Raw genomic sequence first — 57,671 nt, 5'->3', positions numbered from 1 at the left:
CACTAATTGTAAAATACATCTGATCAGCTGCTGTTGCCACTTGCCGATTAACACGTCCTGCAATATCACGAAAATACCGAGCTAATTTATTTTCTGGTACCACACCTAAGCCTAATTCGTTTGTAACAAATATTGCTGTCTTCCCATCTTTTCTAATCTGCCCCAATAAAGCATCAACTTCTTTCATAATAATTGATTCCACCTCATTGCAAGCAGCTTGATTTTCTAAGGAACCATAGTCAAAAATATAGTTAGATGTATACATGGTTAAGCAATCAATCAATATAATATCACAATCAGCACTCACTGTATCCCAATATTTTGTAATATGTAAAGGGATCTCGTAATTGTTCCATAAAGTGCCTCTTCTAGCTTTATGTTTAGAAATTCTATCCTTCATTTCTTCATCAAAGGCTTGTCCTGTTGCGATATAACCTTTTCTACCATTCTGTGAAAGTGCCAGAGATTCTGCAAATTCACTTTTACCACTTCTAGCACCGCCAGAACACAATATAATATGACTATTCATAGAAATCACCTATACAATATATGTAAATTTCAGTATTATGTAACTAGAATAAATAAAGGAGTATTGCTATGGAAATAATGAATATGAAAATCAAATTAATGGCCACTTTATGGGAAAATACATATAGAGTTATGGTAGAAGATCCTGAGACTAATTATATCGCCACCGTGCGTGTCATCGTAAATCTGCCTCTTGATAAAGAACTACTGCCTGAAAATGCGCCCTCAGTAGAAGCACAATTATTAGCACTTGTAGAAGACTCGATCTTGTCCTCTTCAGAAATTATTAGTTTTGAAACAACATTTTCTGCCTTATTGAGAGAAAAATTCCAATATCAAATTCCCAACGTATTCTTTTTCTACCCTAGTCCTGAAGATATGTTAAATAAACCACACTAAGCATTTCACTAGTTGTTTTACATTCATACTGTATCACACTACTCACTATAACAATATATAAAAAGCTATGTTGTCCTATATACCAGCAACATAGCTTTTTATATGACGCTTGCCACGTATCTAAAAATTATAGTTCTTCCTCAACCCGCGCTAATATAAAACATAAGTCAGATAGTCGATTTAAATATTTTAAATTTGATTCATGTGCCCCTTCTTCTCCGAATAAAGCCCACAAATCGCGTTCTGCACGACGTACAATCGTTCTGGCCACATGCAAATACGCTGATGATTGACTTTCACCTGGCAATACAAATGCACTAAGAGGAGATAATTGTGCATCAAAAGCATCGATAATTTTTTCTAATTCTACTACATACTCATCTGTAATAGTAGGTTCTTTATGTAAGCTAGCAATATCTGCCATAAGCATCCATAATTCTTTTTCAACTTGTAGCAAAGCCTCTTTGACACTTTCATTTGTTCCATGCGCTCTTGCTAATCCCAAAAAAGCTTGTACTTCATCAACTGTACCATATGCTTCTACACGTAATGATGCTTTATTAATACGCTCACCTGTATATAAACCAGTTGTACCTTTGTCACCTGTTTTAGTATATACATTTGCCATATATAATCCATCTCCTTTATTTAATACTATACATATTACAATGTAATATTAGGAAACCAAAGTGCTATTTCTCTAGTAGCAGCCTCTATTGAATCAGAAGCATGTACTACATTAGCATCCATCGTTAATGCATAATCACCGCGAATAGAACCAGGTACAGCATCCTGTGGATTAGTAGCTCCATTTAATGTGCGTACTGTAGCAATAGCATGCTCGCCAGATAATACAAACGCAAGTACAGGTCCAGAGGTAATAAAATCAACTAACTCACCAAAGAATGGTTTATTCTTATGTTCTACATAATGGTCCTCTGCCAATGACCTAGGCACCTGCATCAACTGCATCGCCACAATACTAAGCCCCTTACGTTCATAGCGATTTAGGATTTCTCCACACAATCTACGTCGCACTCCATCTGGTTTTATCAACACTAATGTTTGTTCCATAATAACCACTCCTATTTTACAGTCGAAGCTAACATGCGTAATCGTTTAATACGTTCCTCTGTACTAGGATGCGTACTAAATAAATTACTAGCAAAATCTTTAACCCCACTTAATGGATTAACAATAAACATATGCGCTGTCGCATTACTTGCATGAGGCAGAGCACCATATTTAGCATAATGATCAATTTTAGCTAATGCAGAAGCTAATGATAATGGTTTCCCACTAATACGAGCGCCACCTTCATCAGCCAAATATTCTCTAGAGCGAGATATAGCCATTTGTATTAAAGATGCTGCGATAGGTGCCAAAATAATCATTCCTAATAGAGCAATAGGATTACTCTCTCTATCATCGTCACGGCTACCAAATAAAGCGGCAAATTGTAACACATTGGCAACCATCGCAATCGCCCCTGCCATCGTAGCTGCAATCGTACTAATCAAAGTATCTCTATGTTGTACATGCGTTAACTCATGAGCTAATACACCTTCAATTTCATCATGGGTTAATAAATTCATAATACCTGTAGTAACAGCTACTGCCGCATGTTCTGGATTACGACCAGTAGCAAAAGCATTCGGTATTTCAGAATCAATGATATATACTTTCGGCATAGGAAGATGTGCATTCATAGCTAATTGTTTCACAATAGAAACCAATTCTGGATTTGATGACATTTGTACTTCTCTCGCATTATAAGCTCTAAGCACTAATTTATCACTATTCCAATAACTAAATACATTCATTCCAATAGAAATAATAAACATCACCATTAACCCATGTAAGCCGCCTACATATTGACCAATAGCCATCAATAAAGCCGATAATAATGCCATTAATGCTGCTGTTTTTATATTGTTCATACATCCTCCCATCATAATAGTTAATCATACTATAATATATACATATTATAGCATGATGTTATTTAAAATAAATGAATTTTTACTATACAATAGTAACATGTTGTATACTTAAACACGAAGTTTCTAAGACTCTACATGCTAATTAAACACTATTTATAATGTACGTGAAATCACTTTTGCACCAATTACATCCGCTTTTAACACATATGCTGTATTTTTGATGTCTTGTGAAGAAAATACATTGCCCATTGCCTTTGCTACATCTAAAGCCACTTCATGATGACAATACGCAATAAGCGTAGAACCAGATCCACTAATAGTAGCGCCATAAGCACCTTTATCTCTTGCTACAGAAAACACCTCATCACAACAAGGAATTATTTTTTTTCTATATGGCACATGTAGATTATCTTGTAAGGCCCATTGCAGATTAGTAAGATCCCTAGTAACCATAGATGAAATAAGCAATGACACATAACCTATATTGGCAACCGCTTCTTTAAAATCAATGGTATATGGCAAAGCCGTACGTGCATATTCAGTCGATACCAGTACTTCTGGTACCACTACGGCAAATGACAACTCTTCTGGCACAGTAATCACTGTATTAACGACTTCTCTATCATTGCCTAAAGCACAACATAAATTCCCAAAAATAGCAGGAGCTACATTATCTGGATGTCCTTCCATACGATGGGCTAATGTAAGTAATTCTTTTTTTGAAAGTGGTTTTTCTACTAACGCATTGGCTAACAATAAGCCTCCAACAATCGCAGTCGAACTACTACCTAATCCACGTGAAGGAGGAATGTTACTATCGGATATAATGTGTCCAAACTTTGGTTTTTCTCCCACAGCATAAAATAATTCATACATAGCGCGTCCAATTAAATTACGACTAGTATCTTCATGAGCTAATATATCTGCACCAAAACCTTTAAATGTATATGAATAACTAGTTGCTTCTTCATTCAATTCAAAAGTAAACACATTATATAATTGTAATGCCAATCCTAAACAATCAAACCCAGGTCCACAGTTAGCACTCGTAGCTGGAACTTGTACGGTAATAGTTTTCATGATTATTCACCCATAATTCTAATAACACTACTAACTTTCTTCACCACTCGTAAATTATTAAAGGCGTCTAAAACATTTAAAATATAAGATCGTGGACAAGAAGAAGTAACTATAGCAATTACCGCTTTTTCTGGATCATCATTGCGTTGTAATACCGACAATACAGAAATGCGTTGCTCTGCTAATTTCGTAGTAACTTTTGCTAATACGCCCGTCTTATTTTCTACTACTAAACGAATATAATAGGATGAAGAAATTTTTCCTGGTGCATATATTGATTTCTTTTCAAAGTAAAATGGTGCTAATCGGCCAGTACTATTAAAATTGATATTTTTAGCAATTTCCATAATATCGCTGACTACAGAACTACCTGTAGGTAAGCTACCGGCACCACGACCATAAAACATAGCGTCATCAATGCCATTCCCCTTCACATAAATCGCATTATACGATCCTCTTACAGATGCCAAGGGATGGGTGAGTGGAATAAATGCAGGGTATACATTAAGAGATAATCCTTTTTTTGTTTCTTTCGCAATGCCTAATAACTTGATGTTATAACCAAATTCTTTGCCGAATTCAATATCCGCTGTATCAATATGACTAATGCCTTCTACCTCAACATCTTCAAAGAAAATTCTACGATTAAAGCTAATAGAAGATAAAATTGCTAATTTACGTGCCGCATCATACCCCTCAACATCCGCAGTAGGATCTGCTTCGGCATAACCTAAGCTTTGTGCTTCTTTTAGCGTTTCAGTATAACTAGTCCCTTCTTCAGTCATCTTAGTTAAGATAAAATTAGTAGTGCCATTCATAATTCCCACTAACTCAGTTATTTTATTGCCTCCTAGCGATTCATATAGAGTCCTAATAATAGGAATACCGCCTAACACACTTGCTTCAAATCGTAAATCCACATGATTACGTTTTGCCAAATCTAACAAGTATGGTCCAGCTTCTGCCATTAAATCCTTATTAGCAGTCACTACATTTTTACCGTTTTCTAACGCTTTTTCAATACACTCACGAGCAAAATCAGTTCCTCCCATCAACTCTACAACGATAGAAATTTCTGGATCTTGCAATATATCTTGTGCATCACTAACTACCTTAGTATCATCTGGCAAACTAATATGTTCATATTTTTTAGGATTTCTCATAAATATTTTAGCAATAGTGATATTTGTATTAATTCGTTTAGAAATTAATTCTGCATTATCAATTAATAGCTCACAAGTTCCTTGACTGACTGTACCAAAGCCCAATATACCAATTTTTATAGAATTCATATGTTACCTACTCTCTTTATATTCACACTGTTTTCATACACTATGCTTGTCCCAATATATCGACCTTAATCATACCTTTAATATTGCGTATATCTTGCAATAATTCTTCCAAGGATCCGGTCATGTCTTTTGTTTCAAAAGCAATACTCGCATTAGCAATACCTTGTAGAGGAATGTCTTGATTAATTGTTAAGATACTTCCATTATGACTGGCAATCGCTTTTAAAACGCTAGACAACATACCAGGATCATTTGACATCGATACGGCAATAGATACGATTTTCCCTTGTGCAATTTCAAAAAAAGGGAATACATAATCCTTATATTTATAGTACGCAGAGCGACTTAGATTCATACGTTCCACCGCTTCATTAATCGTCTTAACTTCACCCATTTTTAAAATTTCTTTTACCTTAATCGTTTTCTTAATTGCTTCTGGTAAAATATCTTCTTGTACAAGGTAGAATTTATCTTTTTTTGACTGAGTCACACTAGAACCTCCCATCTACAACTTATCCGATGTTGTAACAGTACCCGCTACAAACTGTTTTCCATATAAAGTTAATACTGCATACATACCGATAAAAAAAGGTATATATTCTGCAATAACTCGCCAACCTACGGCAATAAGTCCAATTGTTCCATCTGGCACAAAACTAGCTAACAAAAATACAAATAATCCTTCCGCTATACCCGTTCCTCCTGGTGTGGGTGCAAAATATAATATCAAATTAAGTAATATCATTCTTTCTAAAATCGTCACCACTGATAATGTAGTAGTGGAAAAAGCCCACATCAAGGCAGGAGCAATGCAATACAAACACAGTAAACTTATCCCTGATTCTATAAATACAATGAATGATTGTATAGGATGCTCATATAGCAAAGCGAATCCACTGTTTATTTCTTCTAATTTAATTAACCATGTATCAGGGTTATCCTTTTTTATATATCGTGCCAAACGATACACTAACCGTTTGCAAAGTTCTGTTTTAAAAAAATAAATCCCCATACATACACATAAAACCAATAACAATGATAATTTCCATAACACATCTTTAGAAATGTAAGGTATCGTCATCGTATCATGTAAAAAAATAAATGGCATCATAATAATTAAAAACAAAATAGAAAATATGGTGCGAATAAGCACTATGGGTGTTGCTTTTGCAATAGGCACGCCATAGCTTTTCAAAATAAGTACTTGTGCCACTGCCCCACCACTAGCGCCAGGCGTTAATAAGGCCATAAAATAATTGCCAAAAATAACACGCAACACCGCTTTAATGGGTAAATGATACCCACCGATTCTGACAAGTCTCTGCAATCGAAGTCCGTCAAAATACATACCTATGGATAAGGCTATGACCGCTAATAAAATCGATTCCATATTAAATGTTGATAGCATTGTAAGCGCCTTAATATCAACTGTGCAATATATTGTGATACAAGAAATTACTATCAGCACACTTCCTAATATGAGGCCTCGCTTCAATAATTTATTCATTATAACTCACCATAATTAATCAATGCTATATTGTGACGACGAATATATTCGCCGATAGAAATTGACATCATACTCTTTAATTCTTCTTCCCAATGATAATGCCAATCAAATTTTTGATTTAGCACATTATCTGATAGACCAGGGTGTGTCATAATTTCATGAACACCTGCTTTCTTAGATATGGATGATAAAATTGTCGCTAATGCTGGTTCAATAAGCTGGCCCCCATTAATCATCCCCCAAAAATAATCGGGACTCTTAATATCTTCTTGTGCTACTGTTCGCTTTGCCATATCGGCTACCGTCGATAAGCCTACCTTTCCTAAAAAGCGAATAGGATTGTACACGCCATTAACAAAGGTCTTATATTCTCGTGGTATGCGAATTTTTTTAATACCGTATTGTTTCATCAAATCCACAACAATCGGCAACACCTGTGGCAATATATGTATATGTTGGTGTCCATCTACATGTGTAATAGGAAGTCCCGTATCTATTATTTTTTTAAATTGCGCTGCTAATTCTTTATATAACTCATCATAACGAATCGTTCTCATCATACATCGTTTGATAAAGTCCAAATATGTAGTAGGCAATACACCTTCACTCGTTAATAATGATGATACCTCATCAGGATTACACACAGGTGGCAATCCTCCCACTAAACAAGTATGAATACCAATCCCTAAATTAGGATAAGTAAACCCCAAGTCCACAGCAGATTCAAATTCGCTTCCATTAGCCAACAAAGAGGTGCTTGTAATAATTCCCTCACAATGCCCCTTCACAATGCCCTTGTTAACAGATGTATGAATACCAAAATCATCCGCATTAACAATCAGTTTAATCATATAATCCTTCTTTTACATTTTAATTAAATTATTAGTTATTGATTATCTCTTCCAAAAAGATATACGTTATTTTAACAAATACATGCTACAATAGCAATAAAATCGCACCTAGTAAAAAAGAACTACTTATAACTTGATTTGTTTCCATATACTATGTTCAATATCCTGTATAGAAACCTTCTTCACCTGCGCAATGCGTTTCATATCTTCATATTCCAACGAAATATTAACACGCTGTCCTTGATAATATGCCTCTTTTATGCCTACAGGCATGCCTTCATAATAAAAAACCCTATATTGTCGTTCACAAATAATACGGTGATAATCTATACATCGAAGACCAATCGTTGTTGTATGAGTGAATAAAATATGTGCAACAGCAGTAAGTAAACTATCTTTACATAAAACTGAGATTAAAATAGCTGGTCTCCCTTTTTTCATAATAATAGGTGTTAACCACACATCATTCGCACCAGCTTTTAATAATAAATCAATAATATATTCATATTGTTCAGGGTTCATATCATCAATATTGGTTTCTACTTTAACAATTGTTTCTTCCATATTCACCTACCGTTGACTATTAATAATATGTGCCAATCTACCTGCGCCAAAGCCATTGTCAATATTCACCACACCTACGCCTGCAGCACATGAGTTAAGCATTGCTAATAACGCTGCCACTCCTTGAAAATTAGCACCGTATCCAATTGAAGTTGGCACAGCAATCAACGGTTTTTTGATTAAACCTCCTAAAACACTTACTAAAGCGCCCTCCATGCCAGCTACAGCAATGACCACATTAGCTTCTTGAATTTCATCAAGGCGAGAAAATAAGCGATGAATACCAGCTACACCTACATCATAAATACGATTCACTTGATTGCCCATTAATTCTGCCGTTAGCGCTGCTTCTTCCGCTACAGGAATATCACTAGTACCTGCGGTAACTACAGCAATGGTTCGATCTCCATTGATATGTAGAGGCACTCGATTTACATAGATTATACGACTTAACTCATCATACTGTATATCACTTATATAAGGTAGTAACTGATTATATATACTAGGTCTCGCACGAGTACCCATACACACATCATAAGTATTCGCTAACGATGATAAAATAGAACAACATTGTTCATCAGTCTTTCCTTCACAATACACCACTTCTGGGAAGCCTTGACGTTCCTGACGATTCCAGTCAATCGTAGCCATATATTCATTAGATGCTTTCTTTTGGCGATTCATGATAAAAAGACTCCCTCATTTTATATAAACATATACCCGTAGCAACTGCTAAATTTAATGATTCAATATTACCTATAATAGGAATCACAATGCTATGATCACATGCATCTTGTAATTTCTGTGAAACACCATTAGCTTCATTACCCATAATTAACACCGCCGGCACTGTATATGTCAGTGAGTCATATGTTACAGCTCGTTCTAATGCTGTTACATAAGAATGTAGTGAAAACTTCTGTATAAACTGAATTACCTCTTGTTCATCTATATTATCGTAAATAGGAATTTCACTAATGGCACTCATAGTACTACGAATGCACTTTTCATTATAGGGATCAACGCTTCCTTTAGTTAAAATAACGCCCTTTACATCAGCAGAAACAGCTGTTCGTATTATAGTGCCTAAGTTGCCAGGATCTTGTATACGATCTAACACCAAGTATATTCCCTTCTCTGGTACAACTGTATGTAATGCATATTCATCTTTATTAGCAATTGCTAATATACCCTGTCCTTGCACAGTCTGCTCGATTGTTGAGAATATTCTATCTTCTATAAGATGTACTATACAATAGTGTGCATTTGCCAATTCAATAATTTCTATAATGGCACTAGATGAAACTTGAGATACGGCAATACAAATAGTATGTATTTTCTTTTTTCTTAGCAAATCCCTAACAGCTCTAACGCCTTCTACTACATATTCTCCATATTTTTCTCTATACTTTCTTTTATATAAAGAGCGAATATGCTTAACTGTATTATTTTCTTTTGATTTAATAACTTCCATATTGCACCCTATATTTCTATTACTAACATATATTCCATTATAACACATTATTGTCCATCATATAAAGACAAATGTAATTTAAGCGCTAAAAAATATGGTCACCACGTCAATATTCTTACCGTGTATACTCCTCATCGTAGCAAGTCAGTATACATTATTTATCGTATTCTTACATCAACTACTTATACTTTCATCATCTGTGTGCCCACAAATCATAAAATACTCCCTTTTGTTGGATTAAGGATTGATAGCTACCAGATTCAATGAGCTTACCTTTTTCTAACACATATATACAATCAGCATCTTTAATAGTCGATATTCTATGTGCAATGCTAATCACCGTCTTGTCACCACGAATAGATGCGATAGAGTCCTGAATCTTTTGTTCCGTTTGACTATCGATATTTGATGTAGCTTCATCCAGCAATAAAACTGGCTTTTCTTTTAATAATGTCCTTGCAAAAGCTAACAATTGCTTTTCACCGCTTGATAACAATGACCCCAAATATCCTACTGGTGTATCATATCCTTCTGGCAACTTTATTATCATCGAATGTAGCCCCACCTTATCTGTAGCAGCTATAATCTTATCATCGGTAATAGCATCGTCATATAAAGATATGTTTTCTCTAATCGTTCCCTTAAACAAATGAGCACTTTGAAATACATAGCCAATTACTTCTCGAAGAACCGCTCCATCATAATTCTTAATATCTATATGATTAATCAGAATACGCCCTTTCGTAGGTTGATATAATCCCATCAGCAATGAAAGCAATGTTGATTTTCCTGCTCCAGATACGCCAACAATACCAATAAACTCACCGCCTTGAATTGTCATGGAAATATCCTCTAGTACATAATTTTCAGAGTCGTCATACGAGAAATATACATGCTCTAATTCAATACTATGAACCGACGCTAACTCTTTAGGCACTTCTATGACATCGTTTCGACCGGTACTAGTTTCTTGTAATAATGGCACTAATCGTTCTCCGCCTGCTAAGGAACTCTGTAAGGAATTATACTTTTCAGCTATTTCTTTTAAAGGCTGGAAAAATTTATCCATATATTGAATAAATGCAAATACCACGCCTGCATCTGTAACAGAATCGAAATAATTAGTAAATGAAAATACAGCAATAATTGCTACAAAAAACAATCCATCTACAATAGGTCGAAAAATGGCAAATGTCTTAACCTCTTGTAATCCAGCTTGTAAGTATCGCTTACTTACTTCATCATAGTAATGACTAATATAATTTTCAGCCACATATGTTTTAATCGTCACAATAAAATTTAAAATTTCTTGTACCGATGAGTTGGAGGCAGCAAGTTCAAGGCGAACACCACGAAATGCCTTTCTTGAAAACTTTTGGTATACAAAAATAATGACTCCCATAATTGGTACTATCGCCGTCATTACAAGTGCTAGATAGACGTTCAAATAATACATAGCGCCTAATATTCCAAAAATAAACACTATATTACTGCCGAGCTTAATTAAAACATCCGTGTATAATGTCCGTAATGACTCAATATCATTCGTTATCCGTGTCACCCAATTCCCTGTAGGAATACTTTCAAAATCGTTTACGCGCTTATGTAAAATTTTAGAAAACACAATATTTCTAAGCTCTAAAATAATCGTTTGACCAAATCGCTCTAATAAATAATTTTGTAAAAACATAAAGATAAAGCTTAAAGCAATTGATATGATATACGCCATAGCACATAATAATATAATGTGAAAATCTTTATGAACAAACCCCTCATCAATAACGTATCGAATAATAATAGGACGAATTAATTCTACTCCTAGCGTTATAATAAGGGCCATCACACCTATAGCTAGCTTGCCCATATGAGGCTTAATATATGTAAGCAAAGAAGATAAAAGGAGCATATCATTTTTTTGACTGATTCGTCTTATAGTGACATCAAATTGCGTCGCTGATGGTCTAGGCATGATACACCTCACTTTCTTCTTGTTTAGCATATAACTGATAATATAATCCTTTTTGATTCATTAATTCTTGATGTGTACCACGCTCTACTATCTGTCCTGCATCCATCACATAAATCATATCTGCCTGTCGAATCGCCTCTATCCGTTGCGAAATAAATATAATTGTTTGTTGTTGTGTAGTCCTTAATGTTTCTATAATAGTAGCTGCGCTCATCGTATCTAATGCAGAAAAACTATCATCAAGTAATACATAAGGAGCATTTTTATATAGCCCTCTCGCTATGGTCACTCGTTGTTTCTGTCCTCCAGATAAATTGTTTCCTCTTTCCTTTAATGCGCCCTTCTTATGATTAGAAATCCTTTCCCCTAAATCCCTATATAAACTGGCACGACGAGCTGCTTCTTCTACCGATATGTGATTTTTTCCGACTTCTCCAAACGCAATATTGTCACGAATCGTTGTACCAAGAACATTTCCTTCTTGTTCCACATAGGCAATGCTACGCCTTAACACAGCTAATGGAATATCCACAATGTCTTGATTACCGATAAAAATATGTCCTTCCATAGGTTCTTGAATACGAGTCAGTAATTTAAACAATGTTGTTTTTCCGGACCCTGGTCCTCCAACAATTCCAATAAATGCACCTGCTGGTATTTCCATAGATACATTAGTAAGTGCTGGATGTGTATTATGTCCATAAGAAAATGTAAGATTATCTAGACGTACTGTATCAAGTGGTAACAATGGTTTATCATGGCCTGTAATAACTTCCTTAGGAATAGATAAAAATTTACTAATCCGATCAAACGAAGCCAATCCTTTTTGCATAACAGATGCTAAGGACCCTAACCCCATTAACGGCCCAATCATCAGCATAATATATGCATTGACACTAACAAATTTCCCTACAGTCATAGATTCATGAACTACCATAGTGCCACACACATATATGCTAATACCTAAACAACTCAAAGGAGCAATGAAAGTTAAGGGCTTTAACAAAGCATCTAAAAAAGACACTTCTAAGTTCTTTTCATAATTATCTTGATTAATAGTAGAAAATCGCAATGCTCCCATATACTCTTTATTAAAGGCACGAATCACGTTAATCCCCAGTAGAATTTCTTGAGAGAATTCAGTAAGTCGACTATAAGTTGACTGTGCTTGTCGTTGTTTTTTTCGCATAGTCTGCCCAACTAGTAACACACCAATTATAATAAATGGCATGGGGCTCATAATGATACATGCTAAGGGGAGAGATACATTATCTACTAAATGATAAAAAGAACATAGTCCAAAAAAAATAGCATCCACAACAATCATAACACCTAACCCAAGAGATACGCGCAATGATGTAACATCACTCGTCATCAAAGTCATAACCTTACCAGGTCCATGTTCTTCATAATAGCTAACGGGTATGGCTAATGCATGATTGCACAAATTACTGCGAAATACATATTCCATTTTACGAATAGATCCCAGAAGCATCCGTCTCGATATGCTTTTCAAAAGAGTAACCGCAATCATAATAGCCACAAAAAGAAGTATATATTCACTTAATCCTTCTTTACCATGAGATAATGTGTCTACTGCTTCACCAATTAATTTAGGCATTTCTAAAAAGATAAGATTAATAATAATTAATAAGGCAACACCCAATAGATAGGTCCTTCCTTCTTCTTTAAAAAACTTAAGAAATAAATCATCAGCACTCATGTTATAGCTCCCATACTAGCAATACTTGATTATCTATATAAAATATACACGAAAAATATAAATCCTGAACATACATATGTCAAACAGTCCTATAGAATGGTACAGACATTTATGTCCTTACGTGTTAACTCATACATATGTCAAACAGTCCTATAAATATATGTATTAATCAAACAAATACTTCTATCCTGTATATTATATTATATGCTATCTTTTGTATATTATACATACTATGTATCTATGAATAATCGATTCCTATCTTAATTCTATATCGAAAAATTTAGTTTACTTATTAATTATTCCATGATATACTAAAAACAAATAGTAAGTTATTTGTGAGTATTAATCATACTTTGGAGGAATATAATCATGGAAAAGAGAAAAAATGTAATCACTTTTGTAAATAATCCTATGACATTAGTGGGTCCTGAAGTAAAAGTTGGTCAAAAAGCTCCAGAATTCACTGTATTAGACAATGACCTAGCACCTAAAACATTAGCCGACTATGCTAATAAAATTAAAGTAATTAGCGTTGTACCATCACTAGATACAGGCGTTTGTGATGCCCAAACTCGTTGGTTCAACCAAGATGTTACTAATTTGTCCGACGATGTAGTTGTATTAACTATCTCTATGGACCTACCATTTGCTCAAAAACGTTGGTGTGGTGCAGCAGGTGTTGATCGTGTGGTAACTCTATCTGACCACAAAGATGCTTCTTTCGGTACTGCTTACGGGTTCTTAATCGAAGAACTTCGCTTATTGACTCGTGGTGTTGTAGTAATTGATAAAAACAACACTGTTTCTTATGTTGAATATGTGCCAGAGGTAACAAATCCAGTAAACTTCGACGCTGTAAAAGATGCAGTAGCTTCTTTAATCTAAAATACTTAACATCTAATCATTTCTAAATTATACAGAATTAGGACTGTAGGCATACATACCTACAGTCCTAATTTTTTTCATAAAGCAACGAGTGCTATATAAATGAATCCATCCAAACTTAGTTTCCCATTATATCATTCAATCTTATACTTACTAGGTAACAAATTTTCTCATTTTTTATACTAATGAAAAGCCTCTGATTCCCACCTATACGTATATGCCTATTAATGATAGATATAGTATCTCCTAAAATATAAAGATATCCATTGTCACTTCATAGAAAATATAGGCTGTCTATTTATGATGAACCGTACTTTGTATAGTGAATCATAAACATATAAACCGTCTTCTTTATGTATAATACAAATTGAATTTCTTTCTTATAGATAAATAAAATGATGTTTCATAGACAAATTGCCTTCTACCCATATAGTAACAAATTTGTAATATACATGCATGACAGAAACTTAACTCATATAAGGCTTAAAAATCTCAGTGTATATAAAAAAGCTGTTATAAGAACATATATCTTATAACAGCTTCTTACTATCTTCTTTCAATCGCTGCATACCAAAATACAACTATGATTGACTAATGTGTTAATTATAAACCTGCTTCTTTACGAAGTACATCAGCTTTATCCGTACGTTCCCAAGGAAGATCAACGTCATTGCGGCCAAAGTGTCCATAAGCAGCAGTTTTTCTATAATGCGGTTTTAATAAATCAAGCATATCGATAATACCTGCTGGACGTAAGTCGAAATGTGTATTAACCAATTTTTCAATAACTTCTTCAGGAACTTTAGACGTACCAAAAGTTTCTACTAATACAGATACAGGACGTGCTACCCCAATAGCATAGGCAATTTGAACTTCACATTTGTCAGCTAACCCTGCCGCTACTACATTCTTAGCCACATAGCGAGCTGCATAGGCAGCAGAACGGTCAACTTTTGTAGGATCTTTCCCAGAAAATGCGCCGCCTCCATGACGAGCCATACCACCATATGTATCAACAATAATTTTACGACCTGTTAAACCTGCATCACCATGAGGTCCACCGATAACAAAACGACCTGTTGGATTAATGAAAAATTTAGTCTTTTCATCCATCAATTCACTAGGAATTGCCGCTTCAATGACATATTTTTTCAAATCTTTTTCAATTTGTTCTCTAGGCACTTCTGGACTATGTTGTGTAGAAATAACAATTGTATCAATACGTTTAGGCTTTCCATCAACATATTCAACTGTTACCTGTGTTTTTCCATCTGGACGCAAGTAAGATAAAATTCCATCTTTACGTACTTCCGATAATTTTCTTGATAACCGATGGGCTAACGAAATAGGCATTGGCATAAATTCAGGTGTTTCATTGGTAGCATAACCAAACATCATACCTTGGTCCCCTGCACCAATTTTATCAAATTGTTCCGATTCACCTGTTTTAACTTCTAATGCTTCATCAACACCCATAGCTATATCACTAGATTGTTCGTCAATAGATACTAATACACCACAAGTATCACAGTCAAATCCATACTTAGCACGAGTATAGCCAATTTCACGTATTGTATCACGCACAATGCGTGGAATGTCTACATAACATTTAGTAGAAATTTCACCAACTACATGAACTAAACCAGTTGTAACTAATGTTTCACATGCTACATGTGCATTAGGATCCTTTTCAATAATTGCATCTAATACTGCATCAGAAATTTGGTCCGCAATTTTATCAGGATGTCCTTCTGTAACAGATTCAGATGTAAAAAACATATGTTTTTCAGACATTATTTCCTCCTATAATAAAAAAAGCCCTCATATACTCATGAGGGGAAATTCCCCATCTGTCAGCATCTCGCTGTCGGATTTAGCACCGTTTTCAACATTGAAAGGTTGCTGTAGCTTCACAGGGCCTATCCCTCCACTACTCTCGATGAGTTTACGTCTTTATTTATTTTATTCTATTTTTTTATAAAAATCAAGCATATACCCTTCAGTTCATTCATGAATAATACTATGGTCACTCTTCACTAATAATGATAACTCTCTTATATACATGATAAAGTATAATAAATTTCTACAAATGATACATATCTATTGAGTTATCATAGGGTCGTTTATAAACATCAATTATTGCTCAATACTTTCTAATTTGTCACTTTCCTAGTCTTCTATTCATCAACATCATAACAATACTTATAAATCATTATCTTGCTCACAAGAAAACCATAGGTCTAATAAAAGGTGCTATAGGTCACCTATACTATATCTACATTAATAGCCCTATGGATTAAAATAATAGATAGTTACGAATCAGGCACGGACAATGCTTCAATAGCCACACTTCCACCACGCACGACTTCTACTCGATTCACAAATATATTTTTAAACAAACGAATCATATCATTATTTTTTTGTTCCGTTTTAACAGACTGTAAAAGCACCGCTTTTTTATTATAGTCTACTACCAACAAATCAAACGTTTGAGCAATTCTAAAAATCTCCTGTGTGTCGGTTTCCTTACAATTACTTACCTTTATAAATAACAATTCTTTCTTGTGAATAGCGATATCCGTAAAGTCAATAACTTTAATAACTTCTACACTCCGATTTAATTGTTTTATAATCTGCTCAAATGTTAAGTCATCACAAGTTAGTCCAATAGTCATACGCGACATAGTAGCATCTTCTGTTACTCCAACTGTTAATGTGTCTAAATTATAATTTTTTCCTGCAAACAACCCTGATATTTTAGCCAAAACTCCAATTTGATTTTCTACATACGCAGATATACATCGTTTTTTTAAAATCATATGACTTACCTCTTCCTACGCATCAACTAATACCATTTCCTGTAATGATTGTCCTGCTGGAACCATTGGTAATACATTTATTTCTGTATCAATAATGAATTCTAACAAAGTAGGTCCTTCTCGATATGACTCTGCATATTGAAAAGCTTGCTCTATATCTTCCTCTTTTGTAATTCTCATACCTTGTGCTTTATACGCTTTTACTAAGGATATAAAATCAGGTATATATGGTAACCTTTCTTTATCCGTATTTTCTGTAATAATTTCATCTATTGGCAACAAATTTGTACATGCATATCGCTTATCATAAAATAGCTGTTGCCACTGACGCACATTACCTAAATATCCATTATTAAATAAAACAATCGTAATTGGCAATTTCAACATGACCGCCGTTGCCAATTCCTGTAAATTCATCTGAAATCCGCCATCTCCAGTAATAGCAAATACTCGTTTCCCTGGATTTCCCAATTGCGCACCTATAGCTGCAGGAAAGCCATACCCCATTGTTCCAAGTCCACCAGAGGTCAATAACTGTTTAGCTTGTTTCACCGCTAAAAACTGCGTTGTCCATAATTGATTCTGTCCTACATCAGTAACAACAATATGTTCTGTATAATGTGCATTAATATAAGAAATAACCTTTTCTGGTGTTAATCCCTTAATACTATCTTGTGTAACCGGATACTTGAATTTTAATGATAGCAATTGGCGAGTCCAATCAGATACATCAATCGGTTTCATATATGATACTAGCGTTTCAATCGCACTTTTTGCATCTGCCACAATGGGTATATCCACTTTAATATTTTTAGAAATTGATGCCGCATCTATATCAATATGTATAATTTTTCCATGCTGACAAAAGGTATCTAATTTCCCAGTAATACGATCATTAAATCGAGTTCCTATAGAAAATAATAAATCACACTCACCTATCGCAATATTGGGAGCATATCCGCCATGAATTCCTACATTTCCTAAGTACAAAGGATGGTCCGAAGGAATAGCCCCTTTTCCCATTAAGGTTGTTACCACAGGTATTCCTGTCATATCAACCAATTGAGTCATTATCTCGTTAGCGCCAGAAATATTAACGCCACCGCCCAATAAAAACACTGGCTTATTAGCACTTTCTAACTCATGTATAGCCTTTTTAATTTGCCCCACATGCGCTATAGAATTTGGTTTATATCCTCTAATAGAAATATCATGAGGGTACTCATCGCTTCCTAAAGCAATCTGAATATTTCTAGGTATATCAACGACAACAGGGCCTGGTCTACCCGTACGGGCAATATAAAAAGCTTCTTTAAGAATACGCCCTAACTCTTCACGGTTTCGAACGGTAATAGCATATTTACAAATATTTCGACAAATTCCCACCATATCGACTTCCTGAAAGGCATCATTGCCCATTAATTCTAATGGTACTTGTCCTGTAATGCATACTAATGGAACGCTGTCAGCATTAGCCGTTGCGATACCTGTTACCAAGTTTGTAGCTCCCGGTCCACTCGTTACTAAACATACCCCTATTTTTCCCGTACTCCTCGCATATCCATCAGCCTCATGTGCTAATGCTTGTTCATGACGTGGTAATATAACACGAATACAATCCTGTTTATATAGTTCATCCATAATATCTATAGTAGCTGCACCTGGATAATTAAATAATGTATCTACACCTTCATATTGTAAAGCACGTACTAAATATGCTGCACCTGTTATCATACATTTCACACTTTCTTAGAAAACAATATTTATATATCATATATATAGTTATTAACATAACATTATATAATGATATTCATACACATGTGTTATACATATTACTCCGTTTATACACTGTATGTCAAGGAATAGAATGAACTCATATAATAAAATTCTTTATATATCAAAATTAATAGTTCAGTATGATAAAAATATAAACATTATATTTTGTGACACTTTAATGAAGCAACTTATATACTAATATTTTTGACTGTACTATTATATCGATTAATATATACTATATAGAAAGAATACATATTGGTACCCATACATACACAATAAGATGTACTTATAAAAAAATTAGCAAACAGCCTGATTAAAGAAAATCCTTACTATCATTTCTGTCTTAACAGAAAACACAGATAATATATCGACAACATTGAATATATTATAACAATTTGCTATACTATATACAGAATGATATTACTTTCCAATGAAAGGAGTCTATATTATGAAATCAATTATTGCCTTTGATATGGTAGGTTGTCCTTATTGTGCTAATGCACATAAAGCAATTCAAGAACTTATTAATGAAAATCCTACATTCAAATCAATTTCTATCCAATGGGTCGATGATGCTAATGCTGGTGAGTTATTTAAAACACATCCCTATACATATGTCCCTAATATGTGGTTTGATACAAATAAACAATATGAGGCACATCCAGGTGAAACCTACGAAGAAACAAAGAGCAAAATTAAAACCGTCTTAGAAAATGCACTAAAAGCAATATAAAATTGTATATACACTACCCCAAATGCAGCACCTTCTTTATTTATGATGACATGTAAACATTTATATCATAAATAAGGATGGTGCTTTTTTGTCTCTTTATTTCTATTCATGTCTTGTACGAATCTATGATTATATAGCACTCATAAATCACCTAGGAAAACATCGGCTATGAAAGCCCACCCCTAACTATATCTCTTGTATCAACAAGTCATATCGATTTCAATTCGTAGCTTCTAAATACTATATGATGTTGTATGCATGTAATTAAATATAATAATTATACGCACTTATATAATAGTCATCCGTGCAACTATATTCAATACATACTATAGCTATCCCATTTTAGAATATAAATACAATTCAGATCACTATAATGGCAAGATGGATTTTACGTCTTATAATAAATCAAATAAGATATTATTACCGACAAAATATAAACTTGATTCGCTTTCCCAATATTATATTATCTGAAATAATCTATATAGTCTCATTATAATGTATGAAATTCACGAAATAAGAAAATCATTATAGCATCATACTTTTCATACTTATTTATTTTCCTTAGATTTATATTTATTCTTATTTTATGTATTTTTTATTCATTTTTTATTGACTTATTAAAATTAGAAAGTTATAATAACAACATACAAAAAATATTTCGTTAATAGATATTCAAAAGGAGTGCATGTATATGAATTTCAAAAAAATAGTAACCATCGGTATGGTCGCCATGTCTGTCATGGCCGCATTCACAGGTTGTGGATCGTCTAACAATACTTCAAGTACTAACGAGAAAAAGATCATAGTTGGTACTAATCCTACTTTTGTACCATTTGAGTTTAAAGATGAAAAAACGCAAGGCTATGATGGTTATGATATCGATATGATTAATGCCATTGCCAATAAAATGGGTGCTAAAGTAGAATTTAAAAATGTTTCTTTCGATGCTTTAATACCAGCTTTAATGAGCAAAGATATAGATATTGCTGTATCGGGTATGACCATTACACCAGAAAGAAAAAGTAAAGTATTATTTGCAACACCATATTATGAATCAGGACTAGCCATTGTTACTAAATCATCAACTACTACTATTAATTCCATAAATGACTTATCCAATCATACTGTATCTGTTCAGTTAGGTACTACTGGTGCCAAAGCGGCTCACGCCATTAATGGAGCTACTATAAAAGAATTTGATCACAGTAATGAAGCCTTGCTAGAATTAAAAATTGGCAATGTAGAAGCTGCTGTACTTGATTTACCCGTAGCCCAATATTATATGTCCAAGCATCCAGAAGAAAATTTAAAAATCATACCTCTTAATAACAATGCGAATGAATACTTTGGTATTGCGATGAGTCAGGATAATAGTCAATTACAAAAGGAAATCAATAAAGCAATTGCTGACTTAAAAGCAAGTGGCGAATTCGATAAAATTTACCAAAAATGGTTTAATCAAAACGCCCCTACTGATATGCCTGTAGAATAAATAATTCACACAAAAAAGGAACTAACATTATATGTTAGTTCCTTTTTCATATCAACTCTATAACCATCTATTTATTATAGTTAAGAAGCGAAAAAAATCTGTCCTAGAATGTAAACAATGATGCCTACAGCTATAATAAATTTGATGGATATACCCACTAATGTGCCAATCATAGCACGCTTTGCCACTTTATCAGCCACATTACCAGGAGATATATAACTTTCACAAACATAGGTACAAATAAATACACCAATAGCAGCGCCTATGATTGAGCCGACCAAGGGGAACACACTCGTACCGATAAGGCCGCCAACTATGCCACCTATGAAAGTAGCTATATAAGTCCATTTTGATGGTTTATATTTTTTCATACCTAGAAAAGCTGATACAGTTTCAAGCAGTTCTCCCGCTAATAAGACCAATACTACTATAACTGTTGTAGTGATAGATATAATTTGCCAATGCGTAAAGAAAGCCATTAACACTGTCAAAATAATGATACACCAGTTTCCTGGTAACCCTATCAATGTAGCCATTAAGGATATAAAAAATAACACTGCTAATAGTAGGCCTAAAATGATATTCATATTACATTCTCCTCCCTATAAGTCTATTATAGCAAGAAAATATAGATGCGCCTAATCATTCTATAAAATGTCAATATATTCATCGTTTAATGCTTTATTCATACTGCGTACAGCACAGAATTTACCACACATACTACAAGTATCTGCATGATCACTTTCAGGTGCTCTACTATCACGAATCGCACGAGCCGTATTAGGATCTAAAGCGCATGCATATTGTGCTTCCCAATCTAGTTTTTGGCGAGCTTCTCCCATTTTATCATCAATATCACGTGCATGATGAACGCCTTTTGCAATATCTGCTGCATGGGCTGCAATTTTAGAAGCAATGATACCTTGTTTTACATCGTCTACATTAGGTAATGCTAAATGTTCTGCTGGCGTTACATAACATAAAAATGCAGCTCCATTCATAGCAGCTACTGCACCTCCGATAGCCGCTGTAATATGGTCATAGCCAGGTGCAATATCAGTAACTAATGGCCCTAATACATAAAATGGAGCCCCCATACAAATAGTTTGTTGAACTTGCATATTTGCCGCTACTTGATTCAATGGCACATGTCCCGGTCCTTCAACAATAACTTGTACATTATGTGCCCAAGCACGTTTTGTCAATTCCCCTAGTCTTACCAATTCTTCAATTTGACACACATCAGTGGCATCTGCCAAGCATCCAGGGCGGCATGCATCACCTAAGGATATTGTCATATCATATTCTTCACAAATATCTAGAATATCATCAAAGTATTCATAAAATGGATTTTCTTTTCCCGTCATACTCATCCAAGCAAACACTAAACTACCACCACGACTTACAATATTCATTTTGCGTTTGTGCTTGCGAATTTGTTCAATTGTTTTACGCGTGATTCCACAGTGCAATGTAACAAAATCTACACCATTTTCTGCATGAAGTCGTACTACATCAATAAAATCTTTTGCGGTTAATTCAGCCAAATCTTTTTGATGATGAATGACACTATCATAAATAGGCACTGTACCAATCATGGCAGGGCATTCTGTTGTTAATTTAACACGAAAAGGCTCTGTATTACCATGACTAGATAGATCCATAATGGATTCTGCCCCTAACTCTACGGCTTTCATTACTTTTTGCATTTCAATATCATAATCTTTACAATCGCGAGATACACCTAGATTAACATTAATTTTAGTGCGAAGCATACTACCAATACCCTCTGGATCCAACGAAGTATGATTCTTATTAGCACAGATAACAACTTTGCCTTCTGCTACTAATTGACGAATTTCTTCTACAGGACGAAATTCTTTACGGGCTACTATTTTCATTTGTTCTGTAATAATCCCTTTACGTGCTGCATCCATCTGTGTTGTGTATGAATTCATTTCATTACCTCCTAAAATTTACACTTGTTATCACATGGGTAACGATTAGTTAATCTAAATAAAAACGAGATACCATCTATAGGTATCTCGCATTATTTATGACTAGAAACTTTTCCTACGTTGGCATTATCCAAATCAGGTCAAGGGTCTAAACCAATCAGTTTACTCTCAGCCGACTTCAGTCAGCTCCCCATCTTTATTATTTTTTTCAGTATACCACACTTTATAAAATTTTAATAGTTTTTTATAACAACGATGACCACTTACTATCTTTTCAGGTTACTTCTTATATCTGCTTACTTTTAATATACGTTCTGCTGTATCAATCTGTTCTTGTGTTGGTGGTTCAACATTTTCTAACGTATATGGTATTCCTAATCGTTCCCATTCATGAATTGCCATAGCATGATATGGCAAGACTTCTACTCGTTCCACTGTATGTAATGTATCTATAAATTCTGCTAACCGTGTTAATCCCTCAATGTCGGTCGTTATGCCTGGCACCAGCACATGACGAATCCACATGGCTTTACCTTTATCTGACAAATACGTAGCCATTTCTAAAATATTTGTGTTCGCTTGTGCTGTCAATTTCTTATGGCGTTCATTATCTATTTCTTTTATATCTAATAAGAACAAATCTGTTAAGTCACATAATGTTTCAAACTTGGAAAAAAATGGCTCATCCCACGTAAAGGGATTTCCCGATGTATCAAGACAAGTATGAATGCCTTTCTTTTTAGCCAATGTAAATAATGCAATGACAAAATCAATTTGCAATAAAGCCTCTCCACCACTCACAGTAATCCCGCCGCCATTTCGCCAGTACGCTTTATACCGTAATGCTTGTTGAAATACATCCTCTGGCGTTCTCCATTGTGCATTTCTATTATCAAATTGCCACGTTTCTGGATTGTGGCAATATCGGCAACGCATGGCACAACCTTGTAAAAATACAATAAATCGTAATCCTGGCCCGTCTACAGCGCCAAATGATTCTGTAGCATTTACTAACCCTTTTATTTCTCTTTGTGTATCTCCCATAGAACCACCTCCTTTTACAATACATAAATAGCCCTGGCGCAAAGCACAGGGCTACTATGTAATTATACTACACACTATATGCTAGTATCCTATGGAAATCAAAATCACATAGTCCTAGTCAAATGTGCCTTCATTCATTACATTCTTTCATGGAATGTTCTGGAAATAACATCCAATTGTTGTTCGCGAGTTAAATTGATAAATTTAACGGCATATCCAGATACGCGAATTGTAAAGTTTGCATATTCTGGTTTATCTGGATGTTCCATAATATCAAGTAATGTTTCTTTGCCAAATACATTTACATTCAAATGATGCGCCCCTTGATCAAAATAGCCATCCATAACATGTACAAGATTTACAGAGCGTTCTTTGTTATCATGACCTAATGCAGATGGTGTCATACTTTGTGTATTAGAAATACCATCTAATGCCCATTCATATGGTAATTTAGCTACAGAGTTCAAAGATGCCAACAAGCCATTAGCGTCAGCATTATAGCTAGGGTTAGCGCCTGGTGCAAATGGAGTCCATGCAGGACGTCCATCTGGTAGCATGCCTGTATATTTACCATATACTACATTAGAAGTAATGGTCAAAATAGAAGTAGTTGGTTCGGATTCACGATATGTGTGACGACGTTTAATCATAGCTAAGAATGTACGTAACAACCATACGCCAATTTCATCAGCACGATCATCATCATTACCATATTTAGGGAAGTCCCCATCAATTTCAAAGCTTTCTGCAATGCCATCTGCTCCACGAACCACTTTTACTTTCGCATATTTAATAGCCGATAAGGAATCGATGACATGGGAGAACCCTGCAATCCCCGTAGCGAATGTACGACGTACATCAGTATCAATCAATGCCATTTCAGCCGCTTCATAATAATATTTATCATGCATATAGTGAATCAAGTTCAATACATTTACATAAATATCTGCTAACCAATCTAGCATCGGTACAAATTTAGCCATTACTTCATCATAATCCAAATATTCAGAGGTAATTGGTACGTATTTAGGGCCAACTTGTTTTTTAGATTTTTCATCAATACCGCCATTAATAGCATATAACAATGCTTTCGCAAGGTTAGCACGAGCTCCAAAGAATTGAATTTCCTTGCCTGTTTGTGTAGCCGATACGCAACAGCAAATAGAATAGTCATCGCCCCAAACAGGTTTCATAACATCATCATTTTCATATTGAATTGAGCTAGTAGATACAGAAATATAAGCTGCATACTTTTTAAATGGTTCAGGTAATTTAGAGGAATATAATACAGTCAAGTTTGGTTCTGGAGAAGGTCCCATATTTTCCAATGTATGCAAGAATCGGAAGTCGTTCTTAGTAACCATGGAACGGCCATCCATACCGATACCAGCCATTTCCAATGTTGCCCAAATAGGATCACCAGAGAATAGTTCATTGTATGATTTAATGCGGGCGAATTTTACCATACGGAATTTTAATACGATATGGTCAATTAATTCTTGTGCTTCTTCTTCTGTTAACGTGCCTGCTTCTAAATCACGTTGAATATAAATATCCAAGAATGTAGAAATACGACCTACAGACATAGCCGCACCATTTTGTGTTTTTATAGCTGCTAAATAACCAAAATACAACCATTGTACTGCTTCACGTGCATTTTCTGCTGGCTTAGAAATATCATACCCATAGGAAGCCGCCATTTCTTTCATTTGTTTCAATGCTTTAATTTGATCTGCTAATTCTTCACGCAAGCGAATAACAGAATCAAGCATAACGCCACAGCCACAATTAGCTTTATCTTCTTCTTTCCATGCAATTAATTGATCAATACCATATAAAGCAACTCGACGATAATCGCCAACAATACGACCACGGCCATATGTATCTGGCAAGCCTGTTACAATATGACTACTACGAGCTGCACGCATTTCTGGAGTATATGCATCAAATACAGCTTGATTATGTGTTTTATGATATTCATTAAAAATTTTATGAAATTCAGGGTTTGGCTTATCTCCGTACATTTCTAATGCTTCTTCTGCCATTTTAATACCACCATATGGCATAAATGCACGTTTTAATGGTTCATCTGTTTGCAAACCCACTACTTTTTCTAATTCTTTATGAGCAGGATCAATATATCCTGGTGCATGAGAGGTAATACTAGATACTGTATTAGCATCTTGTTTTAATACGCCACCATTTAACCGTTCTTGTTTTTGTAATTCTTGTACTTTTGTCCATAATATATTAGTAGCTTCTGTAGGACCTGCTAAAAATGATTCATCCCCATCATACTGTGTATAGTTTGTTTGGATAAAGTCTCGAACATTACATTCTTCTTTCCATAAACGACCATTGAAATTATTCCATGCTTTGTGTTGTAACATATGATTCGTTCCTCCATATCGGATATATAACAACTATTAGAAAAACAAATTATAAAATTTCCGGTACTTATCCGATTCACAGTATATGATTAGCAATAATCATATTGTCAGACTTCTTACTTTGATTATATGTTTATATGATAATTACTGTCAATATAATCACTTCTATTTAACGGGTATATTCCCCTAGATATATCAAACAATCCTTATATCTATTGGTATATCAAGGATTATATAAAATAGGAACAATAAGTAGATAAAAAACGCATAGTAAATAATAATTATTATTTACTATGCGTTTTGATATATTCAGTATATATAAAATATTTTTATACGTATCTATATAATACTATATATTCTCATTTTACTGTAGCAATATAATATGCGTTAGGGAAGAATTTTAAAAAATTATTTTCATTTTTATGTGGCACTACTACCAATACACATGTAGCTGGTCCTGCACTAGTTGACAAGAATGTATCACTCAATGCCTCATTAAATAGGAATGTTTCATGAGAGCATTTTTTTGTAGCCTTTGTTAACGAGAAACATTCTTCCCAAATTCCTTGCGATCCTACTGGTATAATTTCTTTCACAAAATCAATTTTTTGCAAAGCATATATATCATCATAGGTGACAATAGACTCTAATTCATCAATAACCGCTTGTCCCACTAAGGGCTTACCCACACAATATATACAATCACCTGCACGTATGGTAGACATAGAATACTCAGTAGAATTAATAATGCCCATGCCGGTAACACCTACGCTAGTCGATGTAAGTACCATATTTTCTTCTGAACTACCATTAATTTCAACATTAGAAAGTTTAGCTAATGTTATTTCCTCCCGTATTCCCTGTAAAACAGCCTGCCCTACTGTCTCAAAATGATTCCCCACTAAATTAGTTAATAGAATGGGCGTCGCCCCAAATGCTAGTAATTCAATTAATACAACGCGAGCCGCATAGGCGCCTACCATAGTGTATGGCACCTTCAATAAATCATGCACCGCTTCTCCAATTCCTGCTGACATATCACAAGCTATCACCATAGATTGATTTGTTCCAACAGGTATAATTGTTAAATCTCTATATTTCATATGCAATCACTTTCATGTATTTGACTATATATTCACACTTATACTATACATTATATCTGATAGTATAAGTGATATATACTAAATCAATCGATTTCTCAGTAGAACTATTTATATAATTTCTTTGACAGAATAATACACAATGCTATGGCGGCAATGCATAAATTGGTAATTGCAGCTATAGAAAGTGGTACGAATAAAATCCATAGTGATACATGAAATGCTTCATCCATAATAGCTAAACCAATAACTACATTAATGAAATAGGCGACCACAGAGGCAAGAAAAATTCCCAAAAAGCGATACCTATCTTTAAAGTAATTTCCTATAATGCTATAAATAGCACAACTTACAATCATAACACAAGCTACTGTACAATGAACTGGTATTGATAATGGAAAGCCCACTAATAGAGCAGATATCATATGTGCGATGCCACCAAGTAAAGAGCCTATCCAAGGTCCTAATAAAATCGCACCAATAAATGCTGGTGCGGAATCTAACGCGATGGAGCCCATAATTTTTATATTAGCCCCAATAACAGCTAACGCTAATAGTAATCCTGCTAATGCTATTTTTTTTGTAGTAATACTTTCCTTCATACTATATCAATCCCTTTCTAATCGATTACTGTATAGTGCATCAATGTATATTTTATACTACCATTAATCTGACTAATTGACCACTAAAAAATAAACTGCCATACAGTACAAAGACCATATGGCAGTTTATTTTGTGTACATATACTTAAGTCTTAATTAATATGTTCCTACTTACTAGTATGGTAGTAGATTAAAAAATATTTTTACTATAATTAGCATACTTAGCTTCTAATTTTTCCATGCATGCATTCATTTCTACTTGAAGATCAGAAGCTATATCATACTTCCCAGTGCCTAATGCATCTGTTAAGCGAGTAAATAAGGATTGATTTGTTTCCGTATCTTTTGCTAAATAGTATCGTAACTCATTAACTTCATGCCATGCTGCATCATCAATAGCATTCGATTCATTATGCAATTTCACACATTTACGCACTATCTCTAAATTAGTAGGAATCAAACGGTTAGCTAACTCTAATCTCCAACGTTTTAAAATAGAAGCGATAAAGGAATCCATCAAATCTTTTGGGAATCCTCCACCTAATGATAAGGCCGCCACTTTATCAGGATGGTCTGTATAGCCCTTCACATTTTCCCATACAGTAGCTGGTGGAACACCAAACATTTGATTTCTTTCTTCTGCGGTATAATCTTCAAAAACATCTTTTTCAGTGCGATACGCTCTATCTGTTTCTAAATAATCAGCTACGTCACCTGGTGCTTTTGATAATTCTGCCTCTAATTGAGCCCTTGTTTTTCCTGATTCTAACGCATATTTAATACCATCGAAAGCTGCCAAGAAAATAAGCGCTAATGCGGTATATGTATTAGTATATGGATTAGGAGAACGTAGCTCATAACGAGTTGCCATAGGATTATCTAAATCGCGAATTAACCCACAAAGAATTGTTCTATTGCGACTTGGAACATCTGGGCTAGTACCTAAAGAAGTAACAATACAGACAGGTGCTTCAAAACCTGGTTTTAACCGATTTAATGAATCAGTAGTAGAGCTAATGAATGGATTAATTGCTTCATAGTTTTTCAATAAACCCATAATAGCCCCTAAGCCAGGAACCGATACAGCCTCTTCTCTCATATTTTTTGGAGAAAACAAGTTAATGACTTTACCATTTTTTAATTTAGCCATTAAGCCAAAATGAGTATGTTCCCCAGATCCAGCTACTCCAATAATTGGCTTAGCATTAAAGGTAACATCCAATCCATTTTCCCGGAATACTTCGCGAACGATAATACGAGCCTGTAATTCATTATCTGCAGTTTGCAATGGATGATTCGTAAATTTCCAGTCAATTTCTAATTGTTCTAATACATAATCAATATGTCCATCATCACCAATTTTGCCTTTAACACCACCAACTTCTTTATGTCCCATTTCAGCTTTCATGCCATATTGATCAAGACGTTCTACAGCTTGTTCTAAGGCAGTTCTAACAGCACCATGTGTTCGTTGCCAATATTGTTCTTGTAGTTTTTGTGATGTAGATAGCTCTTTTTTCGCAATACCAATAGATGGTGTTTTTACCCAAAACTCTAATTCTGTAGCTGATGTGAATATAATATCTTCTACATCAGCCGCTTTAAAATGATCTAGCCCTGGAATATCATGTTTTTGAAAGAGCTTTAACATTTCGGCTTTTACATAGTCACAGCTATTTTTTAAAATAGCACGAGAATCAACATATCGGTTACAATGCATCAAAAATGCTGGAATACGAAGTGTTCCTACAGGCAAGCCTGTTTCTTCATCCATATGTTCATAGTTGTAGTCAATAAACCAATTAACACTTGGGTCTCCCCACATATCAACACGAGCATTATTTAAAGTTGCAATATTAGTTAATACTACAGATGATCCATCAGTTTGAACCGCTGTCCCTTCAAAAAAAGATTCATAATCTTTAAAGAATGCACTTATAGGAATCTTTTCATCTGTATCATTCCCTGCTAAGTCAATTCCTACTAATGACACAAATTTAATTTCTGGGTGTTGTTCCAATAAAGCCAATACACCTTCTTTTCCATATTGACCAGCAGGAATATAATATAATAATTCTGTAGACATAACCATATCCTCCTTATACTAACAACGCTTTTTTCTAATATGACAAAAAAGACTTCCCATACAGTAATATATACTGTATCGAGAAGTCTTCATTGACTATTATTATCTTTGTAGAAAGAATATCACAAGTTACATTCTTTGTCAACAAATTTATTTGGCAAGCATTTCTTTTACAATATCACTTACCAACTTACCATCAGCTTTACCCTTTGTGCTTGGCATAACATGACGCATAACATTGCCCATATTGACATCATCACCACATGCTAGTATTGCTTCAGCTACAATTTTACGGATTTCTTCTTCCTCTAATTGTTTAGGTAAATAGTTAGCTAATACATCCATCTCTGCTTGTGTTTGTAAAACTAAATCTTCACGGCCACCTTTTTTAAATTCTGCTAACGAGTCATGACGACTTTTCATTTCTTTAGCAAGTATAGTGATAACACCGTCATCATCTAATTCTATTTTTTCATTGATTTCTGTATTTCTAATGGCACTGTTAACCATTCGGATAACAGAAAGAGCTACTTTGCCAGCTTCACGAGCTTTCATAGCTTCCTTCATATCAGTTTTTAATTGATCTTTTAAGGACATACTTCCTCCAAGATTATGCTCTGAATTTGCGTTTACGTGCTGCTTCAGATTTTTTCTTTCTTTTTACGCTTGGTTTTTCGTAGTGTTCACGTTTTCTTACTTCAGACAAAACACCCGCTTTTTGGCAGGAGCGTTTGAAACGGCGAAGAGCACTTTCAAGCGTTTCATTTTTACCGACTTTGATTTCAGACATCTATATCCCTCCCTCCAAATTTTACTAGGGAAGTGCAGGTATTTTATATACGCACATGAGATTATTATAATGACTTTATTAATATTTGTCAATATCCATCTAATGGTAAATAGGGTAATTTACTAGACTCATCAAGGGTTAGGCCATGATAACTCTTCTCCACCAAGCATGTGTGCATGCATATGAAATACTGTTTGACCTGCCTTTTCGCCAGTATTAAAGATTAGACGATAGCCATCCTTAGAAATTCCTAATTCTTTAGCTACTTCTTTGGCAAATGATAAAATTCCTGCTATATAGTCAGCATTATTTTCATTTAAATGAGCTATATTAGAAATGTGATTTTTAGGGATAATTAACACATGAACTTTAGCTACGGGATTTAAATCATAAAATGATAAAAATTTATCATTTTCTAACACCTTTTTAGCTGGAATTTCGCCATTAACAATTTTGCAAAAAATGCAATCTTCTTTACTATGAAGCATACATGCCTCCTATATTACGATTCAATAACAACATAATTATCATCAATTGATACCACAGTTCCACCAACAAGGTCACCTATTTCATACGGTGTGGAACCTTTTTTTATTTTACCATGAATATACTCATTCGTTAAGCCTTTATACCAACCATCTTCTTCTTTTTCAATGAGAATTTCTGCTTTTTTACCAATTCGAGATGATGCATATTTTTGAAAGCCTTCTTCACTTAAACGATTTAAAATAGCCACTCTCGTTTTTTTTACAGCTTCAGGTACTTGATATGGCATATCCGCAGCAGGTGTTCCTTTTCTAATGGAATACGGAAAAGCGTGAATATGAGTAAATCCAATTTCTTTTACTGTTTTTATCGTTTCTTCAAAGTCCTCATCAGTTTCTTGTGGAAACCCTGCAATAATATCTGTTGTAATTGATATATCAGGAATTTTAGAGCGCAACCAACTAATTAATTTCTTATATTCATTCAATGTATAGTGACGTTTCATCAATTGTAATACATGATTCGACCCTGCTTGTAATGGTAAATGTAAATTAGGACACACTCTTTTATTGGTAGCCATCAAATGAACCAACTCATCGGATACTTCAACAGATTCAATAGATCCAAAGCGAATACGTCTCAATTCTGGAATATCTAGTAATGCTTTAACCACATCCGCCAATATTGGTCTATCAGGTAATTCTATGCCATAATTTCCCAAGTGAATACCGGTCAAAACAATTTCATGATACCCATGATTTACCAATCGCTTAGCTTCTTGTACAATATCATCAATCCGTCTTGATTTTAACTTTCCCCGTGTATAGGGAATAATACAAAAGGCGCAATAATTGTTACACCCTTCTTGTATTTTCATAAATGCTCTCGATTTATTAGACTCGTCCCCTAATAATGGCATTTCTTCAAATGTAGCTTGCTCCATAATATTTCGAACCGCATTAATTTGTTGTTCTGTTACATCAATCTCTTCTATCAGTTCTACAATGCGATGTCGGTTATTTGTACCAATTACCAAGCTAACACCTTCGATAGCTGCAATAGCATCTGGATCGAGTTGTGCATAGCAACCAGTAACAATAATGCGGGCTGCCTCATTAGTTCTCTTAGCTTTTCGAATTAGCTGACGTGATTTACGCTCTCCCATATTAGTAACGGAACACGTATTAATGACATAAATATCAGCTACATCATCAAAGGGAACAACCTCATATCCTTTTTGTAAGAACAAACCTTTCATTGCATCTGTATCATATTGATTCACACGACATCCTAAGGTAGTAAAGGCAACTGTTTTCATCGTATTTTTATGACATTTCATTCAACTATCATAGACTCCTTTCTACTATTATAGATTCACTTCATATGCTATCATTGCCATCGCTGCTATGGCGGCTGTTTCTGCTCTAAGTATATTATGCCCCAAACTAACAGGCTGGACTCCATATTCTACCATATGTTCGATTTCATTTCTAGTAAACCCACCTTCTGGTCCAATAAATATGAGAATACGCTGATTATCCTCTTGTTTGTATAACTTTTCTGACAAAGCTTCTTTTAAAGTAGTTCCTTTTTCATCTTCATAGGCAACAAAACAAATTGAATGCGTTTCGCCTGCTAAGATAGTATCAACAGACATATCCACCACTAGATTAGGCATTTCATAACGACCACATTGTTGTGAGGCTTCTTGTATAATTTTTTCCCATCTTTGTTTTTTAGTATGTAGTTTTTTTCTATCATACTGAGCTACACAATTAGCAGTGCTTGTTGCATAAATCGTACCTACATTTAATTCAGTTGCTTTTTGCAAAACCCAATCAAATTTATCACCTTTCAAAAAGGATTGTACTAACACGATTTGATGCTGACTAGACTCTACCTTTTGGTATTCGATTATCTGCATAACTGCACGTCCATCAACTTCTTCTAAAAACTGATATAATCCATGATTCCCATTTTTATCTGCAACGATAATAGGTTTCTGAAAGGGATGTCGCAATACATGTAATACATGATGTGTAGTTTCTGTAGGTAATATGATCGTATCCTCTAATAAAGAGGAAATAAAAATTTTTTTCATAATTATTTCTCTTATGTCATCAATTGTTCTAATACAAACGTATGCCAAGATCCATTAACATCCTCTGCTTTGATACGCCAGTGTCGTTTAATATACGGCATGATTTCATCATAACGTTCATCAATAATACCACTAATAATTAATATACCATGAGTCGACAATTTACGTCCTATAACAGGTAGTAATAATTTTAATGGATCCACTGTCAAATTGGCCATGATTAAATCGGCCGTACCTGTAAAATCACTGTCCAAATCTCCACATATAATATGAGCTAGTACGTTATTCTGTTTACAATTATGTTGTGCTTGCTCCACTGCCGATGCATCAATATCAATGCCCACTAAAGTAGGAATTCCTAACTGATGCGCAATGAGTAATAAAATTCCTGTGCCTGTTCCAATATCTAAGCACGTTGTAGCATGTTTTCCATATATATTCATTAGTTTAGCACATGATCGTGTTGTTTCATGCGCTCCTGTGCCGAATGATAATTGTGAATCTATTTCTATAACTTTGTCATTAGGTCTTATATCATATGATTTCCACGCTGGTTTAATAATGATATTAGGTAAAATTTCTGTAGGCTCAATATATTGTTGCCAATTTGTATACCAATCTTGTTCATCGATAGTAGTTGCCATAATTGATTCAACAGAGATATGCGCGTCTTTCAATATGCTTTGTATCTCATCGATCCATTCGTCTTCCGATTTACTCATATTACCATATAATTTTAACATAATTAAATCAGAAGAATCAGCTACTTCTTCTTCAACAATTCCATTATCTGTATAGTCACTAAAAAGAGTAGTCACCTCATCGGTGGCTACTCTTTTTACAGTAATGGATATTTCAATCCATTTCATACCTACTCCTTCATAGCATTGATTCATTGAGTATTAGCACTTTATAATAGCACTCTATAAATCAATAGTTATAAATAAGATTTGTTTATTTAAAAACATCTTTAATTTTATCCATCAATGTTTTACTAACTTGTAAGCCATTAACGTCTTCATGTCCTTCATGAGCAAATTGCAATAACAACTCGCGTTGCTTATCTGTTAGTTTCTTTGGCGTTTTCACATTCACAATAATATGTTGATCCCCACGACGATTCATATTACGTAAATATGGAATACCTTTGTTTTTTATTCTAAATGCTGTCCCGGTTTGAGTTCCTTCTGGTATTTTTAATTCTACTTTACCATCTAACGTATTTACTTGAATAGTAGCACCTAATGCAGCCTGTGCAAAGGTAATATCTGCATGACTAATAACATCATTGCCATTACGTTCAAACTCTTTATGAGGTCGAACATAAATATATACGTATAAATCGCCCTTAGGTCCACCTAGTATACCTGGTTCTCCCTCATTAGCAACACGTAATCTAGATCCACTATCTACACCTGCTGGAATCTTAATAGTGATTTTTCGCTTAGCTACGACTTCTCCACTACCATGACATTTAGAACAACGTTTTTCAATATTCTTACCACTACCATGACAAGCACTACATGTGCGTGCCGTTCTCATTTGTCCAAACGGCGTATTTTTAATCACTGTTTCTTGACCTGTACCATGACAACGTGAACAAGTAGTTACTTTTGTGCCTGGTTCACCACCTGTTCCATGGCAGTGATCACATTCTTCATGGCGATTAACTTCAATAGCCATTTCTTTGCCAAAGGCAGCGTCTTCAAAGCTAATATCTACATCTTGACGTAAATCAGCCCCTTTTTCTGGTCCACGCTGTTGTTGACCACCACCGCCAAAGAACATATCAAAAATATCACCAAAGCCACCAGCTTGTCCGCCGAAGCCACCAAAGCCTTGTCCAAATCCGCCTTGGAACCCACCAGCTGATGCTCCACCTCCTTGCGTAAAAGCATCATGTCCAAATTGGTCGTATTGAGCCTTTTTAGTATCATCGGATAACACTTCATAAGCTTCATTACATTCCTTAAATTTATCGGCAGCTTCTGGGTTATCTTTATTTACATCAGGATGGTATTGGCGCGCTTTTTTTCGAAACGCTTTCTTTATTTCATCTTGACTAGCATCCTTGCTGACACCCAAGATTTCATAATAGTCTCTTGCCATCTAGTACCGACCCTTCTTATTATTTTTTATCATCATCGACTACAGTATAATCTGCGTCAACTACATTATCGTCTTCTTTTTTAGTTTCTTCTTGTGCAGCACCATCTCCTGCAGCTTGTGCTTGTTCATACATTTTTGTAGACAATTCGTATAAAGGTTTTGTTAATTCTTCGCTATCTTTTTTAATTTGTTCAACATTACCTGTTTCGATAGATGCTTTTAATTTGTCTTTTGCAGTCTTCACTTGTTCCATAATAGCTGCATCGCCTTTACCTTCAAAGTCTTTCAAAGCTTTTTCCGCTTGATATACTAGAGAATCTGCATTATTTTTAACTTCTAATTCTTCTTTTTTAGCTTTATCTTCAGCAGCATGGGCTTCCGCTTCTTTTACCATGCGATCGATTTCTTCTTGTTGTAATCCGCTAGAAGATGTAATAGTAATTTTTTGTTCTTTTTGAGTGCCTAAATCTTTTGCTTTTACATGAACGATACCATTCGCATCAATATCAAAAGTTACTTCAATTTTAGGTACTCCACGTGGTGCTGCAGGAATGCCGGTTAATTCAAAACGGCCTAATGTTTTGTTATCATTAGCAAATTCACGTTCCCCTTGCAACACATGAATATCAACTGATGGTTGGTTGTCAGCTGCTGTAGAGAATACTTGTGATTTAGAAGTTGGGATGGTTGTATTTCTATCAATAATACGAGTAAATACACCACCTAATGTTTCAATCCCCAAAGACAATGGTGTTACATCAAGTAGCAATACATCTTTAACTTCCCCTACAAGAACACCACCTTGAATAGCTGCGCCTACAGCAACACATTCATCAGGATTAACATTCTTAGTAGGTTCTTTACCAAGTACACGTTTAATAGCTTCTTGAACTGCTGGAATACGAGAAGATCCACCTACAAGCAATACTTTATCGATTTCATTAACTGATAATCCAGAATCAGCTAATGCTTTTTTAGTTGGTTCAATAGTTGCTTCTACTAAATCAGCAGTTAATTCTTCAAATTTAGCACGAGTTAAGGTTAAATCTAAATGTTTTGGACCAGTTGCATCAGCTGTGATAAATGGTAAGTTAATTTGAGTACTCAATGTACCAGATAACTCAATTTTAGCTTTTTCTGCTGCTTCTTTTAAACGTTGGTCTGCCATTTTATCATTGGATAAGTCAATACCAGATTCTTTTTTGAATTCAGAAATTAACCATTCCATAATACGATTATCAAAATCGTCACCACCTAAATGGTTGTTACCGCTCGTAGCTTTTACTTCAAATACGCCATCACCTAATTCAAGGATAGATACGTCAAATGTACCGCCACCAAGGTCAAATACCAAAACTTTACCATCTTCATCTTTATCAACACCATATGCTAATGCAGCTGCTGTTGGTTCATTAATAATACGCAATACTTCTAAGCCAGCGATGGCACCAGCATCTTTAGTCGCTTGGCGTTGTGCATCTGTAAAATAAGCAGGAACTGTAATAACAGCCTGTGATACAGTTTCTCCTAAGTATGCTTCAGCATCGGCTTTAATTTTTTGAAGCACCATAGCTGAAATTTCTTGAGGTGTATACGATTTACCTTCTACAGTTACTTTGTAATCACTACCCATATGACGTTTAATAGAAGAAATTGTGTTTTCAGGGTTAGAAACAGCCTGACGTTTAGCTAATTGACCTACTAAACGTTCTCCATTTTTAGTAAAACCAACTACAGAAGGAGTTGTACGAGCCCCTTCCTGATTAGCAATAACGACTGGTTCGCCGCCTTCCATTACTGCTACACACGAATTTGTTGTACCTAAATCAATACCAATTACTTTTGCCATGTTACATGACCTCCTATGATTATCTATTCTCCTAAATGAAGTAAATTATATTCTATAAGTCTGTATTTATATCATAAATACGCACTTAGTTAAGCATTATTAACAACTTTTACCATTGCTGGTCGAATACAACGGCCATCTACCGTATAGCCAGTTTGTAACACTTCACAAACTGTATCATTTTCATATTCTTCAGAATCTACTCGCATAACAGCTTCATGCAAATTAGGGTCAAACGGTTTACCCACCGCTTCGATTGCCTCTAACCCTTGCTTAGATAATATATCCATCAAATTCTGATGGATCATAATAAACCCATCCAAAAAGACTTTTACATCTCCATTAGCAGGCACTGCAATAGCTCGTTCAAAATTATCTAAAATAGGTAATATATCTTTTAACACTTCGCCTTTTATGAATCCAGAAAGTTGTTCTTTCTCTTGGTTAGTACGTCGTTTAAAGTTTTCAAAATCAGCTTGTAAACGTTTATACCGATTATCAAAGTCAGCTTTTAAACTTTCAATATCTTCTTCCAATGTAGTCGGTGTTTCTTCCACTACCTCTTCTTGAGGATTTTCTTCCATATGTACTGTTTCATCATGAGTTAAATTTTCTTGTTCCGTCACCATCATCACCTCTTTGTTTGATCATCTTTCACAATTGAATCTATTAATTGTTGCATATAAGTAAGGATACCTATAATTCGTCTGTATTCCATACGTGTAGGGCCTAAAATGGCTAATGTTCCCACGTGTTCTTTAGGCGAATTAAAGTCAGCCTGTATAACACTCATATCTCGTAAGGACTCATTGCTATTTTCACTACCAATTTTTATATTGACAGGCGACGATTCTGCATTATCACGATTAGAAAGCAATTTACTCAATTGTTCTTGTTCTTCCACTAATGACAAAATTGGTTGTACTTTGTCAATATTTCTAAATTCTGGTTGTTGTAATAATTCAGTCGTCCCCACTGTATAAAATAATCGTCGCTTAGAAATGGCACGATACAAAGTATCAACCATAACTAGTAAAATACGTCTTGGTCCATCAATGGTTGAAATGATAGCAAGTAGATTTTCTTTTGTAATATTCCGTAATAATATATCTTGTAAAGCATTACTAAATTGAGTTGCCGTACTCTCAAGTACTTCCACATTTACAGCTTCATCAAAATACATTAATTCATTATCCAAGGCACCTGTATCAGTTATGACTACCATAACTGATTTATGTAAATCTAACGGTAACACATGAATATGACGCACTGCTGATGAGTCATGAGTTGGTGCTAAAAAAACACTCATACTATGACTAATCTGTGATATTAGTTTGGCCACACTCTGAAAAAAATCAACGCGATTAATACCTTGACGTTCCCATAATTCATGTATCGATGCTACATCTTCACTAGAAATAGTATTACGATTCATAGAATCAATATAATATCGATACCCTTTTGATGATGGAACCCGTCCTGCTGATGTGTGTGGTTGTTCTAAAAAACCAAGTTGTTCTAAGTCATACATTTCATTACGAACCGTCGCCGGGCTAATACCTAAGTTATAATTTCTAGCTAATGTCCGTGATCCAACTGGCTCAGCAGATTTAATATAATCTTGTATGATAGCTTGTAAGATGCGTTTTTTTCTATCATCCATATAGTACACCTCACTTATTAGCACTCTCTCAAGTTGAGTGCTAACTACATGTATAATATTATCACAGTCTATCAAAATGTCAAGATAAAAGTCTAAAAAAGTTTAGTATTTTTCTGTTTAGTCAAAAAGGCAAAGCGTAAAAGCTTTGCCTTTTTTATAAATCAACATTCTCTAATGGATTACCTAGTCGAGCTAATACTTTTGCTATGCGTTCCTTAGGTTCTGCATTACTAATATACCAATCAATGACTATATCTATTGCTTTTTTAGCTTGCTCAACCGATAAATTTCTAGCAATAATCTGTCCTGCTTGTGGTCTATGTCCTGTCGTTCCGCCTAAAGACATAACAAAACCATTAACCGTTCCATAAAAACCTATATCTTTGACCATCACATCAGCACAATTACGACCACAACCACTAATGCCTATTTTACATTTGTGGGCCGTACCTTTTCCATAGTGGTGTGCATCAATATAAGCCTCTAACTCACGTGTTTCCATAAGACCATTTTTACAATTGCCTTTTCCCACACAAGCCAACAAATTATTAACCCCACGATGCTTAACTTGAACAATGCCTTCAGGCAATTCATGAATGATACATTCTTTGTCTTCTTTAGTAATATTATAAATTTGAATTCCTGTCACAACATGTCGAAAATAGCCGCCATATTTTTCTCCCAATGCTACGATTTCCATCATTTGTTTCGGAGAAAACTCATTGTGGCGCGCATGTAAAATAATAGATGTTTTCACAATATATACCTCATATACACTATCTATTCAATCATAAATCTATACTACATAAAAATCTATCATGTACTTACTCATACAATTATTATAAAGTAAGACACCATTCAATCTAATTCGGCCATATATACTAGATTCATTTATAGAATTATATCTAACTTAATCTCTAATAAGTGTTGTACTGATTATATTTATTATAGCAAAAAAGCACTTCAAATTCTGTGATATAATGCCCATTCACAATAGCTTATCCAGTCCACTACAAGCTTATATCTATATATTATGGTTATTACGCCTGCTATTAAAATGTTTCATGATAACTATCATAGCTAACTATATCTTGTTATCAATATACTAGAAATACTATTTGATAAATTGTGCAAATACATAGTTACCGTGAACAAACCCCTCATCTGTCATATAATATCGATTATCCTTACTCGTTAATAGTCCCTTGTCCATAAGACCTCTTATAACCACTCCATATTCTTCTTCTAAAGATAGTCCAAACCTATCTTCAAAATCAGGCGCATAAATACCTGTAGTTGTACGTAAATGTAAAAAACAATAATCTTCTTTATCCCGTTGTCCATCAATGTATTCTTCAGTCTTTATAGGCAATACAGACTGTTCGACTGCTTTAATATAGGGAATGACATAGGCATGATTTGCACGGCGATAATGATTATAAAAGGAGTGCGCTCCCACACCAAAGCCTAAATATTCTTTATAGTGCCAATAACGTAAATTATGATGACTAACGTATCCTTCTTTAGCAAAATTAGCCACTTCATACCGATTAAATCCCACTTCTGGCAATGTAGAAACCAAATAATCGTACATAGCCATTTCCACCTCTTCTTCAGGTAGTGTTAATTGTCCTTGTTTGATGGCATACGCTAGCTGTGTTGTTGGTTCTACCTGTAATCCATATATGGAAATATGATGAATCGGCAAAGTCACTGCTGTATGCACACTATTTTCTATATCCATAAGTGTTTGAGAGGGCAATGCATACATGAGATCTAAATTAATATTAGTAACCCCCGCTTCATAAGCTTGATAAATAGTATCAACTGCTTCACGCCCTGTATGATTTCTATGTATCATATGCAGCAAGCGATCATTAAACGTTTGAACTCCGAAACTAATGCGATTGCATCCTAACGCATATAAATCAGACAAATAAGATGTCGTCAAATTGTGCGGATTAGCTTCAATAGAGACTTGTCTAACGTTCTGCAAAGGGAAATATACGTCCAAAGTTTTCAAAATTTTCTCTAACTGTACAATGCTCAACTCAGTAGGCGTACCACCGCCAAAATAAATAGTATCCACCGGTATAGTAGTGCTTTCAGGATACATCTCGCACCATATTCGCACTTCATCTAATAAGGCCGCCACATACGCATCATAATAGTCTTCTAAATTTTGATAAGCCGCAAAATCACAATATGTGCATTTTTGTCTACAAAAAGGGATATGAAGATAAATCCCCATATCCCTATTATTAGATGCTAGTGCTGTCATACTAATCTTCCACTTTAAGAATTGCCATAAATGCTTCTTGAGGAATTTCTACACTTCCTACCGCTTTCATTCGCTTCTTACCTTCTTTTTGTTTTTCTAATAATTTACGCTTACGACTAATATCGCCGCCATAGCATTTTGCGAGCACATCTTTACGCCAAGCCTTCACTGTTTCACGTGCTACAATTTTAGTGCCCACAGCCGCTTGTATAGGGATTTCAAAGTTTTGTCGTGGAATTAGTTCCTTTAATTTTTCTGCCAATGCACGACCACGCATGGCCGCTCTTTCTTTATGCACAATAATACTTAGTGCATCGACTGGTTCTCCATTTAACAAAATATCCATCTTAACCATAGGCGATGTTTGATACCCAATCAACTCATAGTCAAGAGATGCATATCCTTTCGTGGCAGATTTTAATTTATCAAAATAATCATAAATAATTTCACCTAATGGCAGATGATACACGATTGATACGCGAGATTCATCTAAATATTCCATACTTTGATACTCACCACGTTTTTCTTGAGACAGTTCCATAATCGTGCCCACGTATTCTTTTGGAACAATGGTTGTCGCTTTTACATATGGCTCCTGTATATATTCAATTTCCGTAGTAGGTGGTAGCTTAGCTGGATTATCAACTTCTAACATATCTCCATTGGTTTTAAACACTCGATAATTTACACTTGGTGCTGTTGTAATCAAAGATAAATTATATTCACGTTCTAATCGTTCCTGGATAACATCCATATGCAACAACCCTAAGAAACCACATCGAAATCCAAACCCTAATGCCAATGATGTTTCTGGTTCATATTCTAAAGCAGCATCATTCAAATTTAACTTTTCCAATGCATCTCGGAGATTTTCATAGTCCTTGCTATCTGTCGGATATAATCCACAGTATACCATTGGTACTGCTTTGCGATACCCTGGTAGTGGCTCATCCGCTGGATTAGATGCCAATGTGATCGTATCACCTACACGACAGTCACGAACATTTTTAATACTTGCTGCAATACATCCTACAGACCCACATGTCAATGCTTGAACAGGTAATAAGTTGGGTGTAAATATGCCTAGCTCCGTCACTTCGAAATCATGATTATTATGCATCATGCGAATCGTATCCTTCACGCGCAAAGAACCCTCTTGCACGCGCACATAAGCAATCGCACCTTTGTAGGAATCAAATCGAGAATCAAAAACTAATGCTTTTAAAGGTTTATCCGTTTTATCCACTGGTGCTGGAATACGTTCTACAATAGCCTCTAAAATATCTTCAATGCCCATGCCAGATTTCGCACTACAGCAAATCGCTTCGTCTCCATCAAGGCCAATAATATCTTCTATTTCCTTTTTAACTCGTTCAGGGTCGGCATTTGGCAAATCAATTTTATTGATGACCGGTATAATTTCCAAATCATGCTCTAATGCTAAATACACATTCGCCAATGTTTGAGCTTCTACGCCTTGTGCCGCATCAACCACCAGCAAACAACCTTCACAAGCTGCCAAAGATCGTGATACTTCATAACTAAAATCAACATGACCCGGTGTATCAATTAGATTCAAGGTATATTCATTGCCATCCTTAGCCGTATGCAAAATGCGAACTGCTTGTGCTTTAATTGTAATACCTCGTTCTCGCTCTAGCTCCATAGAGTCTAATACTTGTGCTTCCATTTCACGTTTTGTCAACGTCCCAGTTTTTTCGATTAACCGATCGGCTAATGTTGATTTACCATGATCAATATGGGCAATAATACAAAAATTTCTAATATGATTTGTGGTCATAATTACCTCTCTACTAACAAACCTTATCTATAACTCCACCGCCAAGAACTTGGGTTCCCTTATAAAACACCACGGATTGGCCTGGTGTAATCGCTCGTTGTGGTTCATCAAATACAACTTCCATAGTACCGTCCTCTAGTATATGTGCCGTACAGGAAGCTGGATTCGCTGCATAGCGAATTTTACCTTCTGCATGCAATACCTTCGGCGTAACACCATCTAAGAAATTATAAAATTTACAAATCATACGCTTCGTAAATAAACTTTCATTCGGGCCTACAACAACTTCATTTTTCTCCGCATCAAGCTTAGTTACATATAATGGCGTACTATAAGCAATACCCAATCCTTTTCTCTGTCCAATTGTATAATTAAACAAGCCCGTATGAGTGCCTAATACCTCGCCATTTTCATGAACGATTTTGCCTTTTTTAACAGGCTGTTTCAATTCACGTTGTACTAATCCTTGGTAATTATGATTTGGTAAAAAACAAATATCCTCACTGTCTGGTTTATTGGCTACAGGAAGCTGATAACGATTTGCCTCTTTCCGCGTTTCGGTTTTACATTGGGCTCCTAAAGGAAATACAATATGACTTAGAATATGTTGATTCATAGTATACATAACATAACTTTGATCTTTTGTAGGATCCGCACCCTTATGTAATTCATATAAGCCTGTCGTCTGATTATATTTCACTTGTGCATAATGGCCTGTCACCATATGAGTAGCTCCTAGCTCTAACGCACGATGTAAGAGTAAATCAAACTTTATATTTTTATTGCAAAACACGCATGGATTAGGCGTTCTTCCCCTTGCATATTCTTTCACAAAATAGTCAACTACATTTTCATAAAACACATGACGTGCATCAACAACATAATGCTTGATGCCTAAAAAATCACACATTTTTTTAGCATCCGTAACTGCTAAAGGCACATCATCTTCTGTTGTATTTTCTACCCATAAACGAAGTGTAATCCCAAATACCTTATGTCCTTGTTCTAATAGCATTTTAGCTGTTAAGGAGCTATCTACGCCCCCACTCATTGCCACTGCAAAAACTTGTTCCATGCTTTCTCCTTCTGGTCAATCATCAACTATGATAATTAACGACATACATCAATACAGAGTGAAAGTCTGAATGTGTATAATTAAATCATATACCTATATATTTCTATTATAAATCATTTACATGTAAGAATCGATGTATGCTACCATTGCTACACCTATGATTCATACATTTTATTTACTATCATGTCTTCCTATATTCATAAACAATACAGGAATACATGATCCGTCTACATTAAGATTGACGACTTTTTAAAATCGCTTCAGCCGCCCCCAAAATGCCCAACATCGAATGTTCAAATACCAATCCACCTTGCATAAAAATGGTATACGGTGGTCGTATTGGCCCATCTGCACTTAATTCGATAGAAGATCCCTGTACAAATGTGCCACCAGCCATAATAATTTGATCTGTATATCCTGGCATATCACCTGGCACTGGTCTCACATGTGCATCTACAGGAGAGTAGGCTTGCATCCCTGCACAAAATAATTCCATTTCTTCTGCATTATGTAAATTAATAGCTTGAATTAAATCATATCGTGGTTCTTCAATCGAAGGGAATACTTCGTATCCCAATACATGTGCTACTGCCGCTGTATATACTGCCCCTTTCAGTGCTTGTAATACCACATGCGGTGCTAAAAATAGGCCTTGAAAAAATAAGCGATATCCAGCAGCATACGATCCCATGTGATCTCCTAATCCGGGTGCTGTCAATTGATAGGCTACATCTTCTACTAATTCTTTTTTACCTACTACATAACCACCTGTTGGTGCGATACCACCGCCAGCATTCTTAATAAGTGAACCCGCCATAATATCCGCCCCGACCTCTAAAGGTTCTTGTAACTCTGTAAATTCCCCATAACAATTATCTACAAAGCAAATTGTATCTGGATTCACTGACTTAACGGCGTTACATATAGCACCGATATCCTTTACCGATAAAGGCTTGCGCGTACTATACCCACGAGATCGCTGAATAACGACAACTCTTGTATCGTTTGTAATTGCTTTTTTTATACCTTCTATATCATAAGACTGTGCTAATAATGGTACTTCTTTATAAATAAATCCTTTACTTACTAAAGATCCGCGTACCTCACAAGTGCTACCAATAACAGACTGCATAGTATCATAGGGTGCTCCTACTGCATACACAAACTCTTTGCCCTGTGCACCATTTCCCAATAAAGCGATTAATGTTGTAGCCAATGCATGTGTACCAGACACAAAATGGGGACGCACTAACGCTTTTTCTCCTTTAAATACATGAGCAAATACTTCATCTAATTTTTCTCTGCCCGCATCATTATAACCATATCCAGAACTACCATTAAAATGATAGTCGGACACTTGACACTCTTTAAATGCATGTAACACCTTTTTAGTATTCGCTAATGCGATGGGCTCAAATTTTTCAAACTGATCCTTAGCTAAAGAAAATGCCTTCTCACGCAATTCTTCTAATACCATAAACAATAACTCCTTGATTCTATATGGATACAACAGTGTATTCATTATTTTAAATATATTAACAGTTTATTATAGCAAATCTTTAGCCATTTTATAAACATCTAATTCGCTCATAGTATCATCGATGTAAATCCATTGTATATACGGCATCCGTTTGTACCATGTTATCTGTCGTTTAGCAAAATGTCGCGTATTTTTTTTGACTAAATCAATGGCTTCTTCTTTTGAAATTTGATGCGTCATATATAAAACAATCTCTTTATAGCCAATTCCTTTGAAAGCTTGACTATCTGGTGATGCACCATGCGTTAACAACCATTCTACTTCATCAAACAAACCTTGTTGCACCATAGTGTCAACTCGTTTATTAATTCTCTTATACAAAGACTCTCGATCACGCATTAAACCTAATACAGTGCCTTCATACATCAACCCATCTTTACTATGATGTGATACTACATTATACTGGCCTGCACTCATGAGTTCAATAGCTCTATACAATCTATGTTTATCTTGTAATTCAATAGTAATAGAACCATGTGCTGCTAATTCACGAGCCTTTCTCCGTAACCCCTCAATGCCCTGTACTTCATATAATTGGTTCAACTCTTCTCGCAATGTCTGATTCGGTGGCACGTCTGAAAATTGATATCCTTCTAATAGTGATTGTACATACAATCCTGTTCCACCTGATAAAATGGGCATAACTCCTTGTGTATTACATTTTTTTATCACGTCGCGCGCTTTTCTTTGAAAGTCCGCTACACTATACACATCATTAGGCTCTAAAATATCAATTAAATAATGTGGCACACGCGCTAATTCTTCTGTCGATGGCTTTGCTGTGCCAATGGATAAACCTTTATATACTTGATAGGCGTCTCCTGAAATAACAGGGGCTTTCATTTCTTGTGCCAGTCGCAATGTTAAATCTGTTTTTCCTACCGCTGTAGGCCCTAAAATTGTTAATAATCGTTCCACCAAATACATCCTTCACTTAAATACACCTAGGTTCCTAAGAAAATCCAAAAGAATAATCCTATTGTATAAAAACTAACTATCGATAATTTTGAATTACAATGTGCTACTTTCTCAAAATATACTCATACCTCATAGACAGCATATACAATCTTGCTATACTTACCACCAACAAAATAATCTGGTTCTATCATCTGAAAGATTCTACTAAATGGGCGCTCTTTTATAATTACTTTTCGCTTAGCCACGCGCATAGCCTCCCGTATAATTAGATCCGTACAAGCGGATTTAACAAGATGGTCGCGCAAACTTAAGAATTGAGGACTTTCTACAATAGGAACTTCAAACATAGGATCTAAATACACTACGTCAAAAGCATTCGTCTCACAAGTTGCTAAATACTCTTGGTAATGACAGCCATAGGTATTAATTTGTCGTAATGCCTGTGTAACATGGTGATCATCATGACAAAAATGTGCCAATCCGTACTGTGTAATATGATGCAATGGTAAAAAAGCCTCTATTCCTACCATGTATGTTTTTTGTGGTACTGCACCTATAGCATTCTGTCCGGTCATATACGCATAGGAAACAACAATGCTATCGCTACCTAATCCTAACGTACAATCTAAAAAAGAGGATAATCTAGGCAATCCAATAGCTTCTACCAAATAATCATGTCCCGTCCGTTGCAAATGTAAAATTCGCAATTGTGCCATAGAAAGATGAAAATGATGTTCTTTTCCTTCGCCTATATACAATGATGGTCCCTGTGAATTATACACGACAATATATTCACTACCATACATATCTTGTAATTGTCGTAATGAAAGTTTTTTACGACTAACATAGGTTAATTGCAATCGCTCTGCAGCCTCTTGTGCCTGGGCATGAATAATGGCGCTAGACTTTTGTGATGTAGTTACTATATTCATATTTTTCTCCATATACTACGAGCAGAACGCCATTGACTCATACATCTGTAGGTTCCTTGAAAATATCAACATTTCTATGTAATTTACTCTAGGACCGTAAAAATAAGCGTCCCAATTCACTAGGCGTAAACTTAATAATTGTCGGTCTTCCATGAGGACATACAAACGGCTTATCTGTATGAAATAAATCTTCAATCAGTACAGACATTTGATATAAATTCAAATTATGGCCCGCCTTAATAGCGCCGCGACACGATGCATAGGCTAACATCTTATGACGTAATTGTGCTTTTGTGGGAATCTGTTTCTCATGCAAGCATGAAAATACATGTTGTAAAATATCTTCACCCTGTGCCTCTACAATATCTACCGGCATACCTGTAATTTTAATTTGCGTTGGTCCTCCCAATTCAACAGCAAATCCCACATCAATTAGTTCCGCTTGATATTCTTCTACTATAAGCATATCATCATCACTGGCTTTTACATAAATGGGCACCAATAACTGTTGCATAGGAATTGCTTGTGCTGATTTACACAATGTATCATACCGCACCCGTTCATGTGCTGCATGCTGATCAATAATATATAAGTCATCGCCCTTTTTCGCTAATATATAACAAGAGGCCACTTGCCCCATAGGTAATAGTCCACTATTTTGAATCACTCTCGTATGAGCATTATGAATAGGTGTATCCCCATTAAAGGCTTCCTTATCAGGAGGCGTGATACTATCAGTTTCTTCACAATTTTGTTCTATACATTCCTTAGCCCCTGTAGAACATGCCATAGTTGATGTAGTTTCTTCAACAGTCTGTAATGTATCTCCTGCACTAGAAGGATACTGAAATGCACTTTCTCTATGCAATTGACGAAATTTTTCTTTATCTTCCTCTGTATAACTAGTAAATTCTGATGGCACATTAGAAAAAGTAGAATCACCCATAAAAGATTCTTGTTCATAGGAAGAACGAGGATGTGCTACAAAGCCATTTGTTCGCAAATCATGCACAAATCGATTCGTATCATCTCTAAGAATTGTATAGCCACCATTTCTAGTATGTCCAAATACTTTATCAAATTCTACATTCGTAGCAATAGCATCTTCCTGTGAGCATTGATTATCAATTACTTCTGACCTAGTGTCCATAGTGCCTAATGGATTTTCTATAGCTTGTAAAATCGCATGATATACAGCGCGGTATATTACTTTATCATCTACAAACTTTACTTCACTTTTACGAGGATGCACATTAATATCAATGCAATCTGCTGGCACTGTAATAGCAAGCACCACTAGGGGAAATCCATTTTTAGGCAATAGCGCATGATAGGCATTATCGATAGCTTTATAAATTGTTTTATCGCCAATTACACGATTATTCACAATAATCGTCTGCCATGTTCGCGTACTTTTAATTAATGATGGTTTACTAACAACACCGTCTATTACAATTGAGTCCGCTTCATAAGAAATAGGAAATACGTCTTCCCTCACCTTATAGCCATATAAAGCAGTGACAGTTTCCAATAAATTGCCATTACCTGGCGTGATAATGCTAACTCTATCATTAATGATTAGCTTGAAAGAAATTTGTGGGTTACTTAACGCAAGTTTTCCAACAATATCAGAAATTTTAATACTTTCTGTACGCTCTGTTTTTAAGAATTTTCGTCGTACTGGCGTATTATAAAATAAATTTTTTACCTCAATCGTCGTACCAGGTGTAGTACCATAGGGCAAACAATCTATGCACGTACCTCCATCGATAATAACGCGTGTCCCCCATTCAGAGTCTTGTTTTCTAGTCGTTAATACAAAATTTGATACCGATGCAATACTAGCTAATGCTTCGCCACGAAAACCTAATGATGCAATATCAAATAAATCCTCTACCCCTTGTATTTTACTAGTAGCGTGACGCAATACAGCCAATCTAGCGTCTTCTTCCGTCATGCCTATCCCATCATCAGTGACTCGCATATACGTACTACCGCCATCAGAAATCTCAACTTCAATAGAGTTAGCTCCCGCATCAATAGAATTTTCCACTAATTCTTTAATCACCGATGCTGGTCGTTCTACTACTTCGCCAGCTGCAATTTTGTTAATCGTGATTTCATCAAGAATATGAACCATTGCCATTATTTACCACCACCTTTTTTCGCCGCTTCTTGCAATTGATATAGTGTACTAATCGCTTCAATAGGTGTCATGCTCATTACATCTAAGGATAATAAATCATCCACCACCGAATGGGTGAATAAATTGTCATTCATCACTTGATGCGTATTCGTAGACTTATGGGTACTCTGCACTTCTGTATCGGAGACCATAACGCGGTTCATTAGATCTATTTCAGATGATTCTCTTTCTAAGGAGGATAAAATAACTTCTGCCCGTTTTAATACCGAAGATGGTAATCCTGCCAATTTAGCTACATGAATACCATAACTACGATCCGCACCACCACGAACAATACGCCGTAAAAAGACGATGTCTTTTCCTTTTTCTTTGACCGCTACCGTATAATTTTTCAATTTAGGATATTGGTCTTCTAAGGGAATTAATTCGTGATAATGTGTAGCAAATAATGTTTTCCCATGAATTTGTTTAGAAATATATTCCACCACAGCTTGTGCAATACTCAACCCATCAAAGGTACTCGTCCCTCGACCGATTTCATCAAGAATGATCAAACTATTCGCCGTTGCATTTTCTAAAATATATGCCACTTCTTTCATTTCCACCATGAACGTACTTTGTCCCGTAGAAATATCATCACTAGCACCAACACGCGTGAATATTCTGTCTACCGGACTAATACACGCTTCCTGTGCTGGTATAAAAGATCCCATTTGTGCCATAATCATCAAAATAGCAACTTGTCTCATATACGTAGACTTACCGGCCATATTAGGACCAGTAATCAAAATAAACTCTTCTTCTTCATGATTCAATGTCACATCATTAGGGACAAACAATTCCTGTTTTAAAAACTTTTCAATGACGGGATGCCTACCATCACGAATCGTAATTTGACCGTTCATTGACAAGGATGGGCAAATATACTTTTCTTCATAGGCTACCAAAGCCAAACTAATCAACACATCAAGTTGTGCTAAAGCTCGTGCTGTTTCTTGAATGGATTTAATGGCCTCTTTCACCTGTACGCGTAACTCTTGATATAGCTCATGCTCTAAGGCAATCATTTTTTCTTTTGCACTTAATACCTTGATTTCAAACTCTTTAAGTTCCGGTGTAATATACCGTTCTCCATTCGTTAAAGTTTGTTTGCGAATAAAGTAATCAGGTACATTCGATGTATGCGCATGAGTTACTTCAAAATAATACCCAAATACCTTGTTATATCCTGTTTTAAGTTTAATGCCTGTTTTTTTCCGAATCTCATCTTCCAGTTGTACGAGCCAGGATTGACTGTCACTCGCCAATGATCGTAATTCATCCAGTTCAGCATTATATCCATCTCTAATTACACGACCCTCCTTTAACGTTAACGCCGGTTCTTCGGCAATGGCCTTAGATAACAGCTGAAAGATATCATCGTGTTCATGCAATTGCTCATTAATCATCTGTAATGATAAGCTTTGGCAATTACTTATGATGTGTTTAATCGTTGGCAACGTGCTAAGTGATTCTCTAAGAGACGTAAAATCTCTAGGCGATACGCTGCCTGTTTCAATACGACTTGCAATTCGTTCGAAATCAAATATAGATGTTAAATACTGACGAATTTGCTCCCGTTCCTCATGGCGACTAATTAATTCTGTAATAGCAGCTTGACGTCGGCTAATATGTGAAATATCTACTAAAGGAGTCTCTAACCATTGTTTTAATAATCTAGCCCCCATAGGTGTCAATGTTCTATCCAGTACGGATAACAAAGTTCCTTTACGTCCCCCATCTCGTAAATTATGAGTAATTTCTAAATGGCGCAAGGAAGCGGTATCTAAAATTAATCGATCTCCCACACTTAACCGATGAACATAGTTAATATGTGATGTTTCTGTTTTAATCACATCTTGTAGATACACTAACAAATATCCTAAGGCTTGCAATACATCTTCTTCCATTAATCCTATATCAGTAAACTGTGAGCAAGCCTCTTGAATTAATTCATTATGATTTTTATCCGTTTTATAGGGAGATAATGTAACATGACGAAAATTATTTTGTATAAAATTAAAAACGTTCGATGGTAATTCTACAGAATCAGCTAACACAATTTCGCTTGGTCTATACATAGATAACGCATCATACATCTCAGTATGATGCGTTTCTAATGTCATACGTTCCCAAATAAGTTCTCCCGTTGTGATATCACAAAACAAAATAATCCAACTAGTTAAGGTTTTATAAAAAAGACTTAGAAAATTATTACTACTGGACTCAGTTCCACTTTCAGACATCACCGTGCCTGGTGTAATAACACGGATAACGTCACGTTTAACAATCCCTTTCACTAATTTAGGATCTTCCATTTGCTCACAAATAGCAACCTTATAGCCTTTTTTTACCAATGTATCAATATATGATTCTGCTGCATGATAGGGCACACCACACATAGGTGTTTTCGTATCCTCTCCCGTACCACGTCCAGTTAACGTAATATTTAGCTCGCGTGATGCAATATATGCATCTTCAAAAAATAATTCATAAAAATCGCCTAAACGAAAAAATAATAACTCCTCCGAATACTTAGATTTAATTTCATTGTATTGCGTCATCATAGGAGTCACTTTTTTAGCCATTATATCACCTCTACAAACTACCATAAATAAGTATAATCTATGTAGTACACCTGACTATATATCTAATTTTTCTCACGTACCAACAATATCATTCTGTATACTAGTATTAATGTTTACTTTATATTATATCATAAAGAACTATATGAATGGTATGATATAACACATATACTACACAAAAAGAAGATATGAACGACTAGGTTCATATCTTCTTTTCTATCAATAGGTATGGCTTAATGATTATGTTTTAAATTTTGCAATTCCTTCCATAATTGTGCTTCTCGTTCTTTCATAGCCGCCATTTCCATATCACGTTCTTTATCTTTTTGTTGCAATCTTTCAATTTCCTGTGCTTGCGCCGTTAATTGACGTGCCATTTCCACCTTTGAGGAAATTGGTAAAGACCCTTTACCCACTTTCAATGATACACCAGCGTTAATCATATTTTCTCCGTTACCAAACGATCCACCTATCGAGAATTGTGTTGTTTCATTTGGACGATAGAAAGCACCAAGTGCTAATGCATTGGCCCCCATATAGTTGCCAAAGCCGGCCGCAAAATTCCATTTATCCTGCGCATCAAAATCTAATGGATGTAAGGCAGCGAGTGCCGCATTACTAGCACCTGCACGATTCATACGTTGTCCCATATTCGCTAGGCTATTTTGCATAGATTGTGATACTTGTTGTAACTGACCTTCTGTCGCAGCACGATCCTGTTGTACTAGTTTCACATCCCATGTCGTATTGGAAAGTCCTGTAATAGTACCATTTGTGTCAGATCCATCAATGCTAATCTTACCAGCATTGATTTTCTTGTCTAGTTTCACCGTATATGTTGTCTTATCGTTGTTAGTCTTAGATGTAACCTGAATACCTGTAGGATCTCCTTGTATATCGACAGATACCCCCGTACCTTTACCATCCTTACCTTTCAAGCTATCCAAGAATTCTTTTTCTGTCTTATCTTTATTCGGTTGATTCTATGCTTTGTTTTGTATTTCTTTTATTACGGCTTTCAGTTCTTCTATTTCTTTTCTCATTCCGTTATTTTCTTCAAGCAATTGTTTTACTTCGTCTTGCAATATGTATACTGAACTTATCGGACCATCTTTATATTGCGACAATTTTTTATTTCTTTCGTGAAGATATTTTTTATCTTCTTCTGAACCGAATTTATAGGAAATACCTACATTTGCCATGAGATCGCTTTCTCCTGCATAGGATAAACCGGCATGCACAAGTGTGTTTTCATTTGAGTAGTGTGCAACTCCAAGTGCAATCGCCTGTTGCCCTTTGTAAGTTGAAACTCCTGCCATAATTTGACTTCTGTTGTAGGGATCGAAGTCGAGCGTTTGAAGTGCCGCAAGTGCTGCAGAGTGTGCACCCACACGATTGATTTCTCCGAACATTTCATTCATTCCTTGAGTTGCTTGCTTCAACTGCTTGTAGTTAACTGCATCGCTGTCTTCGGTAGCATCTGCAACGTTCGTAATCTTTTTATTTCCGGCATTGATACCGGTATTTGTAACAGAAGGACCTTTTGCAATTGTAAGTCCAGTATTATTTACAATAACATTGTTGTCGCCTTTACCGATTGTAATGGTTTCTTTATTTTCAGTACCGTTTATGGAAATATTTCCCACGTCAACTTTCTTGTCGAGTTTTACTTTATAAACGGTCTTGCTTTCAGCTGCCGGAGTAGTTGTCGTTCCGCCCGTTGACGGTGTTGATGTATTTTCTTTCGGATCCTTTTCTACAACTATACCCGTATTTTGATCGCCGACAACTTCTACATTTGAACCACCTTTAGACAATTTCTTTTCCAAAGCTTTGAGCTGCGCTACGTTGACCGCATCGGTGTCTTCCGTACCGGCGGCAACTCCCGTAATCTGGCGAGTTATTAAATTATTTTTATCTACAGTACTTCCGACAGAAAGTGCCGCCTTTGTTGCTTTCCAAATTGCGGAAGTTTCCGTACTTGCTTTTCCGGTAAGCGGATCATACCCGATTATGCCTTTATCTATCGAAGCTATGGAATAACTGCCCAACGCTATGCCGCCTTCTTTTTCCACATGCGCATTATGACCGATAGCAACGATATCGGCTACGGTCGTTTCTTTTTCCGCATCTTGCGAACCTAGCAATACACCGTGTTTGACCTTAGTCACTTTTTGCTTGTCGCCCATGACCAAAGTAGATTCACTGTCGGTTGCAGTATTTTCAGAACCGATCATGGTTACGTGCGTACCGTTCGTTACCGTATTTTTATAGCCGTCTACCATATTAAATTCGCTGACTTTATTTTCCGTACCAGTCACGGTATTATTGACGCCGACCAATTGTGAATGACGTACATAATCCGCTACGTTACCGCCACCGATAGCCAATACAGCACCGCCGGAATTAGAATTCTTAATCACCTTTTGCAACCCGGTAACCGTGTCGTCCCAGTTTTTTAACGTAGTAAATCCTGCATCAGCACTAATAGCCTTAATTGAATTGGTAATCTTATTTCCCGCACCGTACACCAAAGTACCGTTGGCATTTTCTACCGTATTTGCCACACCGACAATACTGTTTGCCACACCGGATGATCCGCTATGTCCTTTAGAACGGATACTGTTCAATGAGCCGACCACATTGGCACCGAAATTTTGCGGTCCGTATGTCCAACTATTCATGCCGCCCTCACCGGTAAAATCACCGGTAATAATGGAATATGCACCGTACATATTGGCAAGAGCACCTTTATTGTATGTATTCGTACCGACAGTGGTCATACCGACAATATTGGCTTCTTCATTTGCATTCGTTACATCGATACCGCCCATTTTGTATCCGTCAAAGGTATGATGTCCCAACTGAATGCTTCCCGTACGGGCATAAGAATTTGTACCGATAGCGATACCGCCCGGAACTTTGTCCGCATTTTTCGGCAAGGTATTTCCTCTACCGAAAAATCCGGGTGCATCAAAATTATCCGGCATAAAACTCAATCCACGTTCCTGCTTACCGCTACCGTTCAAGACCTTTGCATTCTTTCCCAAGGCAATACTTGCCAAATCCAACCCGTTCGTCGTAATTAAAGCGTTGTCACCGATAGCTACACTGCCTTCACCGTCCGCATTACCGCCGTTGCCTTCGATGTGTGCATTTCTGCCGATAGACACGGTACCGCCTTTAGCTGCCAGTGCCTTTTCGCCGATAGCTACGGCACCTTTACCCTTTGCACCGTCATTTTTATAATTGGAATCGTTCTCTTGGCTCTCGCCTTTCACCGACACATAATGAACTCCATTATTTTCCAATTCATGCAAAACCGCTTTATACACAGCTTGTTGATCTGCCGTTAATGTAGAATTTTCTGTTGGATTATCTGCATATACGCTAATGCCCATCGAAACTGTACCCACTAACGCTAATACAGTTATACCCGTCCTACTCACTTTAGACGATGATTTTCCATTTCGTTTCGCAATTTCTGATACAACAACATAACAATGTTTTACCTTACTCCAAATAACTCTATAAATATGATTCATATACAGCTCCCCTCTCTTATGCTAATGCAATTTCCAATATAACATTGTAAATTATTAAATTGTTAAATATAATATATTTCTACTATTAGTATAATAGATTAATTTAACATAATCAATATATATAAAATAATATGCATAGTGATATTAAAAAAAATAATGAGCAGAATTTTAAATTGTTAAAATATTATCATCTTATTGTGAATAATACAGGAATTGATACGATATATCTACTATGAATGTAAACTGCTTCTAGTAATTAGAATATCCATACAAACATATAAAAATTAACCATTTTCATAAATTTCTAAGGCATATAATTGTATAGAATATATACTATTCCATACGATAAGTTCCTATATCATATGTATACCATAGTAATGTACTAATCATTTTATGCCCATTAAGACCTATCAAGCTAATAGCGTAACGGTGCACACTAACGTTAAATTTATAATTCTCATTATACTCATATATACTACGCCAAAACTATTAACATATAATAATTCCACAAAATGCTAAGAAACTACTGTTCATATACATCATTATAAAACTGTATAACTATGTATTAACAACTAAAAATTGTAAAGTTGAAAGAAGTCATCAAGAAGATAGGAAATTATATATGACACAAATATCTTTACAAGCAAAAAAGATTTGATAAAACAAAGCGAAAAACACGAAGCAAGATATAATAGTCCACACGAATATGCTTGACTTTAAAAGTCCAAACCAAGTTGTATCATAATACGTCTCAAGGTGTAACATATATATTAGCACTAAGAAAGATTTGAAAAATAGTATTATAATATCATTGACAAGAAAACAAATTTTAATTATAATTATATAGTCAGTTAGAAATTAGGGGTATAGCTCAATTGGTAGAGTTACGGTCTCCAAAACCGTCGGTTGTGGGTTCAAGTCCTACTGCCCCTGCCATCTAATTAACTCTATGACTCAGTAGCTAAGCTGGATATAGCGTCTGACTACGAATCAGAAGGCCGGGGGTTCGAATCCCTCCTGGGTCACCAAAGCAAAGGATCTTACTTAGGTAAGGTCCTTTTTATGTTGTAGGATGCTCTCGCTAAGTTCTCTGCGTCACTTCGTTCCTTGATAACTAAGCTTACCGCTACCCTCTACTCTCCCTAATAGAAGATTTATATTCAGATTATTAGTGAATATAGTATAACATGGCTAGTAATCTCTAGTAACACTACTTATAAAATCATCATAAATAACAACTTTTCTCTTTAATATAAAAAGCACTCTAACATTGAGGTGACCCCCAAAAGTTAGACTTTTTAAACGTAGCAGTTTGATGGCTGCTACGTTATTTTTATGCAGTCAAGACAGAAAGCCTGTATTCAACAGGACTCATCCAGCTAAGTTTCTCTTTAATACGTTTTTGATTGTAATACACAATATATTTTTCAATCGCTTCTTTTAGTTCCTCAAAGCTGTAGTATGTATTCCCATAATAGATTTCTTGCTTTAGTAAACCAAAGAAATTTTCCATGACAGAATTATCATAGCAATTTCCTTTGCGAGACATGCTTTGAAAAATTTTATTTTCCTTTAGTTCATGAGAGTATGCAGACATCT

The 57,671-nt window shown here is 35.4% G+C and carries 50 protein-coding genes, 2 tRNA genes and 2 riboswitches (1 of these 54 running past the window's edge); of the genes, 6 read left to right on the top strand and 46 right to left on the bottom strand.

Annotated features, from left to right (window positions below; genetic code table 11):
* A protein-coding gene (cobU, locus tag K357_RS0104805; RefSeq protein WP_028257699.1) for a bifunctional adenosylcobinamide kinase/adenosylcobinamide-phosphate guanylyltransferase crosses the window boundary here: on the bottom strand, positions 1-529 show its 5' portion. The gene continues 47 nt to the left of window position 1, outside the view; 529 of the gene's 576 nt are visible here — the first part of the coding sequence; it begins with the start codon at positions 527-529; the stop codon falls past the left edge of the window.
* A gap of 83 nt (positions 530-612) precedes the next feature.
* On the opposite strand from cobU, the gene K357_RS0104800 reads away from it, so the two are divergent.
* The gene (locus tag K357_RS0104800; RefSeq protein WP_244869378.1) at positions 613-927 is read left to right on the top strand and encodes a hypothetical protein; all 315 of its coding nucleotides are present in this window, start codon (positions 613-615) and stop codon (positions 925-927) included.
* Between the two features lie 127 nt (positions 928-1,054).
* Here the strand turns inward: K357_RS0104800 and K357_RS0104795 are convergent, their stop codons facing one another.
* The 13 genes from K357_RS0104795 to K357_RS0104735 all read right to left on the bottom strand — a co-directional run bounded on the left by K357_RS0104795 (position 1,055) and on the right by K357_RS0104735 (position 13,327).
* On the bottom strand, positions 1,055-1,555 hold the full coding sequence (locus tag K357_RS0104795) for a cob(I)yrinic acid a,c-diamide adenosyltransferase (protein ID WP_028257697.1): 501 nt from the start codon (positions 1,553-1,555) through the stop codon (positions 1,055-1,057).
* 35 nt (positions 1,556-1,590) lie between these two features.
* Positions 1,591-2,001 carry a nucleoside-diphosphate kinase gene (gene ndk / locus K357_RS0104790; RefSeq protein WP_028257696.1) on the bottom strand — a complete coding sequence of 137 codons (411 nt, stop codon included), beginning with the start codon at positions 1,999-2,001 and terminating at the stop codon, positions 1,591-1,593.
* 11 nt (positions 2,002-2,012) lie between these two features.
* The gene (gene htpX, locus K357_RS0104785) at positions 2,013-2,867 is read right to left on the bottom strand and encodes a zinc metalloprotease HtpX (protein WP_028257695.1); all 855 of its coding nucleotides are present in this window, start codon (positions 2,865-2,867) and stop codon (positions 2,013-2,015) included.
* Positions 2,868-3,020: 153 nt separating this feature from the next.
* Positions 3,021-3,947 carry a homoserine kinase gene (gene thrB, locus K357_RS0104780; RefSeq protein WP_028257694.1) on the bottom strand — a complete coding sequence of 309 codons (927 nt, stop codon included), beginning with the start codon at positions 3,945-3,947 and terminating at the stop codon, positions 3,021-3,023.
* A 2-nt stretch (positions 3,948-3,949) separates the two neighbouring features.
* The gene (locus K357_RS0104775; protein ID WP_028257693.1) at positions 3,950-5,239 is read right to left on the bottom strand and encodes a homoserine dehydrogenase; all 1,290 of its coding nucleotides are present in this window, start codon (positions 5,237-5,239) and stop codon (positions 3,950-3,952) included.
* 40 nt (positions 5,240-5,279) lie between these two features.
* Positions 5,280-5,729, bottom strand: a complete 450-nt coding sequence (locus K357_RS0104770) for an ACT domain-containing protein (RefSeq protein ID WP_028257692.1) — start codon at positions 5,727-5,729, stop codon at positions 5,280-5,282.
* A gap of 15 nt (positions 5,730-5,744) precedes the next feature.
* Positions 5,745-6,746, bottom strand: a complete 1,002-nt coding sequence (locus K357_RS0104765) for a lysylphosphatidylglycerol synthase transmembrane domain-containing protein (RefSeq protein ID WP_028257691.1) — start codon at positions 6,744-6,746, stop codon at positions 5,745-5,747.
* Positions 6,746-7,597, bottom strand: a complete 852-nt coding sequence (locus K357_RS0104760) for a ChbG/HpnK family deacetylase (RefSeq protein ID WP_028257690.1) — start codon at positions 7,595-7,597, stop codon at positions 6,746-6,748. The genes K357_RS0104765 and K357_RS0104760 overlap by 1 nt, the downstream gene beginning before the upstream one ends.
* A gap of 126 nt (positions 7,598-7,723) precedes the next feature.
* The gene (gene larC2, locus K357_RS0104755) at positions 7,724-8,161 is read right to left on the bottom strand and encodes a nickel pincer cofactor biosynthesis protein LarC2 (protein ID WP_038113618.1); all 438 of its coding nucleotides are present in this window, start codon (positions 8,159-8,161) and stop codon (positions 7,724-7,726) included.
* A gap of 6 nt (positions 8,162-8,167) precedes the next feature.
* Positions 8,168-8,845: a nickel pincer cofactor biosynthesis protein LarB gene (gene larB / locus K357_RS0104750; protein WP_028257688.1), complete on the bottom strand. Its 678-nt coding sequence runs from the start codon at positions 8,843-8,845 to the stop codon at positions 8,168-8,170.
* On the bottom strand, positions 8,820-9,635 hold the full coding sequence (locus K357_RS0104745; protein ID WP_028257687.1) for a TrmH family RNA methyltransferase: 816 nt from the start codon (positions 9,633-9,635) through the stop codon (positions 8,820-8,822). Before K357_RS0104745 ends, larB begins: the two co-directional genes overlap by 26 nt.
* Positions 9,636-9,828: 193 nt before the next feature.
* Entirely contained in the window at positions 9,829-11,604 is a 1,776-nt protein-coding gene (locus K357_RS0104740) for an ABC transporter ATP-binding protein (protein WP_051212114.1), read from the bottom strand.
* Positions 11,597-13,327 (bottom strand): ABC transporter ATP-binding protein, encoded by a 1,731-nt coding sequence (locus K357_RS0104735; RefSeq protein WP_028257685.1) that lies wholly within the window; start codon positions 13,325-13,327, stop codon positions 11,597-11,599. Before K357_RS0104735 ends, K357_RS0104740 begins: the two co-directional genes overlap by 8 nt.
* Before the next feature lie 369 nt (positions 13,328-13,696).
* Between K357_RS0104735 and tpx the strand changes: the two genes are divergently transcribed.
* Positions 13,697-14,212: a thiol peroxidase gene (gene tpx, locus K357_RS0104730; protein WP_028257684.1), complete on the top strand. Its 516-nt coding sequence runs from the start codon at positions 13,697-13,699 to the stop codon at positions 14,210-14,212.
* A gap of 603 nt (positions 14,213-14,815) precedes the next feature.
* Here the strand turns inward: tpx and metK are convergent.
* From metK to ilvB, 3 genes are all read right to left on the bottom strand, one after another.
* Positions 14,816-16,006 carry a methionine adenosyltransferase gene (gene metK / locus K357_RS0104725; RefSeq protein ID WP_028257683.1) on the bottom strand — a complete coding sequence of 397 codons (1,191 nt, stop codon included), beginning with the start codon at positions 16,004-16,006 and terminating at the stop codon, positions 14,816-14,818.
* Between the two features lie 49 nt (positions 16,007-16,055).
* Positions 16,056-16,158: riboswitch (SAM riboswitch) on the bottom strand.
* 366 nt (positions 16,159-16,524) lie between these two features.
* Positions 16,525-17,031 carry an acetolactate synthase small subunit gene (ilvN, locus tag K357_RS0104715; RefSeq protein ID WP_028257682.1) on the bottom strand — a complete coding sequence of 169 codons (507 nt, stop codon included), beginning with the start codon at positions 17,029-17,031 and terminating at the stop codon, positions 16,525-16,527.
* 15 nt (positions 17,032-17,046) lie between these two features.
* A complete protein-coding gene (ilvB, locus tag K357_RS0104710) occupies positions 17,047-18,765 on the bottom strand; it encodes a biosynthetic-type acetolactate synthase large subunit (protein ID WP_028257681.1) in 1,719 nt (572 codons plus the stop codon).
* A gap of 490 nt (positions 18,766-19,255) precedes the next feature.
* On the opposite strand from ilvB, the gene K357_RS0104705 reads away from it, so the two are divergent.
* Positions 19,256-19,540 (top strand): thioredoxin domain-containing protein, encoded by a 285-nt coding sequence (locus K357_RS0104705; protein WP_028257680.1) that lies wholly within the window; start codon positions 19,256-19,258, stop codon positions 19,538-19,540.
* Between the two features lie 685 nt (positions 19,541-20,225).
* Complete coding sequence (locus tag K357_RS0104700; RefSeq protein WP_028257679.1) at positions 20,226-21,032, top strand: basic amino acid ABC transporter substrate-binding protein; 807 nt, start codon at positions 20,226-20,228, stop codon at positions 21,030-21,032.
* Between the two features lie 80 nt (positions 21,033-21,112).
* Here K357_RS0104700 and K357_RS0104695 read toward each other — a convergent pair whose 3' ends face one another.
* The 28 genes from K357_RS0104695 to K357_RS08845 all read right to left on the bottom strand — a co-directional run bounded on the left by K357_RS0104695 (position 21,113) and on the right by K357_RS08845 (position 56,072).
* Complete coding sequence (locus tag K357_RS0104695; RefSeq protein WP_028257678.1) at positions 21,113-21,619, bottom strand: DUF456 domain-containing protein; 507 nt, start codon at positions 21,617-21,619, stop codon at positions 21,113-21,115.
* 60 nt (positions 21,620-21,679) lie between these two features.
* Positions 21,680-22,990, bottom strand: a complete 1,311-nt coding sequence (gene thiC, locus K357_RS0104690; RefSeq protein WP_028257677.1) for a phosphomethylpyrimidine synthase ThiC — start codon at positions 22,988-22,990, stop codon at positions 21,680-21,682.
* Positions 22,991-23,084: 94 nt separating this feature from the next.
* Positions 23,085-23,193: riboswitch (TPP riboswitch) on the bottom strand.
* A 76-nt stretch (positions 23,194-23,269) separates the two neighbouring features.
* Positions 23,270-24,034 (bottom strand): pyruvate formate-lyase-activating protein, encoded by a 765-nt coding sequence (gene pflA, locus K357_RS0104685; RefSeq protein ID WP_028257676.1) that lies wholly within the window; start codon positions 24,032-24,034, stop codon positions 23,270-23,272.
* A gap of 137 nt (positions 24,035-24,171) precedes the next feature.
* A complete protein-coding gene (gene pflB / locus K357_RS0104680; RefSeq protein ID WP_028257675.1) occupies positions 24,172-26,424 on the bottom strand; it encodes a formate C-acetyltransferase in 2,253 nt (750 codons plus the stop codon).
* Positions 26,425-26,783: 359 nt separating this feature from the next.
* Positions 26,784-27,527 carry an AIR synthase related protein gene (locus tag K357_RS0104675; protein ID WP_028257674.1) on the bottom strand — a complete coding sequence of 248 codons (744 nt, stop codon included), beginning with the start codon at positions 27,525-27,527 and terminating at the stop codon, positions 26,784-26,786.
* A gap of 104 nt (positions 27,528-27,631) precedes the next feature.
* The gene (locus K357_RS0104670) at positions 27,632-28,126 is read right to left on the bottom strand and encodes an ECF transporter S component (protein WP_038113612.1); all 495 of its coding nucleotides are present in this window, start codon (positions 28,124-28,126) and stop codon (positions 27,632-27,634) included.
* Positions 28,127-28,316: 190 nt separating this feature from the next.
* Entirely contained in the window at positions 28,317-30,218 is a 1,902-nt protein-coding gene (locus K357_RS0104665; protein ID WP_028257672.1) for a type I glutamate--ammonia ligase, read from the bottom strand.
* Between the two features lie 144 nt (positions 30,219-30,362).
* Positions 30,363-30,809, bottom strand: a complete 447-nt coding sequence (locus K357_RS0104660; RefSeq protein WP_028257671.1) for a GatB/YqeY domain-containing protein — start codon at positions 30,807-30,809, stop codon at positions 30,363-30,365.
* 13 nt (positions 30,810-30,822) lie between these two features.
* On the bottom strand, positions 30,823-31,002 hold the full coding sequence (gene rpsU, locus K357_RS0104655) for a 30S ribosomal protein S21 (protein ID WP_004695751.1): 180 nt from the start codon (positions 31,000-31,002) through the stop codon (positions 30,823-30,825).
* Positions 31,003-31,133: 131 nt separating this feature from the next.
* Positions 31,134-31,490: a histidine triad nucleotide-binding protein gene (locus K357_RS0104650; RefSeq protein ID WP_028257670.1), complete on the bottom strand. Its 357-nt coding sequence runs from the start codon at positions 31,488-31,490 to the stop codon at positions 31,134-31,136.
* Between the two features lie 14 nt (positions 31,491-31,504).
* Positions 31,505-32,806: a tRNA (N(6)-L-threonylcarbamoyladenosine(37)-C(2))-methylthiotransferase MtaB gene (gene mtaB / locus K357_RS0104645; protein ID WP_028257669.1), complete on the bottom strand. Its 1,302-nt coding sequence runs from the start codon at positions 32,804-32,806 to the stop codon at positions 31,505-31,507.
* A 48-nt stretch (positions 32,807-32,854) separates the two neighbouring features.
* The gene (locus K357_RS0104640) at positions 32,855-33,589 is read right to left on the bottom strand and encodes an RsmE family RNA methyltransferase (RefSeq protein ID WP_028257668.1); all 735 of its coding nucleotides are present in this window, start codon (positions 33,587-33,589) and stop codon (positions 32,855-32,857) included.
* 11 nt (positions 33,590-33,600) lie between these two features.
* Positions 33,601-34,458, bottom strand: a complete 858-nt coding sequence (locus K357_RS0104635; protein WP_028257667.1) for a 50S ribosomal protein L11 methyltransferase — start codon at positions 34,456-34,458, stop codon at positions 33,601-33,603.
* 85 nt (positions 34,459-34,543) lie between these two features.
* The gene (gene dnaJ, locus K357_RS0104630; protein ID WP_028257666.1) at positions 34,544-35,698 is read right to left on the bottom strand and encodes a molecular chaperone DnaJ; all 1,155 of its coding nucleotides are present in this window, start codon (positions 35,696-35,698) and stop codon (positions 34,544-34,546) included.
* A 19-nt stretch (positions 35,699-35,717) separates the two neighbouring features.
* Positions 35,718-37,547 (bottom strand): molecular chaperone DnaK, encoded by a 1,830-nt coding sequence (gene dnaK / locus K357_RS0104625; RefSeq protein ID WP_028257665.1) that lies wholly within the window; start codon positions 37,545-37,547, stop codon positions 35,718-35,720.
* Positions 37,548-37,636: 89 nt separating this feature from the next.
* Complete coding sequence (gene grpE / locus K357_RS0104620; protein ID WP_197049767.1) at positions 37,637-38,176, bottom strand: nucleotide exchange factor GrpE; 540 nt, start codon at positions 38,174-38,176, stop codon at positions 37,637-37,639.
* A 2-nt stretch (positions 38,177-38,178) separates the two neighbouring features.
* Positions 38,179-39,210, bottom strand: a complete 1,032-nt coding sequence (hrcA, locus tag K357_RS0104615; RefSeq protein ID WP_028257663.1) for a heat-inducible transcriptional repressor HrcA — start codon at positions 39,208-39,210, stop codon at positions 38,179-38,181.
* 154 nt (positions 39,211-39,364) lie between these two features.
* A complete protein-coding gene (locus K357_RS0104610; RefSeq protein WP_028257662.1) occupies positions 39,365-39,967 on the bottom strand; it encodes a nitrite/sulfite reductase domain-containing protein in 603 nt (200 codons plus the stop codon).
* A 357-nt stretch (positions 39,968-40,324) separates the two neighbouring features.
* Positions 40,325-41,491: a radical SAM family heme chaperone HemW gene (gene hemW / locus K357_RS0104605; protein ID WP_028257661.1), complete on the bottom strand. Its 1,167-nt coding sequence runs from the start codon at positions 41,489-41,491 to the stop codon at positions 40,325-40,327.
* A gap of 1 nt (position 41,492) precedes the next feature.
* Complete coding sequence (gene lepA, locus K357_RS0104600) at positions 41,493-43,292, bottom strand: translation elongation factor 4 (RefSeq protein ID WP_028257660.1); 1,800 nt, start codon at positions 43,290-43,292, stop codon at positions 41,493-41,495.
* A gap of 13 nt (positions 43,293-43,305) precedes the next feature.
* Positions 43,306-44,367 carry a tRNA 2-thiouridine(34) synthase MnmA gene (gene mnmA, locus K357_RS0104595; RefSeq protein ID WP_028257659.1) on the bottom strand — a complete coding sequence of 354 codons (1,062 nt, stop codon included), beginning with the start codon at positions 44,365-44,367 and terminating at the stop codon, positions 43,306-43,308.
* 232 nt (positions 44,368-44,599) lie between these two features.
* Positions 44,600-45,844, bottom strand: coding sequence for a methionine gamma-lyase family protein (locus K357_RS0104590; protein ID WP_028257658.1), 1,245 nt, complete (start codon positions 45,842-45,844; stop codon positions 44,600-44,602).
* Positions 45,845-45,913: 69 nt separating this feature from the next.
* Positions 45,914-46,825 (bottom strand): tRNA (adenosine(37)-N6)-dimethylallyltransferase MiaA, encoded by a 912-nt coding sequence (gene miaA, locus K357_RS0104585; RefSeq protein ID WP_028257657.1) that lies wholly within the window; start codon positions 46,823-46,825, stop codon positions 45,914-45,916.
* Positions 46,826-46,947: 122 nt separating this feature from the next.
* Positions 46,948-47,757, bottom strand: coding sequence for a hypothetical protein (locus K357_RS0104580; RefSeq protein WP_028257656.1), 810 nt, complete (start codon positions 47,755-47,757; stop codon positions 46,948-46,950).
* 88 nt (positions 47,758-47,845) lie between these two features.
* Entirely contained in the window at positions 47,846-49,903 is a 2,058-nt protein-coding gene (gene mutL / locus K357_RS0104575; protein ID WP_028257655.1) for a DNA mismatch repair endonuclease MutL, read from the bottom strand.
* Positions 49,903-52,530 (bottom strand): DNA mismatch repair protein MutS, encoded by a 2,628-nt coding sequence (mutS, locus tag K357_RS0104570; RefSeq protein WP_028257654.1) that lies wholly within the window; start codon positions 52,528-52,530, stop codon positions 49,903-49,905. Before mutS ends, mutL begins: the two co-directional genes overlap by 1 nt.
* Positions 52,531-52,760: 230 nt before the next feature.
* Entirely contained in the window at positions 52,761-53,474 is a 714-nt protein-coding gene (locus K357_RS09950) for a YadA C-terminal domain-containing protein (RefSeq protein WP_244869377.1), read from the bottom strand.
* Between the two features lie 36 nt (positions 53,475-53,510).
* Positions 53,511-56,072: an ESPR-type extended signal peptide-containing protein gene (locus K357_RS08845; protein ID WP_051212112.1), complete on the bottom strand. Its 2,562-nt coding sequence runs from the start codon at positions 56,070-56,072 to the stop codon at positions 53,511-53,513.
* Between the two features lie 860 nt (positions 56,073-56,932).
* On the opposite strand from K357_RS08845, the gene K357_RS0104555 reads away from it, so the two are divergent.
* Together K357_RS0104555 and K357_RS0104550 are read left to right on the top strand one after the other, a co-directional pair.
* Positions 56,933-57,008, top strand: a tRNA-Trp gene (locus K357_RS0104555).
* A 15-nt stretch (positions 57,009-57,023) separates the two neighbouring features.
* Positions 57,024-57,100: transfer RNA gene (locus tag K357_RS0104550), tRNA-Arg, on the top strand.
* A gap of 305 nt (positions 57,101-57,405) precedes the next feature.
* Here K357_RS0104550 and K357_RS0104545 read toward each other — a convergent pair.
* On the bottom strand, positions 57,406-57,671 hold a 266-nt coding region (locus K357_RS0104545; RefSeq protein ID WP_028257653.1), incomplete at its 5' end, for an IS3 family transposase.

Source organism: Veillonella montpellierensis DSM 17217, assembly GCF_000426745.1.
Classification (GTDB): domain Bacteria; phylum Bacillota; class Negativicutes; order Veillonellales; family Veillonellaceae; genus Veillonella; species Veillonella montpellierensis.
The sequence above is the reverse complement of the archived record's forward strand: the minus strand, read 5'-3'. Positions and strand labels throughout refer to the sequence as shown.

What these genes read in the sequence shown, in the direction of transcription:
- K357_RS0104735 (WP_028257685.1), bottom strand. Translation starts at nt 13,327, where the DNA reads ATGAGTGCTGATGATTTATTTCTTAAGTTTTTTAAAGAAGAAGGAAGG.
- K357_RS0104665 (WP_028257672.1), bottom strand. Translation starts at nt 30,218, where the DNA reads ATGGTTATGTCTACAGAATTATTATATTATATTCCTGCTGGTCAATAT.
- K357_RS0104765 (WP_028257691.1), bottom strand. Translation starts at nt 6,746, where the DNA reads ATGAATAAATTATTGAAGCGAGGCCTCATATTAGGAAGTGTGCTGATA.
- thrB (WP_028257694.1), bottom strand. Translation starts at nt 3,947, where the DNA reads ATGAAAACTATTACCGTACAAGTTCCAGCTACGAGTGCTAACTGTGGA.
- mutL (WP_028257655.1), bottom strand. Translation starts at nt 49,903, where the DNA reads ATGGCAATGGTTCATATTCTTGATGAAATCACGATTAACAAAATTGCA.
- tpx (WP_028257684.1), top strand. Translation starts at nt 13,697, where the DNA reads ATGGAAAAGAGAAAAAATGTAATCACTTTTGTAAATAATCCTATGACA.
- K357_RS0104800 (WP_244869378.1), top strand. Translation starts at nt 613, where the DNA reads ATGAAAATCAAATTAATGGCCACTTTATGGGAAAATACATATAGAGTT.
- pflA (WP_028257676.1), bottom strand. Translation starts at nt 24,034, where the DNA reads ATGGGAGATACACAAAGAGAAATAAAAGGGTTAGTAAATGCTACAGAA.
- larB (WP_028257688.1), bottom strand. Translation starts at nt 8,845, where the DNA reads ATGAATCGCCAAAAGAAAGCATCTAATGAATATATGGCTACGATTGAC.
- mutS (WP_028257654.1), bottom strand. Translation starts at nt 52,530, where the DNA reads ATGGCTAAAAAAGTGACTCCTATGATGACGCAATACAATGAAATTAAA.
- K357_RS0104670 (WP_038113612.1), bottom strand. Translation starts at nt 28,126, where the DNA reads ATGAAGGAAAGTATTACTACAAAAAAAATAGCATTAGCAGGATTACTA.
- K357_RS0104660 (WP_028257671.1), bottom strand. Translation starts at nt 30,809, where the DNA reads ATGTCCTTAAAAGATCAATTAAAAACTGATATGAAGGAAGCTATGAAA.
- dnaJ (WP_028257666.1), bottom strand. Translation starts at nt 35,698, where the DNA reads ATGGCAAGAGACTATTATGAAATCTTGGGTGTCAGCAAGGATGCTAGT.
- grpE (WP_197049767.1), bottom strand. Translation starts at nt 38,176, where the DNA reads ATGGTGACGGAACAAGAAAATTTAACTCATGATGAAACAGTACATATG.
- ndk (WP_028257696.1), bottom strand. Translation starts at nt 2,001, where the DNA reads ATGGAACAAACATTAGTGTTGATAAAACCAGATGGAGTGCGACGTAGA.
- K357_RS0104580 (WP_028257656.1), bottom strand. Translation starts at nt 47,757, where the DNA reads ATGAATATAGTAACTACATCACAAAAGTCTAGCGCCATTATTCATGCC.
- K357_RS0104695 (WP_028257678.1), bottom strand. Translation starts at nt 21,619, where the DNA reads ATGAATATCATTTTAGGCCTACTATTAGCAGTGTTATTTTTTATATCC.
- K357_RS0104745 (WP_028257687.1), bottom strand. Translation starts at nt 9,635, where the DNA reads ATGGAAGTTATTAAATCAAAAGAAAATAATACAGTTAAGCATATTCGC.
- K357_RS0104705 (WP_028257680.1), top strand. Translation starts at nt 19,256, where the DNA reads ATGAAATCAATTATTGCCTTTGATATGGTAGGTTGTCCTTATTGTGCT.
- ilvN (WP_028257682.1), bottom strand. Translation starts at nt 17,031, where the DNA reads ATGATTTTAAAAAAACGATGTATATCTGCGTATGTAGAAAATCAAATT.
- metK (WP_028257683.1), bottom strand. Translation starts at nt 16,006, where the DNA reads ATGTCTGAAAAACATATGTTTTTTACATCTGAATCTGTTACAGAAGGA.
- K357_RS0104795 (WP_028257697.1), bottom strand. Translation starts at nt 1,555, where the DNA reads ATGGCAAATGTATATACTAAAACAGGTGACAAAGGTACAACTGGTTTA.
- ilvB (WP_028257681.1), bottom strand. Translation starts at nt 18,765, where the DNA reads ATGATAACAGGTGCAGCATATTTAGTACGTGCTTTACAATATGAAGGT.
- K357_RS0104775 (WP_028257693.1), bottom strand. Translation starts at nt 5,239, where the DNA reads ATGAATTCTATAAAAATTGGTATATTGGGCTTTGGTACAGTCAGTCAA.
- K357_RS0104700 (WP_028257679.1), top strand. Translation starts at nt 20,226, where the DNA reads ATGTATATGAATTTCAAAAAAATAGTAACCATCGGTATGGTCGCCATG.
- pflB (WP_028257675.1), bottom strand. Translation starts at nt 26,424, where the DNA reads ATGTTACAACACAAAGCATGGAATAATTTCAATGGTCGTTTATGGAAA.
- htpX (WP_028257695.1), bottom strand. Translation starts at nt 2,867, where the DNA reads ATGAACAATATAAAAACAGCAGCATTAATGGCATTATTATCGGCTTTA.
- K357_RS0104635 (WP_028257667.1), bottom strand. Translation starts at nt 34,458, where the DNA reads ATGAAATGGATTGAAATATCCATTACTGTAAAAAGAGTAGCCACCGAT.
- hrcA (WP_028257663.1), bottom strand. Translation starts at nt 39,210, where the DNA reads ATGGATGATAGAAAAAAACGCATCTTACAAGCTATCATACAAGATTAT.
- rpsU (WP_004695751.1), bottom strand. Translation starts at nt 31,002, where the DNA reads ATGTCTGAAATCAAAGTCGGTAAAAATGAAACGCTTGAAAGTGCTCTT.
- K357_RS0104650 (WP_028257670.1), bottom strand. Translation starts at nt 31,490, where the DNA reads ATGCTTCATAGTAAAGAAGATTGCATTTTTTGCAAAATTGTTAATGGC.
- K357_RS0104675 (WP_028257674.1), bottom strand. Translation starts at nt 27,527, where the DNA reads ATGAAATATAGAGATTTAACAATTATACCTGTTGGAACAAATCAATCT.
- K357_RS0104760 (WP_028257690.1), bottom strand. Translation starts at nt 7,597, where the DNA reads ATGATTAAACTGATTGTTAATGCGGATGATTTTGGTATTCATACATCT.
- K357_RS0104740 (WP_051212114.1), bottom strand. Translation starts at nt 11,604, where the DNA reads ATGCCTAGACCATCAGCGACGCAATTTGATGTCACTATAAGACGAATC.
- K357_RS08845 (WP_051212112.1), bottom strand. Translation starts at nt 56,072, where the DNA reads ATGAATCATATTTATAGAGTTATTTGGAGTAAGGTAAAACATTGTTAT.
- K357_RS0104640 (WP_028257668.1), bottom strand. Translation starts at nt 33,589, where the DNA reads ATGAAAAAAATTTTTATTTCCTCTTTATTAGAGGATACGATCATATTA.
- mtaB (WP_028257669.1), bottom strand. Translation starts at nt 32,806, where the DNA reads ATGAAAACAGTTGCCTTTACTACCTTAGGATGTCGTGTGAATCAATAT.
- thiC (WP_028257677.1), bottom strand. Translation starts at nt 22,990, where the DNA reads ATGAATTCATACACAACACAGATGGATGCAGCACGTAAAGGGATTATT.
- hemW (WP_028257661.1), bottom strand. Translation starts at nt 41,491, where the DNA reads ATGACAGCACTAGCATCTAATAATAGGGATATGGGGATTTATCTTCAT.
- mnmA (WP_028257659.1), bottom strand. Translation starts at nt 44,367, where the DNA reads ATGGAACAAGTTTTTGCAGTGGCAATGAGTGGGGGCGTAGATAGCTCC.
- K357_RS0104590 (WP_028257658.1), bottom strand. Translation starts at nt 45,844, where the DNA reads ATGGTATTAGAAGAATTGCGTGAGAAGGCATTTTCTTTAGCTAAGGAT.
- lepA (WP_028257660.1), bottom strand. Translation starts at nt 43,292, where the DNA reads ATGACCACAAATCATATTAGAAATTTTTGTATTATTGCCCATATTGAT.
- dnaK (WP_028257665.1), bottom strand. Translation starts at nt 37,547, where the DNA reads ATGGCAAAAGTAATTGGTATTGATTTAGGTACAACAAATTCGTGTGTA.
- larC2 (WP_038113618.1), bottom strand. Translation starts at nt 8,161, where the DNA reads ATGGAAGAAACAATTGTTAAAGTAGAAACCAATATTGATGATATGAAC.